60 protein-coding genes and 1 tRNA gene (2 of these 61 running past the window's edge) are annotated in these 54,129 nt (G+C 68.2%); 32 read left to right on the top strand and 29 right to left on the bottom strand.

Translation table 11 applies throughout. The features are described 5' to 3' along the window. The 8 genes in view from atzF to Q8S30_RS08660 are tightly spaced (at most 13 nt apart) and all read right to left on the bottom strand, a layout consistent with a single transcriptional unit that may run on beyond the window. Positions 1 to 277: the 5' end (the start) of an allophanate hydrolase gene (gene atzF / locus Q8S30_RS08695; protein ID WP_305665615.1), read on the bottom strand. Its footprint begins 1,538 nt before the window's first position; the window shows 277 of its 1,815 coding nt (coding positions 1-277); its start codon is at positions 275 to 277; its stop codon lies beyond the left edge, outside the window. Between the two features lie 13 nt (positions 278 to 290). Continuing rightward, on the bottom strand, positions 291 to 623 hold the full coding sequence (locus tag Q8S30_RS08690) for a cupin domain-containing protein (protein ID WP_305665614.1): 333 nt from the start codon (positions 621 to 623) through the stop codon (positions 291 to 293). After that, positions 620 to 1,297 carry a cysteine hydrolase family protein gene (locus Q8S30_RS08685; RefSeq protein WP_305665613.1) on the bottom strand — a complete coding sequence of 226 codons (678 nt, stop codon included), beginning with the start codon at positions 1,295 to 1,297 and terminating at the stop codon, positions 620 to 622. Before Q8S30_RS08685 ends, Q8S30_RS08690 begins: the two co-directional genes overlap by 4 nt. Next, positions 1,297 to 2,844, bottom strand: a complete 1,548-nt coding sequence (locus tag Q8S30_RS08680; RefSeq protein ID WP_305665612.1) for an ABC transporter ATP-binding protein — start codon at positions 2,842 to 2,844, stop codon at positions 1,297 to 1,299. Before Q8S30_RS08680 ends, Q8S30_RS08685 begins: the two co-directional genes overlap by 1 nt. Next, a complete protein-coding gene (locus Q8S30_RS08675; protein ID WP_305665611.1) occupies positions 2,841 to 3,518 on the bottom strand; it encodes a cysteine hydrolase family protein in 678 nt (225 codons plus the stop codon). Before Q8S30_RS08675 ends, Q8S30_RS08680 begins: the two co-directional genes overlap by 4 nt. Before the next feature lie 7 nt (positions 3,519 to 3,525). Further along, on the bottom strand, positions 3,526 to 4,449 hold the full coding sequence (locus tag Q8S30_RS08670; protein ID WP_305665610.1) for an ABC transporter permease: 924 nt from the start codon (positions 4,447 to 4,449) through the stop codon (positions 3,526 to 3,528). 7 nt (positions 4,450 to 4,456) lie between these two features. Then, positions 4,457 to 5,539 (bottom strand): ABC transporter permease, encoded by a 1,083-nt coding sequence (locus Q8S30_RS08665; RefSeq protein WP_305665609.1) that lies wholly within the window; start codon positions 5,537 to 5,539, stop codon positions 4,457 to 4,459. A gap of 11 nt (positions 5,540 to 5,550) precedes the next feature. Then, on the bottom strand, positions 5,551 to 6,687 hold the full coding sequence (locus Q8S30_RS08660; RefSeq protein WP_305665608.1) for a BMP family ABC transporter substrate-binding protein: 1,137 nt from the start codon (positions 6,685 to 6,687) through the stop codon (positions 5,551 to 5,553). Between the two features lie 156 nt (positions 6,688 to 6,843). On the opposite strand from Q8S30_RS08660, the gene Q8S30_RS08655 reads away from it, so the two are divergent. Further along, positions 6,844 to 7,764, top strand: coding sequence for a LysR substrate-binding domain-containing protein (locus Q8S30_RS08655; RefSeq protein ID WP_305665607.1), 921 nt, complete (start codon positions 6,844 to 6,846; stop codon positions 7,762 to 7,764). A gap of 46 nt (positions 7,765 to 7,810) precedes the next feature. Here Q8S30_RS08655 and Q8S30_RS08650 read toward each other — a convergent pair whose 3' ends face one another. From Q8S30_RS08650 to rsxA, 10 genes are all read right to left on the bottom strand, one after another. Beyond that, complete coding sequence (locus Q8S30_RS08650; RefSeq protein WP_305665606.1) at positions 7,811 to 8,800, bottom strand: sensor domain-containing diguanylate cyclase; 990 nt, start codon at positions 8,798 to 8,800, stop codon at positions 7,811 to 7,813. Continuing rightward, on the bottom strand, positions 8,790 to 9,038 hold the full coding sequence (locus Q8S30_RS08645) for a hypothetical protein (protein ID WP_305665605.1): 249 nt from the start codon (positions 9,036 to 9,038) through the stop codon (positions 8,790 to 8,792). Before Q8S30_RS08645 ends, Q8S30_RS08650 begins: the two co-directional genes overlap by 11 nt. A 192-nt stretch (positions 9,039 to 9,230) precedes the next feature. Continuing rightward, entirely contained in the window at positions 9,231 to 10,238 is a 1,008-nt protein-coding gene (locus Q8S30_RS08640) for an FAD-dependent oxidoreductase (protein ID WP_305665604.1), read from the bottom strand. A 28-nt stretch (positions 10,239 to 10,266) separates the two neighbouring features. Beyond that, a complete protein-coding gene (locus Q8S30_RS08635) occupies positions 10,267 to 10,524 on the bottom strand; it encodes an RnfH family protein (RefSeq protein ID WP_305665603.1) in 258 nt (85 codons plus the stop codon). Further along, positions 10,521 to 11,264, bottom strand: a complete 744-nt coding sequence (locus Q8S30_RS08630; RefSeq protein WP_305665602.1) for an electron transport complex subunit E — start codon at positions 11,262 to 11,264, stop codon at positions 10,521 to 10,523. The genes Q8S30_RS08635 and Q8S30_RS08630 overlap by 4 nt, the downstream gene beginning before the upstream one ends. Next, a complete protein-coding gene (rsxG, locus tag Q8S30_RS08625) occupies positions 11,261 to 11,920 on the bottom strand; it encodes an electron transport complex subunit RsxG (RefSeq protein WP_305665601.1) in 660 nt (219 codons plus the stop codon). The genes Q8S30_RS08630 and rsxG overlap by 4 nt, the downstream gene beginning before the upstream one ends. Continuing rightward, complete coding sequence (locus tag Q8S30_RS08620) at positions 11,917 to 13,002, bottom strand: RnfABCDGE type electron transport complex subunit D (protein ID WP_305665600.1); 1,086 nt, start codon at positions 13,000 to 13,002, stop codon at positions 11,917 to 11,919. Before Q8S30_RS08620 ends, rsxG begins: the two co-directional genes overlap by 4 nt. Further along, positions 12,999 to 14,534 carry an electron transport complex subunit RsxC gene (gene rsxC, locus Q8S30_RS08615; protein WP_305665599.1) on the bottom strand — a complete coding sequence of 512 codons (1,536 nt, stop codon included), beginning with the start codon at positions 14,532 to 14,534 and terminating at the stop codon, positions 12,999 to 13,001. The genes Q8S30_RS08620 and rsxC overlap by 4 nt, the downstream gene beginning before the upstream one ends. Then, the gene (locus Q8S30_RS08610) at positions 14,534 to 15,112 is read right to left on the bottom strand and encodes an RnfABCDGE type electron transport complex subunit B (RefSeq protein ID WP_305665598.1); all 579 of its coding nucleotides are present in this window, start codon (positions 15,110 to 15,112) and stop codon (positions 14,534 to 14,536) included. Before Q8S30_RS08610 ends, rsxC begins: the two co-directional genes overlap by 1 nt. 19 nt (positions 15,113 to 15,131) lie before the next feature. Continuing rightward, positions 15,132 to 15,713, bottom strand: a complete 582-nt coding sequence (gene rsxA / locus Q8S30_RS08605; protein ID WP_305665597.1) for an electron transport complex subunit RsxA — start codon at positions 15,711 to 15,713, stop codon at positions 15,132 to 15,134. Between the two features lie 280 nt (positions 15,714 to 15,993). On the opposite strand from rsxA, the gene Q8S30_RS08600 reads away from it, so the two are divergent. From Q8S30_RS08600 to Q8S30_RS08465, 28 genes are all read left to right on the top strand, one after another. After that, complete coding sequence (locus Q8S30_RS08600; protein WP_305665596.1) at positions 15,994 to 17,295, top strand: FprA family A-type flavoprotein; 1,302 nt, start codon at positions 15,994 to 15,996, stop codon at positions 17,293 to 17,295. 14 nt (positions 17,296 to 17,309) lie between these two features. Then, positions 17,310 to 17,597 carry a ferredoxin FdxC gene (gene fdxC, locus Q8S30_RS08595; RefSeq protein ID WP_305665595.1) on the top strand — a complete coding sequence of 96 codons (288 nt, stop codon included), beginning with the start codon at positions 17,310 to 17,312 and terminating at the stop codon, positions 17,595 to 17,597. Positions 17,598 to 17,644: 47 nt separating this feature from the next. Beyond that, on the top strand, positions 17,645 to 17,845 hold the full coding sequence (gene fdxN, locus Q8S30_RS08590) for a ferredoxin FdxN (RefSeq protein WP_305665594.1): 201 nt from the start codon (positions 17,645 to 17,647) through the stop codon (positions 17,843 to 17,845). Between the two features lies 1 nt (position 17,846). Further along, positions 17,847 to 18,323: a SoxR reducing system RseC family protein gene (locus tag Q8S30_RS08585; RefSeq protein ID WP_305665593.1), complete on the top strand. Its 477-nt coding sequence runs from the start codon at positions 17,847 to 17,849 to the stop codon at positions 18,321 to 18,323. Then, complete coding sequence (locus Q8S30_RS08580) at positions 18,320 to 19,408, top strand: FAD:protein FMN transferase (protein WP_305665592.1); 1,089 nt, start codon at positions 18,320 to 18,322, stop codon at positions 19,406 to 19,408. Before Q8S30_RS08585 ends, Q8S30_RS08580 begins: the two co-directional genes overlap by 4 nt. Positions 19,409 to 19,481: 73 nt before the next feature. Next, entirely contained in the window at positions 19,482 to 19,853 is a 372-nt protein-coding gene (gene fdxD / locus Q8S30_RS08575) for a ferredoxin FdxD (protein ID WP_305665591.1), read from the top strand. A gap of 259 nt (positions 19,854 to 20,112) precedes the next feature. Further along, on the top strand, positions 20,113 to 21,000 hold the full coding sequence (gene nifH / locus Q8S30_RS08570; RefSeq protein WP_066811995.1) for a nitrogenase iron protein: 888 nt from the start codon (positions 20,113 to 20,115) through the stop codon (positions 20,998 to 21,000). 74 nt (positions 21,001 to 21,074) lie between these two features. Then, positions 21,075 to 22,586: a nitrogenase molybdenum-iron protein alpha chain gene (gene nifD, locus Q8S30_RS08565; RefSeq protein ID WP_305665590.1), complete on the top strand. Its 1,512-nt coding sequence runs from the start codon at positions 21,075 to 21,077 to the stop codon at positions 22,584 to 22,586. 110 nt (positions 22,587 to 22,696) lie between these two features. After that, positions 22,697 to 24,235: a nitrogenase molybdenum-iron protein subunit beta gene (gene nifK, locus Q8S30_RS08560; protein ID WP_305665589.1), complete on the top strand. Its 1,539-nt coding sequence runs from the start codon at positions 22,697 to 22,699 to the stop codon at positions 24,233 to 24,235. 180 nt (positions 24,236 to 24,415) lie between these two features. Beyond that, the gene (nifE, locus tag Q8S30_RS08555; protein ID WP_305665588.1) at positions 24,416 to 25,948 is read left to right on the top strand and encodes a nitrogenase iron-molybdenum cofactor biosynthesis protein NifE; all 1,533 of its coding nucleotides are present in this window, start codon (positions 24,416 to 24,418) and stop codon (positions 25,946 to 25,948) included. 1 nt (position 25,949) lies between these two features. Then, positions 25,950 to 27,335, top strand: coding sequence for a nitrogenase iron-molybdenum cofactor biosynthesis protein NifN (gene nifN, locus Q8S30_RS08550; protein ID WP_305665587.1), 1,386 nt, complete (start codon positions 25,950 to 25,952; stop codon positions 27,333 to 27,335). Then, on the top strand, positions 27,310 to 27,792 hold the full coding sequence (nifX, locus tag Q8S30_RS08545) for a nitrogen fixation protein NifX (protein WP_305665586.1): 483 nt from the start codon (positions 27,310 to 27,312) through the stop codon (positions 27,790 to 27,792). Before nifN ends, nifX begins: the two co-directional genes overlap by 26 nt. Next, positions 27,792 to 28,265, top strand: coding sequence for a NifX-associated nitrogen fixation protein (locus Q8S30_RS08540; protein WP_305665585.1), 474 nt, complete (start codon positions 27,792 to 27,794; stop codon positions 28,263 to 28,265). The genes nifX and Q8S30_RS08540 overlap by 1 nt, the downstream gene beginning before the upstream one ends. Positions 28,266 to 28,437: 172 nt before the next feature. Further along, complete coding sequence (locus Q8S30_RS08535; RefSeq protein WP_305665584.1) at positions 28,438 to 28,647, top strand: CCE_0567 family metalloprotein; 210 nt, start codon at positions 28,438 to 28,440, stop codon at positions 28,645 to 28,647. 2 nt (positions 28,648 to 28,649) lie between these two features. Further along, positions 28,650 to 28,955, top strand: a complete 306-nt coding sequence (fdxB, locus tag Q8S30_RS08530; RefSeq protein WP_305665583.1) for a ferredoxin III, nif-specific — start codon at positions 28,650 to 28,652, stop codon at positions 28,953 to 28,955. Further along, positions 28,939 to 29,484: a nitrogen fixation protein NifQ gene (locus Q8S30_RS08525; RefSeq protein ID WP_305665582.1), complete on the top strand. Its 546-nt coding sequence runs from the start codon at positions 28,939 to 28,941 to the stop codon at positions 29,482 to 29,484. The genes fdxB and Q8S30_RS08525 overlap by 17 nt, the downstream gene beginning before the upstream one ends. A gap of 143 nt (positions 29,485 to 29,627) precedes the next feature. Beyond that, positions 29,628 to 29,948: an iron-sulfur cluster assembly accessory protein gene (locus tag Q8S30_RS08520; RefSeq protein WP_305665581.1), complete on the top strand. Its 321-nt coding sequence runs from the start codon at positions 29,628 to 29,630 to the stop codon at positions 29,946 to 29,948. Positions 29,949 to 29,959: 11 nt separating this feature from the next. After that, entirely contained in the window at positions 29,960 to 30,745 is a 786-nt protein-coding gene (locus Q8S30_RS08515) for an iron-sulfur cluster assembly scaffold protein (protein ID WP_305665580.1), read from the top strand. Positions 30,746 to 30,753: 8 nt separating this feature from the next. Then, positions 30,754 to 31,959 (top strand): cysteine desulfurase NifS, encoded by a 1,206-nt coding sequence (nifS, locus tag Q8S30_RS08510; RefSeq protein WP_305665579.1) that lies wholly within the window; start codon positions 30,754 to 30,756, stop codon positions 31,957 to 31,959. Continuing rightward, positions 31,956 to 33,107: a homocitrate synthase gene (nifV, locus tag Q8S30_RS08505; RefSeq protein ID WP_305665578.1), complete on the top strand. Its 1,152-nt coding sequence runs from the start codon at positions 31,956 to 31,958 to the stop codon at positions 33,105 to 33,107. The genes nifS and nifV overlap by 4 nt, the downstream gene beginning before the upstream one ends. A gap of 24 nt (positions 33,108 to 33,131) precedes the next feature. Next, positions 33,132 to 33,479 carry a nitrogenase stabilizing/protective protein NifW gene (gene nifW / locus Q8S30_RS08500; protein ID WP_305665577.1) on the top strand — a complete coding sequence of 116 codons (348 nt, stop codon included), beginning with the start codon at positions 33,132 to 33,134 and terminating at the stop codon, positions 33,477 to 33,479. 167 nt (positions 33,480 to 33,646) lie between these two features. After that, positions 33,647 to 34,933, top strand: coding sequence for an RNA polymerase factor sigma-54 (gene rpoN / locus Q8S30_RS08495; protein ID WP_305665576.1), 1,287 nt, complete (start codon positions 33,647 to 33,649; stop codon positions 34,931 to 34,933). 297 nt (positions 34,934 to 35,230) lie between these two features. Continuing rightward, the gene (gene nifA, locus Q8S30_RS08490; RefSeq protein WP_305665575.1) at positions 35,231 to 36,988 is read left to right on the top strand and encodes a nif-specific transcriptional activator NifA; all 1,758 of its coding nucleotides are present in this window, start codon (positions 35,231 to 35,233) and stop codon (positions 36,986 to 36,988) included. A 152-nt stretch (positions 36,989 to 37,140) separates the two neighbouring features. Continuing rightward, complete coding sequence (nifB, locus tag Q8S30_RS08485) at positions 37,141 to 38,646, top strand: nitrogenase cofactor biosynthesis protein NifB (protein ID WP_305665574.1); 1,506 nt, start codon at positions 37,141 to 37,143, stop codon at positions 38,644 to 38,646. 15 nt (positions 38,647 to 38,661) lie between these two features. After that, positions 38,662 to 39,393: a 4Fe4S-binding leucine-rich repeat protein gene (locus tag Q8S30_RS08480; RefSeq protein ID WP_305665573.1), complete on the top strand. Its 732-nt coding sequence runs from the start codon at positions 38,662 to 38,664 to the stop codon at positions 39,391 to 39,393. Positions 39,394 to 39,407: 14 nt separating this feature from the next. After that, positions 39,408 to 39,764 (top strand): nitrogen fixation protein NifZ, encoded by a 357-nt coding sequence (locus tag Q8S30_RS08475; RefSeq protein WP_305665572.1) that lies wholly within the window; start codon positions 39,408 to 39,410, stop codon positions 39,762 to 39,764. Beyond that, complete coding sequence (gene nifT, locus Q8S30_RS08470; protein WP_305665571.1) at positions 39,761 to 39,976, top strand: putative nitrogen fixation protein NifT; 216 nt, start codon at positions 39,761 to 39,763, stop codon at positions 39,974 to 39,976. The genes Q8S30_RS08475 and nifT overlap by 4 nt, the downstream gene beginning before the upstream one ends. Further along, a complete protein-coding gene (locus Q8S30_RS08465) occupies positions 39,973 to 40,818 on the top strand; it encodes an SIR2 family protein (protein WP_305665570.1) in 846 nt (281 codons plus the stop codon). The genes nifT and Q8S30_RS08465 overlap by 4 nt, the downstream gene beginning before the upstream one ends. A gap of 51 nt (positions 40,819 to 40,869) precedes the next feature. Here the strand turns inward: Q8S30_RS08465 and Q8S30_RS08460 are convergent, their stop codons facing one another. The 4 genes from Q8S30_RS08460 to Q8S30_RS08445 all read right to left on the bottom strand — a co-directional run bounded on the left by Q8S30_RS08460 (position 40,870) and on the right by Q8S30_RS08445 (position 44,076). Next, complete coding sequence (locus Q8S30_RS08460) at positions 40,870 to 42,441, bottom strand: cryptochrome/photolyase family protein (protein ID WP_305665569.1); 1,572 nt, start codon at positions 42,439 to 42,441, stop codon at positions 40,870 to 40,872. Next, positions 42,438 to 42,605, bottom strand: a complete 168-nt coding sequence (locus Q8S30_RS08455) for a DUF2256 domain-containing protein (protein ID WP_305665568.1) — start codon at positions 42,603 to 42,605, stop codon at positions 42,438 to 42,440. The genes Q8S30_RS08460 and Q8S30_RS08455 overlap by 4 nt, the downstream gene beginning before the upstream one ends. Positions 42,606 to 42,912: 307 nt before the next feature. After that, positions 42,913 to 42,987: transfer RNA gene (locus tag Q8S30_RS08450), tRNA-Asn, on the bottom strand. Positions 42,988 to 43,185: 198 nt separating this feature from the next. Continuing rightward, a complete protein-coding gene (locus tag Q8S30_RS08445; protein ID WP_305665567.1) occupies positions 43,186 to 44,076 on the bottom strand; it encodes an MBL fold metallo-hydrolase in 891 nt (296 codons plus the stop codon). Positions 44,077 to 44,112: 36 nt separating this feature from the next. Between Q8S30_RS08445 and Q8S30_RS08440 the strand changes: the two genes are divergently transcribed. Further along, complete coding sequence (locus tag Q8S30_RS08440; RefSeq protein WP_305665566.1) at positions 44,113 to 45,477, top strand: ATP-binding protein; 1,365 nt, start codon at positions 44,113 to 44,115, stop codon at positions 45,475 to 45,477. Here Q8S30_RS08440 and Q8S30_RS08435 read toward each other — a convergent pair. The 5 genes from Q8S30_RS08435 to Q8S30_RS08415 form a co-directional block, all read right to left on the bottom strand. Further along, positions 45,474 to 46,724, bottom strand: a complete 1,251-nt coding sequence (locus tag Q8S30_RS08435) for an MFS transporter (protein WP_305665565.1) — start codon at positions 46,722 to 46,724, stop codon at positions 45,474 to 45,476. The genes Q8S30_RS08440 and Q8S30_RS08435 overlap by 4 nt on opposite strands. Positions 46,725 to 47,124: 400 nt before the next feature. Beyond that, positions 47,125 to 47,454 carry a hypothetical protein gene (locus Q8S30_RS08430; protein WP_305665564.1) on the bottom strand — a complete coding sequence of 110 codons (330 nt, stop codon included), beginning with the start codon at positions 47,452 to 47,454 and terminating at the stop codon, positions 47,125 to 47,127. Between the two features lie 110 nt (positions 47,455 to 47,564). Further along, on the bottom strand, positions 47,565 to 48,725 hold the full coding sequence (locus Q8S30_RS08425; RefSeq protein ID WP_305665563.1) for an MFS transporter: 1,161 nt from the start codon (positions 48,723 to 48,725) through the stop codon (positions 47,565 to 47,567). A 39-nt stretch (positions 48,726 to 48,764) separates the two neighbouring features. Next, a complete protein-coding gene (locus Q8S30_RS08420; protein WP_305665562.1) occupies positions 48,765 to 48,881 on the bottom strand; it encodes a lipoprotein in 117 nt (38 codons plus the stop codon). A gap of 3 nt (positions 48,882 to 48,884) precedes the next feature. Further along, positions 48,885 to 50,720, bottom strand: coding sequence for an extracellular solute-binding protein (locus Q8S30_RS08415; protein ID WP_305665561.1), 1,836 nt, complete (start codon positions 50,718 to 50,720; stop codon positions 48,885 to 48,887). A 277-nt stretch (positions 50,721 to 50,997) separates the two neighbouring features. Here Q8S30_RS08415 and Q8S30_RS08410 point away from each other — a divergent pair, with 277 nt between their 5' ends. Continuing rightward, positions 50,998 to 51,783 carry a 3-hydroxybutyrate dehydrogenase gene (locus Q8S30_RS08410; protein ID WP_305665560.1) on the top strand — a complete coding sequence of 262 codons (786 nt, stop codon included), beginning with the start codon at positions 50,998 to 51,000 and terminating at the stop codon, positions 51,781 to 51,783. 476 nt (positions 51,784 to 52,259) lie between these two features. Next, entirely contained in the window at positions 52,260 to 53,306 is a 1,047-nt protein-coding gene (locus Q8S30_RS08405; protein WP_305665698.1) for a patatin-like phospholipase family protein, read from the top strand. Positions 53,307 to 53,430: 124 nt separating this feature from the next. Here Q8S30_RS08405 and Q8S30_RS08400 read toward each other — a convergent pair whose 3' ends face one another. Then, on the bottom strand, positions 53,431 to 53,625 hold the full coding sequence (locus Q8S30_RS08400) for a hypothetical protein (protein WP_305665559.1): 195 nt from the start codon (positions 53,623 to 53,625) through the stop codon (positions 53,431 to 53,433). Positions 53,626 to 53,947: 322 nt separating this feature from the next. Further along, positions 53,948 to 54,129 carry the 3' end of a DUF502 domain-containing protein gene (locus tag Q8S30_RS08395; protein WP_305665558.1) on the bottom strand. 529 nt of this gene lie beyond the right edge of the window, so only the last 182 of its 711 coding nucleotides appear in the window; its start codon lies off the right edge, out of view — the gene reads right to left on this strand; it ends in the stop codon at positions 53,948 to 53,950.

The raw sequence follows: 54,129 nt of genomic DNA, 5'->3' as shown, positions 1-54,129 counted from the left end.
CAGCGGTGGTTGGCGCCCCCGCCACGTCGATATTGTCCTTGATGGCGAAGGGCACGCCCCACAGCGGGAAGGCCGCCGGGTCGAAGGGCGGCAGGCCCTCTGCCTCGGCCACGGCGTCATCCACGCTGCGCAGGTGGATGAAGATCGCCGGATCCTCGGCCGCGGCGATCCGGGCAAAGGCCTCGCACAGCACATCCGCGGGCGAGGCGCCCGCAGCATACGCGGCGTGCAGGCTGGCGATGTCGAAGGACAGCGCGGCAAGGGGGGTCAGGGTCATGTCGGTCACTTCTTCAGGGCAGGAATTCCACGGGGCGGTTCCACTGGATCAGCACGGTGCAGCCCGGCACCGACCACACGGAATGGGCCGTTCCCTCGGGGTTCAGGATCAGGGTGCCGGCGGGATAGTCGCCGCGCTCGTCGCTTTGCACGCCCTCCAGCACCAGGATCGTTTCCAGCCCCGGATGCAGATGGCGCGGCACGCCGGCGCCCGGGGCATAGCGCAGCAGCGCCACGCCGGGGGCGCCCTCCAGCAGCGGGCAGATCTCCACCCCGTCGCGGAAGGGCTGAAACGCGCGGCCCTGCCAGCTTGCCAGAAGGTCCGGGAAGATCATCGGAGCCGTCATGCCGTGCCCCCCGTCAGCGCCGCGGCAATCTCGGCGGTCGTCGCCGTCCAGCCGACGATGCCGCCCTGCGCGCGGATCATCTCGACCGCCGCGGCCTTGAAGGCGGGGAAGTAGCTTTCGGTGGCATCCTCTGCCAGCAGGCAAACGAAGCCGCGGTCATTCGCCTCGCGCATGGTGGTCTGCACGCAAACCTCGGTGGTGACGCCGGCGAAGATCAGGGCCTTGGTGCCAAACTGGGCGAGGTGGTCCGAAAGCGGGGTGGCGTAGAAGGCACCCTTGCCGGGCTTGTCGAGCACGATCTCTCCGGGCAGGGGAGCGAGCTCTGGCACGATATCGGCGCCCGGCTCGCCGGCGATCAGGACGCGGCCCATCGGCCCGGGATCGCCGATGCGCAAGGTGGGGGTGCCGCGGTCCCGCTTGGCGGGCGGCAGGTCCGACAGGTCGGGCCGGTGGCATTCACGGGTGTGGATCACCGGCAGGCCCGCCTGGCGCGCGGCCAGCAGAAGGGCGGCCACGGTGGGGATGATCGCCTGCAGCCGCGTCACGTCATTGCCAAGGCTGGCGCCAAAGCCGCCCGGTTCGATGAAGTCGCGCTGCATGTCGATCACGATCAGCGCGGTGCTGGCCGGGTCGAGGTCAAAGGCGAAGGGCAGGGCGCCCGGAATGCTGGCCATCAGGCGTGCCCTCCCATGTGGTGCCCGATGGTGGCAAGGTCGGCATGGGCCGCCGCCACCTCATAGGCGATGCGGCCCTCGGACATGACAAGGATGCGGTCGGACAGTTCCATCACCTCGTCCAGATCCTCGCTCATCAGCAGCACCGCGCAGCCGGCGTTCCGGGCCGCCACGATCCGCGCCCGGATGTCGGCCACAGCCGAGAAATCCAGCCCGAAGCAGGGGTTTGAGATGACCAGCAGATCGACCTTGCCCGTCAGCTCCCGCGCCAGCACCGCGCGTTGCACATTGCCCCCCGACAGCGAGGCGATGGGCGCATCGGGCGAGGCGGTGCGAACCTTGAAGGCCGCAATCAGATCCACCCCGCGCTTGCGCATCTCGGCGCCGGACAGCCAGAAGCGGCGGCCGGTTTCGCTGCGGTCAAAGCTGCGGAAGGCGATGTTCTCCACCACGCTCAGCCGCCCGGCGCAGGCGTTCTTCAGCGGCTCCTCGGGCAGGTAGCGCACGGCCAGCGCCTGACTTTGGTCGCGCGTGGCGCGGTAGGGCTGGCCCTTGACCTCCACCACGCCGGCACTGGCGGCGCGCTGGCCGGTCAGCACCTCCATCAGCTCCATCTGGCCATTGCCCGAGATGCCGGCAATGCCCACGATCTCGCCGGCGCAGACCTTCAGGTCGTCGATGGTGATTTCCTTGAGGCCGGAACGGTCCCGCGCCGTCACGCCGCGCACCCGCAGCACCTCGGCGCCCGCCATCCCCTCACGCGCAGCAGGCACAAGCGGCTTTTCGGCGCCGATCATCATCGCGGCCATGTCGCCATGTGACAGATCCCTGACGCAGCCCTCTCCCACCAGCTTGCCCCGGCGCAGCACCGAGACGTCATCGGCAAAGGCAGTCACCTCGCGGAACTTGTGGGTGATCATCATCACGCTGATCGTGCCGGCCGAGCACAGGGCGCGGACATGCCCCAGCACCTCGTCTGCCTCATCCGGGGTCAGCACCGAGGTCGGCTCGTCCAGGATCAGGAAGCGGCGGCCAAGGTAGAGCTGCTTGAGGATTTCAAGTTTCTGCTTCTCGCCCGCGGCCAGCCGCATCACCGGCTGATCCAGCGGCACGCGGAAGGGCATGTATTCCATGAACTCGGCCAGCGCCTTGCGCTCGCGCGGCCAGTCGATGATGCCGGGCGTGTCGCGGCGGCTGATGACCAGATTTTCGGCCACGGTCAGCGAGGGCACCAGCGTGAAATGCTGATAGACCATGCCAAGACCAAGGCTATGGGCATCGCGCGGATCACCGATCACCGCCTCGCGCCCGCCGATCAGCATCTGGCCCGCAGTCGCGTGGTAAAAGCCCATCATGCATTTCACCAGCGTGGACTTGCCCGCGCCATTCTCGCCCAAAAGCGCGTGGAAGGTGCCCGCCGGCACCTTGACCGACACGTTGTCCAGCGCGGTGAAGCTGCCAAAGCGCATGGTCATGCCAAGCGTCTCGACCGCCAACGCGCCCTCGGGCATCGGCTCGGCGCCGACGATGTGCAGGGAGGGCTTCATGGCAGCGCCTCGATCAGGGTGGCGCTGTCCGACACCGCCCCGAAGACGCCGCCCTGCATGGTGACCATCTTCAGCGCGGCAGTATGGTTGCCCGGATCGGTCGCCGCGCAGCAATCCGACAGGATCAGGCATTCAAAGCCGCGGTCATTCGCCTCGCGCATGGTGGTGGAGACGCAGACATCGGTGGTGATCCCGGTCAGGATCAGGTTGTCGATGCCGCGGGTGCGCAGGATCAGCTCAAGGTCCGTGGCGCAGAAGCTGCCCTTTCCGGGTTTGTCGATGATCGCCTCGCCGGCAATGGGATAGAGCTCGGGGATGATGTCCCATCCTGGCTCACCCCGGATCAGGATCTTGCCGCAGGGCCCGTCATCACCGATGCCCGCGCCGATCTGCCGGCTGCGCCAGCGCTTGTTCGGCGGCAGGTCCGACAGGTCGGGGCGGTGGCCCTCGCGCGTGTGCAGGATGTGGTAACCCTTGGCACGCATCGCCGCCAGCACTGCCCTGATCGGGCCGATCGGTGCCTGTGTCAGCGTCAGGTCATAGCCCATCTGGTCGACATAGCCGCCCTCGCCGCAAAAATCGGTCTGCATGTCGATGATGATCAACGCCGTGTTCTGGGGCCGCAGATCGCCATTCCAGGGCCAGGCGTAGGGGGTGGAGGGCAGGGTGGTCATGGCATCCTCATTTGGTGATGGACAGCTCGCCCGGCGCGCCGCTGAGCGCACGGCTTGGCGAGGAGGTGGCGATCAGCACGCCAAGCGTCAGCACATAGGGCGCGGCGTAGAAGAGGTAGTAGCCCTGCGTCACGCCGACCGATTGCAGCGCCGGGCCAAGCGCACCCGCCCCGCCGAACAGCAGCGCAGCCCAGAGGCAGTTGACCGGCGACCAGCGCGCGAAGATCACCAGCGCGACGGCCATCAGGCCCTGACCCGAGGAGATGCCCTCATTCCAGCTGCCGGGGTAGTAGAGCGACAGATACGCGCCGCCGACCCCGGCAAAGGCGCCGCCAAGCGCGGTGGCCGCCGTGCGGATCAGGGCAGGGTTCAGGCCCATCGCCCGGGCGGCATCGGTGGAATCGCCCACGACGCGCAGGATCAGGCCGGGGCGGGTGCTGCGCAACGCCCAGGCCAGCGCCAGCGCTGCGGCGATGCCGATGACGAACAGCACGTTGACGGTCAGCGCCGCCTGCACCTGCGGCAGGCTCGACCAGCCGCCAAGGGGAATGGCCGGCAGGTCCGGCGCGGCGGGCTGGATGAAGGGTTTGCCGAAGTAGAAGGCAAGCCCGCTGCCCAGAAGCATCATGGCAATGCCGATGGCGATGTCGTTGACCCGGGACATCGAGCAGATCAACCCATGCACCAGCCCGAACATCGCCCCGGCAAGCGCCGCCACAAGGACGCCCGCCCAGGGGCTGCCGGTCATCACCGCGGTCGCGTATCCGGTCATGGCGCCCAGAACCAGCGTGCCTTCAAGGCCAAGGTTGATGCGGCCCGACCGCTCGGTCAGCGTCTCGCCCAGGCTGACGAACAGGATCGGGGTGGACACGCGGATCGCTCCGCCGATGACCGCAAGGGGGACGGCCCAGAGGCCAAGGTCGTTTTCCATGCGCCGCCTATCCTTTCGTCTTGAAGAAGGGCAGCCGGCCATAGGCCGCGTCCGACATCAAAATCGCCATGAACACGATGCCCTGCAGCACCTGCATCGTGGCATCGGGCAGATCCATCCGCCGCTGCACAAGGCCCGATGAGGCGTCGAACCCCGCCAGAAGGATCGCCACCGGGATGATCGCCAGCGCATTGTGGCGGGCCAGAAAGGCGATCAGGATGCCGGTATAGCCATAGCCCGCCGCCAGCGAGGCATTGGCCGAGCCATGCACGGCCGCCACCTCGAAATATCCGGCCAGCCCGGCAAAGGCGCCGCCAAGCGCCGAGAAGCCCAGGATCAGCTTGCCCACCGGCAGCCCCTGCACCTGCGCCGCGCGGACATTGCCGCCGGCGATACGGGCGGCAAAGCCCCAGGTCGTGCGCTCGATCAGCACCCAGGCGAGGAGGCATGCGAGGATGCCGAGGGCCAGGCCCCAATGCACCGACAGTCCCGGCAGATCACCCACGCGCAGCGGTTCGGCCAGCGGCGCGGTGGAGGGCTTGTTCAGGCTGGCGGGATCACGCAGCGGCCCCTCGACCAGATGGTTCATCAGCGCGATGGCGATATAGGACAACAGCAGGCTGGAGATTGTCTCGTTCACCCCGCGGTAATGTCGCAGCGCGCCCGCCGCCCCGATCCAAAGCCCGCCGACCGCCATCGCCGCCAGTGCCATCAGCGGGACGCCAATCGCGCCCGGTGCGGTGGCCAGCGGCAGCGCCAATGCCCCAGCGGCAACGCCGCCAAGCACGATGGCACCCTCGCCGCCGATCACCACCAGCCCCAGCCGCGCCGGAAGTGCCACACAGAGCGCCGCCATCAGCAAGGGCGCGGTGCGCGACAGCGTGTTCTGCCACGAAAAGGCTGACCCGAAGCCGCCCTGCCAGACATAAGTCATGAAGGCCAGCGGTGAGCGGCCCTGCGTCAGCAGGAACAGCCCGAAGACCCCGAGGCCCGCCATCAGTGCCAGCACCGGGATCGCCACCGGCTCTGCCCGGCGCAGAAGTGCCAGCCCGCCGCCCGCGCCCTGCATTCCCTGTTCCGCGACCGCCATCTGCGCGCGCCTTACGAGGTGGCGCCGAGGACGCCGTCGACGAGGTAGCTCATACCTTCCAGAACCGGATCGGTCTCAAGGAAGGCCTGGCCCTCGGTGGCGACGACATTGCCCTGATTGTCCTTGAGCGGGCCCTTGATGACGCTGAAGCCACCCTTCTCGATCTCGGCCTTGATCGCCTCGAACTGGGCGCGGCCGGCATCGGGCACCGCCGGGCCAAGCGGTGACATCTTGACGAAGCCCTCGGCCAGCCCGCCGCGCACGAAGTTCGGGATCGGCTCGCCGTTCAGCGTGGCGGTAACCATGTCGGTATAGACCTTGGCCCAGTTCCATTCGGCGCCGGTCAGGTATAGCTCGGGCGCCAGCGAGGATTGGTCGGCATGATAGCCGCCCACATAGGCGCCGCGGCCCGACGCCACCTCGACTACGACCTTGGGCCCGTCGACATGGCAGGTGATGACATCGCAGCCGGCATCGACCAGCGCATGGGTCGCCTCAGCCTCCTTAACGGCCAGCGACCATTCGCCGGTGAAGATGACCTGGCAGGTGATCGACGGATCCACCGCGCGGGCCCCCAGCAGGAAGGAGTTGATGTTCAGCAGCACCTGCGGGATCGGCTTGGCCGCGACGAAGCCGATCTTCTTTGACTTGGTCACATGACCCGCCGCAACGCCGTTCAGGTACTGGCCCATGCCGATATAGCCGAAGTAGCTGCCGGCGTTGGCCGGATGGCCCTCGGTCCACAGGCCGCCGCAATGCTGGAAACGGACATCGGGGTATTTGGGCGCGGTCGTCAGGATATGGGGGTCGAAATAGCCGAACGAGGTGGGGAACAGCAGCGCCGCCCCGTCAAGGTTGATCATCGATTCCATCGATTGCTGCACATCATTGGTCTCGGGGACGTTTTCCTCTTCGACCACGATGACGCCCGGGATCTCTTTCACCGCCGCCGCCCCAAGCGCGTGTGCCTGGTTGTAGCCAAAGTCGTCGCGCGGGCCGACATAGAGGAACCCCACGGTCAGATCGCCCTGTGCCCGCAGCGGACGGGGCAGGGCCGACAGCGCCGCGGCGCCGCCAAGGGCTGCAGTGCCGCGCAGCAGATCACGGCGCGACAGGGTGGAGCGGGGCAAGAGATAGGGGGCGGGCATTTCGCGTCTCCATGTCAGGGTCCGGGGGCGTTGTTGTGCTGGCCGTCTGGCCGGCGACTCGCCCCGCTCGGGATATCTGAGGGCAAGGATGCGGGATTGAACCGCTGCCGTCTTGTGCTAGTTTTGCAGTCAACCGCTGCAGGAATTGCACCACTCATGCATCCACTCGCGCCGCATCAGTTCATCGACGTGATCGCCCGCGCCGGGTCGATCCGGAAGGCGGCCGAGATGCTGTCGATCACCTCGACCGCGCTGAACCGCCGGGTTCTGGCGCTGGAGGAGGATCTGGGCGTGCCGATTTTCGAGCGGTTGCCGCGCGGTGTGCGGCTTTCGACCGCCGGAGAGCTGCTGGTGACCCATCTGCGCAATCAGGCCTCGGATTTTGAGCGGCTTCGCAGCCAGCTTGCCGATCTTGCCGGCGAGCGGCGCGGCCATGTCTCGATCGCCTGCTCGCAGGCGCTGCTACCGTTCTTCCTGCCCGAGCAGATCGGCCGCTACCGCCGCGCGCATCCGGGCGTCAGCTTTGGTGTGCATCTGCGCGACCGCGCCGCGGCAGAGGCAGCGCTGGTCGAACATTCGGCCGACCTTGCGCTGGTCTTTGAGCCGATCCGGCTGTCAGAGGTGCAGATCCTGTCCACTGTTCGCCAGCAGATCCATGCGGTAATGGCCACCGACCACCCGCTTGCCGGGCGTGAAACCGTCAGGCTGCGCGATTGCGCGGCCTATCCGGTGGGGCTGCCGACAGCGCAATACGGGGTGCGGGCGCTGATCGACCTTGCGCTTTTGCGGTTTTCCGTTCGGCTGCGAACCGTGCTCGAATCCGATAATTTCGACTTTCTGCGCCGCTATCCGGCGCAAGAGCAGCTGATCAGCTTTCAGATCCCCATCGGCTTGCCGGGCGAGGCGGCAAGCGAAGGCGTCATCTCGCGCCCCGTCGATACCCGCGACATTCCCGAAGGGCGGCTTTACCTGTGTCAGCTGCGCGGCCGCACCCTGCCGGTCGCCGCGGCAAAGTTCGCGGCGCAGGTCGAGGGGGCGCTGGAAACGCGATACGGTCTTTTGCCTGCGGGGGGATGACAGAGCGCTGTTGCACGGCCAGTCATCCCATTGACGGCCGCAGCGGCTACTGGCTGGGCACCGAACTGCGACAGCAGTTTCGCCCGCCCGCCTTGGCCTCGTAGAGCAGGGCATCGGCCACAGCCAGCCAGACATCGGCTGTCTCGATGTCACCTGTCAGGCTGCAGACGCCAAAACTGGCGGTCACGCGCAGCGAAACGCCATTGGCATCCACCGGCGCGGCGGCCACCACCTCGCGCAGCCGCTCTGCCAGGTCGAGCGCGCCCTTGGCATCGGTCTGCGGCAGCAACACCGCGAACTCTTCGCCGCCGAGGCGGCCGAACAGGTCCCCCTCCCGCAAGGCGCCCATGCATCGCTGCGCAATCATGCGCAGGACGGCGTCGCCGGTGGGGTGGCCATAGACATCATTCACCAGCTTGAAGTGGTCTACATCCAGCACGATGACCGATGCCGCGCTGCCGTATCTGCGGGACCGTGCGATCTCTCGCTCGGCGGCCTCGACCAAGCCGCGGCGGGTCATCGCGCCGGTCAAGCCGTCGCTCATGGCGATCTGCCGCAGCTCCAGCTCGTTGAGAACCAGGTTGGCAAAGCTCTGCATCACCGCGATCTGGGTGGCATCGAAGCGGCGCGGCTGGGTATCAATCGCGCAGAGCGCGCCCAGATTGTAGCCATCGGGCGTGGTCAGCGGGATGCCAAGATAGCTGCGGATCCCGGGATCGCCTGTCACCAGCGGGTTCATTGCAAAGCGCGGATCTTCTGTGGCGTCCGGAACCAGCATCGGCTCGTTCCGCCGGATGGCATGGCTGCAAAACGACACCTCGCGCGAGGTCTCGCAGACGGGTAGCCCAACGATGGACTTGAACCACTGGCGTTCGGCGTCGACCAGGCTGACGGCGGCGATGGGCACGCCCAGAACGTCGCGGACAAGCTGGGTCAGCTTGTCGAAAGGTTCCGCGGCGGGCGTGTCGAGGATGGCGTAGCGACGCAGGGCCGCCAGGCGCCCCATTTCGTCCTGCACCCGTTGGTTATGTTTCATCACGCTCTCTCAGTGCCACAATCGCGGCGATCAGTTCATCCCGATACGAGGCGAAGGCCTTATCGACGACGCTGCGCACTTGTTGTTCATCCAGCCCCGCGTGCAAGAGATTAGCCGCAAGCGCAAGCAGCGTCTGGCCCTGCCGCTGGATACTTGCGCGCAGGGCGGGGGGCACGTCAACCTCGGCAAGCGGTTGCATGGCGGCCGCAACGACCTGCTGGGGATAGGCTCTGATCATCTGTCGTCTCTCCGGGACGCTTGTCGCCCTGCTCTGGCGGAAGAACACTGCTTGTGATCCGGCAGAGTGTCAAATCGGGCATGGACAGGCGCCGATTTCCGCCGAAGCTTGCGATGGCCGGAGTGGGACGGGGTCACCGGTTGGCGCTGTATAGCACCTCCTTGTGTCGCCTTGAAGAGGGGCGGGCCGGGGTCAGCCGATCCGGGTCGCCGAGGCCAGCGCCGCGGCAAGCGTTCGCTTGGCGCCCTTGCGTGCATCGCCCAGAATGACCGCGCCGTGCCGCCGGGCCGAGCGGCCCCCCGCATCGCAGGGGCACCAGCCGCTGTCGTCCACCAGACCGGCGGTCACGGCGATGGTTCCGGCCTGCTGCGGCGGGACGAAGTTGACGACATCGGCGCGGATCAGCCCCGCTTCGGTGTCCAGCAGCCCGCGCCGGGCATCGACGCCGCGCAGGCCCGCCCCGTCGGCAGCGGTAACCCAGGTGACCTGGCGCAGGATGCCCCGCTCCGCCGCGGATTTGGCGAAGGCCGGGGCCAGCGCTGAGATGGGGTCTGCATCCAGCACCGTCAGCCGGGCGGCGGGCCGCTGCGCGGTCAGATACTGCGCCAGCGCCAGCGCGCGGCCAAGCGCGGCCTCGGGATGGCCAAGCCCGGCGGGCGGCAGGCGCAGCACCACATGCCCGGCGGCGGGCAAGGCGGCCAGCTGCGCCGCCAGCCGCCGGGCCTCGCGCGGGTTGCCCCAGGCGGCGGGCCAGGCATGGCGGGCATGGGCATCGAGACCGGCAATCGCCTCGTTGCGCGCTGCAGTGCCGGGGGCAAGGAATAGCGCGTCAAAGGCGATGCGGCGGCCCGAGAACAGCTCTGCCCGCGCGGCGGACCAGTCGATCTGCATCACATCGTCCAGCATCACCCCGATGCCCGCCGCCGTCAGCCGGGCAAGGCTTGCCCCGCTGCGCGGCGGGCTGAAGCGGGCGGCGGCCGGGTCCGTATCTGTGGCGGCAAGGCGGGCCGGGTCACGCTCGACCAGCAGCACTTCGGCCCGCGGGTTCGCGCGGCGCAGTGCCAGCGCGGCGGCGGCCCCGGCCGGGCCGCCGCCGATGACGACAAGCTGGCTTGCGGGGCGCGCGGCAAGGCCCACACCGGCCAGTCCGGCACAGGCGGCAAGGCCAAGGGCAAAGGCGCGGCGGCTGGGATCTGGCATCGGGAAGTCTCCTTTGGGCGGGTGGTCCTTAACGGGTCTTTTCCAGAAATTCGGCCTCGGGATGGATCGGGCGGTAGATCTCGACCCGGTCGCCCTCCTTCAGCGGCCGGTCGAGCGGGCAGATCTGCCCGAAGATGCCGACCTTCATCACCGCAAGGTCGATTTCAGGGAACTGGGCCAGCAACCCTGAGCGTTCGATAGCCTCGCGCGGGGTGGCCGCCTCGGGCACATCGACATGTTTCCAGACCTGCACCGTCGGCTTGGCATAGGCGACGCCCACGATCATGACGGCTCTCCGGCTTGGGCTCCGGTGTCGGCCCGGGGTTCCAGCGCCCCCGCCGCGATGAACATCCGCTCGCCCCGCAGCGCCTCAAGCTCCTGCCTCAGGCCGGGCTTGCGGGCTTCCAGCATTGCTTTCAGCGCCAGGATCAGCCCCAGAACGATGAAGCCGCCGGGCGGCAGGATGAGGATCAGGAAGCCCGGATGATCCGGAAACACCGTCCGTTCCAGAAAGGCGAAGCGCGGACCCAGCAGCAAGGAGGCCTGGGCAAAGATCGTGCCCGACCCCAGCAGCTCTCGCAGCGCGCCGATCAGCGTCAGCGCCGCGGTGAAGCCAAGCCCCATTGCCAACCCGTCCAGCGCCGAGGCGGCCAGGCCGCGGCGCGAGGCGAAGGCCTCGGCCCGGCCAAGGATCGCGCAATTGGTCACGATCAGCGCGATGAACAGGCCCAGAACCTTGTGCAGGTCATGGGCGAAGGCGTTGAGCGCCAGATCGACCACCGTCACGATACAGGCAATGATCAGCACGAAGGCGGGGATGCGGATTTCGCGGGCGATCACCCGGCGCAGCGCCGAAATGGCAAGGTTCGACAGGATCAGCACGGCGGTGGTAGCCAGCCCCATGCCAAGCCCGTTTGTGGCGGTGCCGGTGACCGCCAGCGCCGGGCAGAGCGCCAGCAACTGGCTGGTGACGATGTTCTTGTCCCAGAGCCCGTCGCGGAGGATCTTGCCGTAGTATTCGGTCATCGCTGTTGCTCCGTGTCAGGGGGTCTGGGCAAGGGCGCGGTCAGCTCTGCGCGGTGACGCGCGAACAGGGTCAGCCCGCGATGGACGGTGCGGACCACGGCGCGCGGGGTAATGGTGGCCCCCGAGAACTGGTCGAACTGGCCACCGTCGCGCTGCACCTTCCAGCCCGCGGGGCCGGGATCGGTCAGCGACAATCCGTCGAACGCCTCGATCCAGTCGCTCTTGGCGCGCTCGATCTTGTCGCCAAGGCCGGGCGTTTCTGTATGCGACAGCACCCGCACCCCCAGCAGGCTGCCATCGGGGGCGAGGCCGATCAGCACCCGGATTGCGCCGCTGTAACCCGGGCCCGTCAGCTCGAAGGCCAGGCCGGTGACGGTGCTGCCCCTGGCTGCGACATGGACGGTGACCCTGCCTTCCTCAGCGTCGTGCAGGATGCGCAGGTCGGCGGCGGGGTCATTATCATGCAGATCGGCGGGGATCACCTGCCGCAGCGAGGCGCGCAGGTCTTCGGCGGCGCGGGCGGCGATGGGGGCGCGCGTGGCCTCGCTGGCCCAGGACAGCAGCAGCGCCGAGACCAGCGAGAACAGGCCCAGCATCAGCGCCAGCCGGAGGGGGGAGCCGGTGGGGGCTGCGGCGGGAGGCGGGACGGTGGTCATGGCTTGCCCCGCGGCGGGCTGCCGGGCGCGGGCAAGGGTTTGCCGCTGCGGGTTCGGCCGAAGATCCGCGGGCGGACATAGGTTTCGATCAGCGGGGTGCAGGCGTTCATCAGCAGCACCGCGAAGGCCACGCCCTCGGGGAAGGCGCCAAAGCTGCGGATCACGAAGATCAGCGCGCCGATGCCGATGCCATAGACCATCTTGCCCGCGGCGGTGACCGGCGAGGTGACATAGTCGGTGGCGATGAAGAAGGCACACAGCATCACCGAGCCCGAGGTCAGGTGCAGCATCGGCGGTGCGAAACGGCCCGGGGCCAGCGCAGCGCTGATCCCCGACAGCACCGCCAGCGCGCCCAGAACCGACAGCGGGATCACCGGCGAGATGATCCGCATGGCCATCAGCCCGAGCCCGCCCAGCAAGATCAGTAGCGTGCTTGTCTCGCCCAGGCTGCCGGGCATGAGGCCGATCAGCCGGGCGCGCAGGTCGGGAAGCGTCGGCGCGATCTCGGCCATGCTGGCCCCGGCGCCAAGCTGGCTCTGGATCTGACTGAGGGTAGAGGCGGAGGAGATGGCGTCATACTCCTGCGCGCCCGCGAAGGTGATGGCGAGGCCCTGCCAGAGGTCGGGGCCGTTCAGCAGGCCCGGCGGCACCACCCAGGTGGTCATCTGCACCGGCAGCGCGATCACCAGCATCGCCCGCGCCACCATCGCCGGGTTGAAGAGGTTCTGTCCGAGCCCGCCGAACAGGTGCTTGCCGATGACGATGGCGATGCCCGATCCCAGTACCCCCACCCACCAGGGCGCATAGGGGGGCAACGTCATCGCCACCAGCCAGCCGGTCAGCAGCGCCGATCCGTCGCGGGCAAAGGGCGCGATGGGGCGGCGCGCGACCCAGAGCGACGCCACCTCGAACAGCCAGGCCGAGAGCAGGGTGACAAGGAACAGGAAGATCGCCGGCCAGCCGAACTGGTAGAGCGCGAAGCCGGTGGCCGGCGTCAGCGCCGCGATCACCGCCTGCATGGTGCGCGAGACGGTGAAGAGCGTGTGGGTATGGGGGCCAGCGCCGGTGATGTGCAGGGTCATGGCGCGGCCTGTGCGGGGGGCAGCTCTGCCACCGCGGCGCCGGGTTCGGTCGCCTTGCGCGCCGCCATCTCGGCCTTGCGCCGGGCCATCGCCTGCCGCTTGGCCTCGGCCATCGCGGCCTCGCGGGCCTGGCGCGCGATGGCCAGCCGCCGGGTTTCCTCCTGCTGGTGCTTGCGGCTCTGGGTTTCGGCCAGCTTGCCCTTGGCATGGTCGAAGGCCTGCACCAACGGGATACTGGACGGGCAGGCATAGGCGCAGGCGCCGCAGGCGATGCAATCCATCAGGCCGACCTTCACCGCCCCGTCCAGATCGCCGGCATGGATGCGGGCGTTCATCTCGAACGGGGTCAGCCCGCAGGGGCAGGCCTGCACGCAGGATCCGCAGCGGATGCAGGGCATCTGCGCGCTGGCGCGGGTCTCGGCGGCGGACAGCGCGAGGATACCGCAGGTGCCCTTGACCACCGGCACCCGCAGGTTCTGGATTGGCAGCCCCATCATCGGGCCCCCAAGCAGCACCCGGTCCGGCTCGGCCGTGAGCCCGCCGCAAAAGGCGATCACATCGGCAACCGGCGTGCCGATCAGCACCCGCACATTGGCCGGGCGGGCGATGGCGCGGCCCGAAACGGTGAGGATGCGCGAGATCAGCGGCTCGCCGTAGCGCACCGCAAGATGCACGGCATGGGCGGTGCCGACATTGTAGACCAGCACTCCCAGTTCGGCGGTGCGGGCGCGGGCGGGGGTTTCCTTGCCGGTGACCGCCAGCACCAGATGCTTGGCCGAGCCCATCGGATATTGCGTCGGCACCACCGCGACCGAGAGCGCGATGCCAAGCGCATGCTTGTAGCGGCGCAGCGCGGCGATCGCCTCGGGCTTGTTGGCCTCGACGGCGATGACGATCCGGCTGACCCCAAGCGCGCGGGCCATGATGCCCGCGCCATCGACCAACCCCTCGGCATGTTCGCGCATCAGCCGGTCATCGCAGGTCAGGTAGGGTTCGCATTCCGCGCCGTTCAGCAGCAGCAGGTCCAGCGCGTATTTCCGGCGCTGGTTCAGCTTGACTGCTGCCGGAAAGGCCGCGCCCCCCAGCCCGACGATGCCTGCGCGTTCGATCTGCGCGGCGATCTCGTCGGGGTTCGCATCCTCGGGGCGCAGGCGCGGCAGGCGCGGGCCCCAGCGATCCTCGCCATCGCTGCGGATGGTGATGGTCGGGATCGGCAGGTTTGACGGGTGCGGGGCGGTGAAATGCCCCACAGCGATCACCCGGCCCGAGGTGGGCGCGTGGATATTGGCCGACATCGCGCCGCGGGCCTGGCCGATCAGCTGGCCCTTCAGCACGATATCGTCGCGCCGCACCAAGGGTTCGGCCATCGCGCCGGAATGCTGCTGCAGCGGCACCCGGACCAGCGGCGGCACCGGCATGTCCAGCACCTCGGCCTCGGCCGTCAGGTGCTTGCCCGGCTCGGGGTGCACGCCGCCGCGGACCGCGAAGATCTGCGAGGGCCGGAGCAGGGCGGCGAGTGAGGGGAAGGCCATCAGGCTGTCCCCGCGCTTCGGCCGGGGGCGGCCGCGCCAAAGGCGAGCGCCGGCTTGTCCCAGTACCAGTTGTTCAGCGTGCGCGGCTTGCGGCGCGTGACGATGGCCTCGGTCGGGCAGATATCGACGCAGGCATCGCAGCCGATGCAGGCATCCATCACCACGGTATGGATCTGCTTGGCCGCGCCGACGATGGCATCGGTCGGGCAGCGCTTGAAGCATTTGCCGCAGCCGGTGCAATGATCCTCGAAGATGAAGGCGACCATCGGTTGCAGTTCGGCCATGCCGGCAATCGAGGCCTCGGCGCCCTCCTCGATGCCGACGATCTCGGCGAGCGCCAGCGCCACCTCGCGCCCGCCGGGCGGGCAGGCGGTGATGGGCGCCGCGCCCTCGGACATCGCCAGTGCCAGCCCGGCGCAGCCCGCAAAGCCGCAGGCGCCGCAATTGGTGCCGGGCAGGATCTTCTCGATCTCGCCGAGCAGCGGCGGTGTCTCGACATGAAAGCGCCGCGCCGCCAGCCCCAGCAGCAACCCCAGCCCCAGCCCGAGGGTCGACATCGCGGATGCAGCTACGATCATCGGCAGTCCTTTCCCTGTATCAGTTCGGCACGAGCCCGGCGAAGCCCATGAAGGCCATCGACAGCAGCCCGGCGGCGACAAAGGCGATGGGGGTGCCCGCAAAGGGGCCGGGCACCGCCAGCTGGGCCAGCCGCTCGCGCATGCCTGCAAAGATCACCAGCACCAGCGTGAAGCCCGCGGCCGAGCCGAAGCCGTAGAGCAGGCTTTCGGCGAGGCCATGCCGCTGCTGGATGTTCAGCAGCGCCACGCCCAGAACCGCACAGTTGGTGGTGATCAGCGGCAGATAGATCCCGAGCGCCCGGTGCAGCCCCGGCGAGAGCTTGCGCATCACCGTCTCGATAAACTGCACGATGGCCGCGATGACGAGGATCAGGCTGAGGATGCGCAGGACCTCCAGCCCCAGCGGGGCGAGGATCAGCGTTTCCACCGCCCAGCTGGCACCCGCCGCCAGTGTCAGCACGAAGGTGGTGGCAAGGCCCATGCCGATGGCCGCATCGGTCTTGCGCGACACGCCCATGAACGGGCAGAGGCCGAGGAACTTGACCAGCACCACGTTGTTCACCAGCGCCGTGCCGAGAAGAATCAGGAAGACATCTTGCATCGGCACTCCTTTCGGCGGCTGGGCCCTTTGACGGATCGCAGCAAGGCGCGTGCCAAGTGCTTTGGGGCAGGGCGTTAGGTGGGCGGTCCGGCGCGGGGCAGGTAGCTCGGGCCGCGGACGCCGCGCCCGCCGCACATTGTCGGCTTCCCGACAGTTTGTCGGACCTTGAGGGTCAGGGCCTGCGCTGCAATCGCCCATCCGTCGCCCGCCGTCGCCGCACCGCTTGGCACGGCGCTTGCTGCGGTCCCTGTACCTGACCTGCGCAACCCCGGATCACCCCTTGGCCGCTGCATCCTTCGCCTCATCTTCTGCCGTGCGGAGCCTGATCGGTCCCGATGGCCCGGTCGCGCTGGCTGAGGGAGTGCACTGGATCGGCGCTCTCGATCCCGATCTGCGCAGCTTCGACGTGATCGTGCGCACCGCGAACGGCACCAGCTACAACGCCTATGCGGTGCGCGGATCGGGCGGCGTGGCGATCATCGACACGGTGAAGGCGGAATTTGCCGGGGCGTTCTTTGCCCGGCTGGAAGCGGTGGCGCGCTATGACGAGATCCGCTTCATCGTGCTCAACCATCTGGAACCCGACCATACCGGCGCGCTGCCCGAATTGCTGCGGCGCGCCCCGCAGGCGCAGGTGCTGCTGTCGCCGCGCGGTCTGCCACTGCTACGGGCGCTGCTGCGCGATGACTTCGGGCGCTATGACATCCGGCCCGTGACGACCGGCGAGACGGCTTCGCTGGGCGACTGCGCGCTGGAGTTCTTCACCACGCCCTATGTGCACTGGCCCGATACGCAATGCACATGGTTCGCCCGCCAGCGCATCTTGTTCACCTGCGACCTGTTCGGCAGCCATTTTTGCGATGCGCGGCTGTTCAATGACGAGGCCGGCGATTTCCGGTTGGCCTTCGAGCATTACTTCGACCGCATCATGCGGCCCTTCCGCAGCTTCGTGACCGAGGCGTTGGATCTGCTCGAACCGCTGGATTTCGCGCTGATCGCGCCCTCGCACGGGCCGATCCTGCGGACGAACCCGCGCGATTACCTGCAGCGGACCCGGGCACTGGCCAAGGCCCGTCTGGGGGCGGGGCCCGAGAAGGCGCTGCTGGTCATCTATGTCTCGGCCTACGGGGCGACGGCGGGGCTGGCGCAGGCGATCCATGACGGGGCCGAGCAGGAGCCGGGGGTGCGCGCCGCGCTGTTCGATCTGGAGGGGGCCGAGATCGCGCCGCTGCTGGACCTGATCGAGGCCGCCGATGGCATCGCACTGGGCAGCCCGACCATCAACGGCGATGCGGTGCGGCGGATCTGGGACCTGATGGCGGCGCTGGCCGAGATCGAGCTGCGCGGCAAGCTGGGGGCGGCCTTCGGCTCTTACGGCTGGTCGGGCGAGGCGGTGCGGATGATCGAGACGCGGCTGCAAGGCCTGAAGCTGCGCCTGCCAGAACCGGGGCTGCGGGTCCGGCTGCATCCCAGTGCCGAGGAACTTGCCGAGGGGCAGGACTTTGGCCGTCGTCTTGCCGCGCATCTGTGCGGGCGGGCGCCAGCCCGGGTGCTGGATGCCCCCGAAGCTGCGGCGGGCTGAGAAAAGGACGGGCCATGGAAAAAGCGACGCTGACCTTCACCGATGTGGCGACCACGGTCACCGTGCCGGCCGGAACCCGGATCATCGAGATGTCCGAGAAGGTCGGCTCGGGGATCACCTATGGCTGCCGCGAGGGCGAATGCGGCACCTGCCTGACCCATGTGATCGAGGGGGCCGAGAACCTGTCGGAACCCTCGGCGCTGGAGCTGCGGGTGCTGGCCGAGAACATGGCCGGCCGCAAGGACCGGCTGGCCTGCCAATGCCGGATCCTTGGCGGCGCGGCCAAGGTGCGCCCCGGCTGAACTGCAACCTGCGGGCAGCCGCCCGCGACCCCTGAAAGGACCCCATCATGGCCATGAAGATCGATGCCGAGCTTTGCACCGCCTGCGGCGATTGCGAGCCGGTCTGCCCAACCAGTGCGATTGCGCCCAAGCGCGGCGTCTATGTCATCAATGCCGCGATCTGCACCGAATGCGAGGGCGAGCATGATCTGCCGCAATGCCTCAACGCCTGCATGACCGATGGCTGCATCATTCCGGTCGACCTCTAGCATGGGCCCCGGCACTGGCTGCGGCGAGGGCGCGCCGCGCATCCTGTGCGAAAGGCTGAAGGTGCTGGCGGTCGCGGCCGATCACCTTGTGCTTGCCGCCGACCGCGCGGCGGGCTGTGCGGGCTGTGCCGCGCGCGCAGGCTGCGGGGCAGGGGCGCTGGCCGGAATGGCTGGCCCCACGGTGCTGTCGATTGCCCGGCCCGAGGGGTTTGTCGTCCGGCCCGGGGATGAGATCGAGCTGGCGATGGCCGGCAATGCCTTTCTGGCGGCGGCGGGGCTGGCCTATCTGCTGCCCGCCGCGGCGCTGGTGGCGGCGGTCTGCGGCGCGGCGGCCGCAGGGCTGTCCGATCTGGGGGCGGGTGCGGTCGGCGCGCTGGCACTGGCGCTGTCCTTCGTGCCACTGGCGCGGGCGGAGCGCCGAGGGGGTGCCGCGCTGGAGGTGCAGGCGGTGCATCCCGCGCCCGGCGGCCGCGCATGACTGCCCGCCGGGCCCTGCTGCCCGCCTTGCTGATAGTCGCCCTGCTGCTGGCGGGCGGGGCGCGGGCCCTGCGCCCTGCGCCGGCCGAGACTCGCGAGACGCTGTATCTGTTCGGCACTCTGGTCGAGATCGAGATCCACGGTGTGCCCGAGACGCAGGCCCGCGCCGCGATTGCGGGCCTCGGGCGTGATCTGCAGCAGATGCACCGCGACTGGCACGCCTGGCGGCCGGGGATGCTGGGCCGGCTCAATGCCGCGATTGCCGCCGGGCAGCCGATGACGGTCGATCCGGCGCTGGCGGCGCTGCTGGCCGAGGGGCAGCACCTGTCCTGCCTGTCGGGCGGGCTGTTCGATCCGGCGGTGGGCGGGCTGGTCGCGGCCTGGGGCTTTCACGCCGATACCCCGCCCGCGGGCGCGCCGCCCGGGGACGCGGTGATCAACGCGCTGCTGGCGGGCAGGCCCCGGATGGCCGATCTGCGGATCGCGGGAACCGAAGTGCGTTCCGTCAACCCGGCAGTGCAGCTGGATCTGGGCGCCTATGCCAAGGGCGCGGCGCTGGATCTGGCTGCGGACCGCCTGCGCGCGGCCGGTATCGCGGATGCGGTGCTGAATGCGGGCGGCGGGGTGCAGGTGATGGGCCGCCACGGCGCGCGGCAATGGCGGGTGGCGATCCGCGATCCCTTTGCCTGGGGGGTGGTGGCGGCCGTGTCGCTGCGCCCGGGCGAGGCGCTGCACAGCTCTGGCAACTACGAGCGGTTCTTCGAGGCGGGCGGGGTGCGGTTCTCGCATCTCCTAGACCCGCGCAGCGGGCGGCCGGTGCAGGGCATCGTCTCGGCCTCGGTGCTGGCGGGCAATGGCGCGCTGGCGGATGCGGCGGCGACCGCGCTGGCGGTGGCGGGCCCGGAGGATTGGCCGCGCGTTGCCGCCCGGATGGGGGTGACGGCGGCGCTGATGATCACCGATGACGGCGCGATCTTGGCCACGCCGGCGATGATGGCGCGGCTGGAGCCGGTGCCTGGCGGCTTTCCCGCACCCATCGAGGTGGTGGCGCTGCCCGACCCTTCGCCCACCCCGCCTTGCCCCTGAGCGGTTTGGCATGGGCCTTGCTGCGCGGAGGGAAGGACCAGCGCGTTTCCGAGACCAGCCAAAGAGGACAGCCATGCCGAACATCACCTTCCACTCGCCGATCATGAAGAAAGACAAGACCATCTATGCAGTGGCGGGCAATACCGCGACCCTGCTGGCGCTGGCCCGCGCGCATGAGATCCCGATCCCCTTCGACTGCGGCGATGGTATCTGCGGGTCCTGCCTGATCGAGGTGACGCTGCTGGCCGACAAGCCGCTGATGGGCATGGCGCTGACCGAAAAGGAAAAGGCGCGGCTGAAGGAGCTGCAGAAGATCACCGCCGCCGAGCTGGAACAGGCCGAGGTCAACGACATCCCGCCGCGGTTCCGCATGGCCTGCCAGTTCGTCCCACGCGACGAGGATGTGCTGGTCAGCTTCACCGGCACGCCCGGCGGCTCGGCCTGAACCCTGCCCGAACCGCGACCGCAAGGCCCCGCCGGGAACGGTCGGGGCCTTTGCCGTTGCGAAAGCCGACATTCGGCGCGGCGCCGGGGGGCGGGCCGACAAATTGTCGGGTCTGCTCCAAACCCTGGCGCATGGGTAAATACCTGCAAGTGAACAGAAATCCCTGCCGCAGGCTTGGCATGGTTCCTGCTGAATGGGGAGGGAGAGCGGTCGTGAACCGTCTCATGCACCCGCGAACATGAACCCAAGGGAGACCGTCATGGCCAAACTTCGTCAGATCGCCTTTTACGGCAAGGGTGGGATCGGCAAATCCACCACCTCGCAAAACACGCTCGCCGCGCTGGTCGAGATGGGTCAGAAGATCCTGATCGTCGGCTGCGATCCCAAGGCGGACTCGACCCGCCTGATCCTCAACACCAAGCTGCAGGACACTGTGCTGCACCTTGCCGCCGAGGCCGGTTCGGTCGAGGACCTCGAACTCGAGGATGTGATGAAGGTCGGCTACAAGGGCATCAAATGCACCGAGGCTGGCGGGCCGGAGCCGGGGGTGGGCTGCGCGGGGCGCGGCGTGATCACCGCGATCAACTTCCTCGAAGAGAACGGCGCCTATGAGGATGTCGACTACGTCTCGTATGACGTGCTGGGCGACGTTGTCTGCGGCGGCTTTGCGATGCCGATCCGCGAGAACAAGGCGCAGGAAATCTACATCGTGATGTCGGGCGAGATGATGGCGCTTTATGCCGCCAACAACATCGCCAAGGGCATCCTGAAATACGCCAATTCCGGCGGCGTGCGCCTGGGCGGGCTGATCTGCAACGAGCGCCAGACCGACCGCGAGCTGGAACTGGCCGAGGCGCTGGCCTCGCGGCTGGGCTGCAAGATGATCCACTTCGTGCCGCGCGACAATATCGTGCAGCATGCCGAACTGCGCCGCGAGACGGTGATCCAGTATGCGCCCGACAGCAAGCAGGCCGAGGAATACCGCGAGCTGGCCCGCAAGATCCACGCCAATTCGGGGCAGGGCGTGATCCCGACCCCGATCACCATGGAAGAGCTGGAAGATATGCTGATGGATTTCGGCATCATGCAGACCGAGGAAGACCGCGAAAAGCAGATCGCCGCGCTGGAAGCCAGCAAGGCGGGCTGATCCCCGCCGCTCTCGTCGCCAGGCGGGCCCACGGCCCGCCATTTCGGAAACGTTCAGTGAAAGGAGCCAAAAGGATGGCCAAAGATCACGCAAACGGCCCGGAAGAGCTCGAGTCCCTCATCAAGGAAGTGCTCGAAGCCTACCCGGAAAAGGCCAGGAAGAAACGCGCCAAGCATCTTGCGGTCACCACCGCGACCGATGAGGCGCCCGATCCCGTCACCGGCATCGCCTCGAACTGCGATGCCGCCAAATCCAACATCAAGTCGGTTCCCGGCGTAATGACCATCCGCGGCTGCGCCTATGCCGGCTCGAAAGGCGTGGTCTGGGGGCCGATCAAGGACATGGTCCATATCAGCCACGGCCCGGTGGGCTGCGGGCAATATTCCTGGAGCCAGCGCCGCAACTACTATGTCGGCGAGACCGGGGTGGACAGCTTCGTGACGATGCAGTTCACCACCGATTTCCAGGAAAAGGACATCGTCTTTGGCGGTGACAAGAAGCTGGAAAAGACCATCGACGAGATCAACGGGCTGTTCCCGCTGGCCAATGGCATCACCGTGCAGTCGGAATGCCCGATCGGCCTGATCGGCGACGATATCGAGGCGGTGGCCAAGAAGAAGCACAAGGACATCGGCAAGACCATCGTGCCGGTGCGCTGCGAGGGGTTTCGCGGGGTGTCGCAGTCGCTCGGCCACCACATCGCCAATGACGCGGTGCGCGACTGGATCTTTGAAAAACCCGAATCCGAGGCCGCGAAAAGCTATGAGCCCGGCCCCTATGACGTGAACATCATCGGCGATTACAATATCGGCGGCGATGCCTGGGCCTCGCGTATCCTGCTGGAGGAAATCGGGCTGAGCGTGGTGGGCTGCTGGTCGGGCGATGCGACGCTGGCCGAGATGGAGCGTGCGCCCAAGGCCCGGCTGAACCTGATCCACTGCTACCGGTCGATGAACTACATCTGCCGCTACATGGAGGAGAAATACGCCATCGGCTGGATGGAGTACAACTTCTTCGGCCCCACCCAGATCGCTGCCAGCCTGCGGGCCATCGCCGCGCAGTTTGACGCCACGATCCAGGAGAACGCTGAAAAGGTGATCGCCAAATATCAGCCGCTGGTCGATGCGGTGCTGGCGAAATACCGGCCCCGGCTCGAAGGCAAGTCGGTGATGCTCTATGTCGGGGGCCTGCGCCCGCGCCACGTGGTGACCGCCTATGACGATCTGGGCATGGTGATCGCCGGCACCGGCTATGAATTCGCCCATGCCGACGATTACAAGCGCACCGGCCATTACGTGAAGGAAGGCACGCTGATCTATGATGACGTGACCGGCTATGAGCTGGAGAAGTTCATCGAGAGGGTGCGCCCCGATCTTGTCGGTTCGGGGATCAAGGAAAAGTACCCGGTGCAGAAGATGGGGATCCCGTTCCGGCAGATGCACAGCTGGGACTATTCGGGCCCCTATCACGGCTATGATGGCTTTGCGATCTTTGCGCGCGACATGGACATGGCGATCAACAACCCGGTCTGGGGGCTGTTCGATGCGCCCTGGCTGGCGGCGCCGGCGGCCCTCGCGGCCGAGTGACCTGCTGCCCCGCAGCCTTTGGCGCGGGGCGGCGATCCGCGCCCCCGCCGCCTGTCTCCCCTGCAACGGCGCGTCCCGGAATGCGGACGGCCCAGGAAAGGAACTGACCCATGCCCCAATCGGCCGACAAGGTGCTTGACCATGCACCGCTGTTCCAGCAGCCCGAATACCGCGAGATGCTGGCCAACAAGAAACTGAAATTCGAATGCGGCCATACCGCCGAGACCATCACCCAGATCGGCGACTGGACGAAATCGTGGGAATACCGCGAAAAGAACCTCGCGCGCGAGGCGGTGACGATCAACCCCGCCAAGGCCTGTCAGCCGGTGGGGGCCGTGTTCGCCGCGCAGGGCTATGAGGGCACGCTGCCCTTCGTGCATGGCTCGCAAGGCTGCGTCGCCTATTACCGCAGCCACCTCAGCCGGCATTTCAAGGAACCCTCCTCGGCGGTTTCGTCCTCGATGACCGAGGATGCGGCGGTGTTCGGCGGGCTGACCAACCTGATCGAGGGGCTGGCCAATGCCCGCGCGCTCTACAAGCCCGCGATGATCGCGGTGTCGACCACCTGCATGGCCGAGGTGATCGGCGATGACCTCAATTCCTTCATCCAGAAGGCCAAGGAGGCCGAAAGCGTGCCGGGCGACTATCCGGTGCCCTTTGCCCATACCCCGGCCTTTGTCGGAAGCCATGTCGATGGCTATGACAATATGCAAAAGGGCATCTTGCACCAGTTCTGGCACGGGGCCGTGCGCGAGCCCGGCACCTCGATCAACATCATCCCCGGTTTTGACGGTTTCGCGGTGGCGAACAACCGCGAGATCAAGCGGATGCTGGATGCGATGGGGGTGGAGTTCACCTTCCTCGGCGATGTCTCGGATGTCTATGACACGCCCTCGGACGGCCAGTTCCGGATGTTCGACGGCGGCACCACGCTGGCCGCGGCCAAGGACGCGATCAACGCCAAGGCGACGCTGTCGATGCAGGCCTTCTGCTCGCCCAAGACGCTCGACTACGTCCGTGACACCGGGCAGGAGACGGCGGTGTTCAACTATCCGATGGGCGTGGGCGCGACCGATGCCTTCCTGATGAAAGTGTCGGAGCTGACCGGCCGCGCGATCCCGGACAGCCTTGCGCGCGACCGCGGCCGGCTGATCGACGCGATGGCCGACAGCCAGGCCTATCTGCATGGCAAGACCTTCTCGATCTTCGGCGATCCCGATTTCGTTCTGGGCATGGCCAAGTTCATCATGGAGATGGGCGGCGAGCCGGTTCATTGCCTGGCCACCAACGGCTCGAAGAAATGGGCCAAGCAGATGAAAGAGCTGCTGGCCTCCTCGCCCTTCGGCCATCAGGGTCAGGTCTGGGAGGGCAAGGACCTGTGGCACATGCGCTCGTTCCTGATGACCGAGCCGACCGATTTCCTGATCGGCTCGTCCTATGGCAAGTATCTGGAGCGGGATACCGGCATTCCGCTGATCCGCCTGACCTTCCCGATCTTCGACCGCCACCACCATCACCGCTTCCCGACCTGGGGCTATCAGGGCGGGCTGACGGTGCTGGTGAAGATCCTCGACGCAGTGTTCCTCAAGCTCGACACGGCGACCAGCGGCATCGGCGAGACCGATTACAGCTTTGACCTGACCCGCTGAGGGGCAGGGGCACGACCCGGGGGGGCCGGCGGCGTAAGCTGCCGGCCCTTGCCGTTGCGCGCTGTCGCAAAGCCGACAATGCGACATTGTGGGGTGCCGGGCCGCTGCAAACCCTGTCACGGCGGTCTGCCGAGTCTGGCACGGTCCTTGCTGTATCTTGGTCAGCAGGGGGTGAATGCCATGTCGGATGCCTTGACCAACCGGATCGCGCAGGTCTTCAACGAGCCTGGCTGCGCCACCAACACCGCCAAATCCGAAGTCAGCCGCAAGACCGGCTGCACCAAGCAACTGACCCCGGGCGCGGCGGCGGGGGGCTGCGCCTTTGACGGCGCGATGATCGCCCTGCAGCCGATCGTCGATGTGGCGCATCTGGTCCATGCGCCGCTGGCCTGCGCCGGCAATGGCTGGGACAACCGCTCCGCTGCCTCGTCGGGGGCCGAGACCTACCGGCTGGGCCTGACCACCGACCTGACCGAGCTGGATATCGTGATGGGGCAGGGCGAGAAGAAGCTGTTCCGCGCCATCCATGAGGTGATCGAGGCGCATCACCCGGCGGCGGTCTTTGTCTATGCCACCTGCGTCAGCGCGCTGATCGGCGACGATATCGGCGCGGTCTGCAAGGCGGCGTCGGCCAAATGGGGCACGCCCTGCATTCCGGTCGATGTGCCGGGTTTTGTCGGCTCGAAGAACCTTGGCAACAAGCTAGGGGCCGAGGCGCTGTTCGATCATGTCATCGGCACGCTCGAACCCGAAACGACCACCCCCTATGACATCAACATCATCGGCGATTTCAACCTGTCGGGCGAGCTGTGGCAGGTCAAGCCGCTGCTGGACCGGCTGGGGATCCGCATCCTTGGCTCGGTTTCGGGCGATGCGCGCTACCGGCAGGTGGCGATGGCGCACCGGGCGCGGGTGACGATGCTGGTCTGCTCCAAGGCCTTCGTGACGCTGGCGCGCAAGCTGGAGGAGCGTTGGGGCATCCCCTATTTCGAGGGCTCGTTCTACGGCATCTCGGACACGTCGGATGCGCTGCGCCGGATCTGCGGGCTGCTGATCGAGCGGGGTGCCCCGGCCGAGTTGGCCCTGCGCTGCGAGGCGCTGATCGCCGAAGAGGAAGCCCGCGCCCGCGCCGCGCTGGAACCCTACCGCCCCCGCGTGGAGGGGCGCCGGGTGCTGCTTTACACCGGCGGGCACAAGTCCTGGTCGGTGGTCTCGGCGCTGATGGAGCTGGGGATGGAGGTGGTCGGCACCTCGATGCGCAAGGCCACCGAGAACGACCGCGAGCGGGTGGTGCAGATCATGGGCGATGACAGCCACATGTATGAAAACATGGCCCCGCGCGAGATGTACACGATGCTGCGGGACGCCGGGGCCGATGTGCTGCTGTCGGGCGGGCGCAGCCAGTTCGTGGCGCTCAAGGCGCTGGTGCCCTGGGTCGATGTGAACCAGGAAAAGCACGAGGCTTATGCCGGATACATGGGCATGGTCGATCTGGTCCGCGCCATCGACCTGGCGCTGAACAACCCGATGTGGGCCGATCTGCGCAGCCCCGCGCCCTGGGATGCGCCGCTGGCCACGGGCGCGGTGCTGCCCGCGCCGCAGGGGGCCTGCCCGATCACCCATATCGCCGCGCATCCCGGCCAGCTGCCCGCGGCGCTGGCGCGGCCCCTGGCCGTCGCCAGCGGGTCTGCCACCGATTTCGAGGATTGCTGACATGGCCCGTCTCGTTACCGCAAGGCACGCCGTCTCGACCAACCCGCTGAAAAGTTCAGCCCCGCTGGGGGCGGCGCTGGCCTATCTGGGTATCGAGGGCTCGGTGCCATTGCTGCACGGGGCGCAAGGCTGCACCGCCTTCGGGATGGTGCATCTGGTGCGGCATTTCAAGGAAGCGGTGCCGCTGCAGACCACGGCGATGAATGAGGTAACCACGATCCTTGGCGGCGCCGAGCAGATCGAGGAGGCCATCGAGAACATCCGCAAACGCGCGCAACCGCGCTTCATTGGCATTGCCTCGACCGCGCTGGCGGAAACCCGGGGCGAGGATGTGGCGGGCGAGTTGCGCGAGATCCTGGCGCGGCGCCGCGATTTCGATGCGACGCGGGTGGTCTATGCCGCGACGCCCGATTTCGACGGCGGGCTGCAGGATGGCTGGGCCAAGGCGGTGGAGGCAATCGTTTCGGCGCTGGTTCCCGCCACCCAGCAGCGCGACCCCGATCTGCGGCAGGTGACGCTGCTCTGCGGCAGCCACCTGACCCCGGCCGAGATCGAGGAACTGGTGCGGATGGTGCGGGCCTTCGGGCTGGAGCCGCTGGTGCTGCCCGATCTTTCGGGCTCGCTGGACGGTCATGTCTCGGGCAACTGGTCGGGCACCTCGCTGGGGGGCACGCCGGTGGATCGTATTGCGCTGGCCGCGCGCTCGGTCTGCACGCTGGCGATTGGCGAGCAGATGCGCGGCGCCGCGCGGATCATCGAAGACCGCGCCATGGTGCCGGCGCAGGTGTTTCCGGCGCTGACCGGGCTGAAGCCCGTCGATGGTTTCGTGCGCGCGCTGATGGAGATGTCGGGCACACCAGAGCCGCCGCCCTCGATCCGGCGCGACCGGGCGCGGCTGATGGATGCGATGCTGGATGCGCATTTCTTCACCGGCGGGCTGCGGGTGGCGATTGCCGCCGATCCCGACCTGATGTTCGGCCTTGGCACTGCGCTGGCGGCGATGGGGGCAGAGATTGTCGCCGCCGTCACGACCAGCCAGCACAGCCCGGTGATCGGCCAGATGCCCTGCGAAACGGTGATCCTGGGCGATCTGGGCGATTTCGAACGTGCCGCCCGCGTCGGGGACGCGCAGATCCTGATCACCCACAGCCACGGCCGCCACGCCGCCCATGCGCTGCACCTGCCGCTGCTGCGGGTGGGCTTTCCGGTCTTCGACCGGATCGGCGCGCAGGATGCCTGCCGGTTGGGCTATCGCGGCAGCCGCGCCTTTCTTTACGAGATCGCCAATGCCGTGCAGGCGATCCACCACCGCCCGCGCCCCGAAGATTTCGGCGCGACACCGCCCCCCGAGGAGTTCTCTCATGTCCCGCACTCTGCGCCTTGTTGAGGCCGACGCCGCGCCCCCCGCCGAAAAGCCGTTGCGCGTGGCCATCGTCTCCAACGATCTTGAATATCTCGACGCGCATTTCGGCTCGGCGCGCAAGATCGTCGTCTATGACGTCTGGAAGACCGGCGCCCGCTTTGTCGAGGTGCATGACTTCTCGCTGCCGACCGACCAGAAGGGCCGCCATGACGAGATCGAGGACCGCATCGGCCCCAAGATCGCGGCGCTGGACGGCTGCGTGCTGGTGTTTGCGCTGGCGGTGGGCGGGCCTTCGGCGGCGCGGATGGTGCGGGCCGGGATGCACCCGATCAAGCGCAAGCAGCCAGAGCCGGTCGCCGATGTGATCGCGCAGGTGCAGGTGATGCTGAACGGCTCGCCGCCACCTTTCTTGCGCAAGATCCTCGGCACCTTCGAGAAGCCTGATTTTTCCGCCGATTTCGACCCCGAGGAGGGCCCCTGATGCAGACCGAAACGATGCATGAGCCGCGCGGCGGCGAGATGATCGACAGCCCGTTTCTGGCGCAGCTGGCCGCCGTGATCCGGGCCGAGGACAGCCACGGGTTGTGGGACACCAAGCCGGTGGCAGAGCTGCTTGCCGAGTTCATCCTGACCGCCGAGGAACGCCGCCAGACCCCGATCATCGGCGATCCCGACCCCGATCTGATCTGGCGGCTGACGAAGTTCTACGATGCCGTCGGGCTGATGATCGAAAAGCGTAGCGGCTGCATGGCCAGCCAGATGCAGAAGATGCACCATGAGGGTTTCGGGCGGATCGTGCTGATCGCGGGGCGGCTGGTCGTGGTGTCCAAGCACCTGCGCGACGTGCATCGCTTCGGATTTGAAACATGGGCCAAGGTCGCACAGGCGGGCGAGGCGTTGGTCGAGGATGCGGTGGCGGTGATCGACACCTATCCCGATGCCGCCCGCGCCTGAGCCGGAGCCGCGCAGATGATCCGCATCAAACCGCTCCCCGCCTCGCCGCCGGACACATCGCCACGGCCAGCGGCAGAGCTGCACCCGCTCTGCCTTAAACCCGTTCCGGGCCGCACGCCGCTGTCGCGCTGGTTGCGCAGCGCGGCCGCCAAACCGCCGAAAAGGACCAGCCATGAGCCTTGAAGACCTCGAAGCGCAGGTGAAAAAGCTGTCGATGCGCGCCACCGATGCCAAGCTGGCGCTGCATGACCTGTCGGAAGAGCTGCCCATCGACTGGGAGAAGATCCCCGAAGTGGCAGAGCGGACCTGGACGGTGTTCCGCGATCTGGACGCGGCGCGCAAGGCGGTCAAGGACGCCAAGCTGGCCGCGAAGGGGGCCTGACGATGCCCGCAATCGCCTATACCCGCGGCGGCGCGGAATACGTCCCGCAGTACCTGACGGCCATCGACGCCGGAAAATGCATCGGCTGTGGCCGCTGTTTCAAGGTCTGCGGGCGCGGGGTGATGACGCTGCACGGGCTGACCGGGGACGGGCAGGTGGTGCAGCCGGGCAGCGACGAGTGGGACGAGCTCGAGGATGAGATCATCAAGAAGGTGATGGCCCTGATCGCCCCCGAGAATTGCATCGGCTGCGGCGCCTGCGCCCGGGTCTGTCCTTCTGATTGCCAGAGCCATGCGGCCCTGTCCTGAAACCGTGTCGCCGGATGCCGCCGAGGCCGCGCTCGGCTTCATCCTCGCCCATGCCCTGCGCGAGCAGGCAGCGGGGCTGGGGCCGGCGACCGCTTTGCTGGGCCTGTCGGGGGCGGAGCTGGTGGCCCTCGCCGCGCGCTGGCTGCCCGGCGCCGATCTGACCGGGATCGACCCCTCCGACGCCACCCGGCCAGCGCCGGTCCGTGATGTCGAGCAGCAGGCCATCGAGCTCCTGGTGCTGTGGCGCGCGGCGGGGGCGGGCCCCGAGGTGCGCTGGCTGGCGGCGATCCTGGCCCGCCGGTCGATGGAAAGCCGCCATCTGTGGGAGGATCTGGGTCTGCCCGCGCGGCCCGCGCTGACGCAGATGATCGCCCGCTTCCTGCCGGGGCTGGCCGCGGCCAATGCCCGGAACATGCGCTGGAAGAAGTTCTTCGCCCGCCAGATCTGTTCGGATGCGGCCTTCGCGCTGTGCCCGGCGCCGACCTGCGACGCCTGCGATGAACGCCAAAGCTGCTTTGCCACAGATTGACCGCTCCGCTTTTGTCGGATCAGGCGCGCAGGCGCCGTGTCGGGAATCCCCCATTGTCGGCCTGTCGCTTGCTGTGAAGGCCTCCGGCACCTGGCACGCTTCTTGCTGATCCTCTTCAAACCCCAAGCGCACAGGAGAGTATCATGATCGAGATCACCGAACCCGCCCGCAGCGCGATCAAGGCGGCGATCGACGGTGCCGGCCAGCCGGTCGCGGGCCTGCGGCTGATGGTGCAGTCTGGCGGCTGCGCCGGCCTGAAATACGGCATGGCATTGGAGTTGGAGGCGCAGCCCGACGATGCCGTGATGGAGCTCGGCGAGGTCACGGTGCTGATCGACCCGCAAAGCCAGGAACATCTGGCCGGGGCCACCATCGACTTCGTGTCGGGAATCGAAGGCGCGGGTTTCGTGTTCAACAATCCCAACGCCAAGAATGCCTGCGGTTGCGGCAAGTCCTTTTGCTAGGGGGTGCGGCGATGCTGGACTATGGCGAAAAGGTCCGCGATCACTTCTTCAACCCGCGCAATGCCGGGGCGCTGGCCGGTGCCAATGCGGTGGGGGAGGCAGGTTCGCTGCAGGGCGGTGACGCGCTGCGGTTGATGCTGCAGATCGACCCGGCCAGCGAGCGGATCGAGGCGGCGCGGTTTCTGGCCCTGGGCGGCGGATCGGCGATTGCATCGTTCTCGGCGCTGACAGAGCTGGTGATCGGTCAGTCCCTCGCCACAGCGCAGCGGCTGAGCGAAGGCGATATCGCCGAGGCGCTTGGCGGGTTGCCGCCCGAACGGATGCGCGGCCCGGCGCTTGGACGGCAGGCGCTGACCGCCGCAATCGCGGCGTTCCGGGGCGAGGCGGTCGCCGAGCCGCCCGCCCCGCGCCGCGCGCCGCCCCCTGCCACCATCGCTTATGCCGCGCGGCTGGCGCGGGGCGAGGCGGGGCCCCCCGCGGCCCATCCGCTGCTGGCCGCGCGCCGGCTGACGGCTCCTGCCGCGCCGGTGCCCCTTGCCCCGGCAAGCGCGCCCATCGCCGATGCGGGCGAGACCGGCGCCGCAATCGCCCGGATCATCGAGGAGATGCGCCCGGTGTTCCAGCGCGACGGCGGCGATATCGAACTGCTGGCGGTCGATGCCGGCCAGGTCTTCGTGCATCTGTCCGGCGCCTGCGCCGGCTGCATGATGGCCGGGCACACGCTGAGCGGGCTGCAGGCCAGGATCATCGCCACGCTGGGACGGCCCATGCGGATCATCCCCACCGGCAAGGCATGAGGCCGCCGATGCCCCACCCCGCGCCGATCTATCTGGACCACAATGCCACGACCCCGGTCGCCCCGGCGGCGCTGCAGGCGATGCTGCCCTATTTCAGCACGCATTTCGCCAATCCCTCCTCGGGCCACAGCCTCGCGGCGGCACCGGCCGCGGCCCTGCGGCAGGCGCGCCGCTCCGTGCAGGCGCTGATCGGGGCGGCATCGGAGCAAGAGGTCATCTTCACCTCGGGCGGGACCGAGGCCAATGCCACCGCCCTGCGCTCTGCCCTTGGCGCGATGCCGGGGCGGCGCGAGATCGTCACCTCGGCCGTTGAACATCCCGCGATCCTTGCGTCCTGCGACGCGCTGGAGCGGCAGGAGGGCGTGATCGTCCACCGCATCGGGGTGGACGGGCAGGGGCTGCTGGATATCGACGCCTATCGCGCGGCACTGTCGGACCGGGTGGCGCTGGTCTCGCTGATGTGGGCCAATAACGAGACCGGCACGATCTTCCCGGTCGAGGGGCTGGCGGAACTGGCGCACCGCGTCGGCGCGCTGTTTCACACCGATGCCGTGCAGGCGGCGGGCAAGCTGCCGATCCGTGTGCAGGACACCGAGATCGACATGCTGTCGCTGTCGGCGCACAAGTTCCACGGCCCCAAGGGCGCCGGCGCGCTCTATCTGCGGAAGGGCACCGGCTTTGCGCCGTTGCTGCAGGGCGGCAAGCAGGAACGCGGGCGGCGGGCGGGGACCGAGAATACCCCGGGCATCGTGGGCATGGGCGCGGCAGCGGATCTGGTGGCGGCCGATCTGGCGGAGGCCCTGCCGCGCATCGCCGCGCTGCGGGACCGGCTGGAGGCAGGGATCATGGCAGCGGTCAGCCATGCCGTCGTGCTTGGCAATCGCCATGACCGTCTGGCCAATACCAGCTGCATCGCCTTTGGCTATGTCGAGGGCGAGGCGATCCAGCTGCGGCTGGACCGGGCGGGGATCTGCGTCTCCACCGGATCGGCCTGCGCCTCGGGCGCGGTGGAGCCCAGCCATGTGGTGCGGGCGATGCGGGTGCCTTTCACCGCCGCGCATGGCGCGATCCGGTTCTCGCTGTCCGCCGCGACGACCGGGGCCGAGATCGACCGGGTTCTGGCGGTGCTGCCCGGCATCGTTGCCGATCTGCGCGCGATGACGCCGTTCTGGGCCGATGGCGCGCCCGCCGTCGCGGCGGGGGGCGGGCGATGACCGGGGCGGGCCACCGGACGCTGGCGCTGTGCGACACCACGTTGCGCGACGGAGAGCAGACGGCGGGGGTCGCGTTCTCGCTGCGCGAGAAATGCGCGATTGCCCGGGCGCTGGATGCGGTGGGCGTGGCCGAGATCGAGGTGGGCATCGCCGCGATGGGGTGGGCCGAGGTGGCCGAGATCCGCGAGATTTGCGCAGCGATCACCCGCGCGGTGCCAGTGGTCTGGTGCCGGTTGCGCCTGACCGATCTGGACATGGCGCAGAAGACCGGGGTGAGGCGGGTGCATTTCGCCGTGCCCACTTCGGAAAACCAGCTGGCCGGAAAGCTGCGGGTGGACCGTGACTGGGTGCTGCGCGAAACCGCGGCGGCGGTCTTCTGCGCGACCGAACGGGGGCTGGAGGTCTCGGTGGGGGCAGAGGATGCCAGCCGCACCGACCCGGAGTTCTTGCTGCGGCTGGCCGAGGTCGCGGCCGGCGCGGGGGCGATCCGGCTGCGGATCGCCGACACGCTCGGCCTCCTCGACCCGCTGGCGGCCTACCGGATGGTCAGCGCGCTGGCGCCGCGCATCCCGCTGCCGATCGAGTTTCACGCCCATAACGACTTTGGCATGGCGACCGCCAACACGATCATGGCCGCCCATGCGGGGGCCTCGCATCTGTCGGTGACGGTGAACGGGCTGGGGGAGCGGGCGGGTAATGCCGCGCTGGAAGAGGTGGCGGCGGCGCTGTCGGCGGGCGGCATCGCCACCGGGATCGACCTGTGCGCGCTGCCCGCGCTGTCGGAGCTTGTCGCCCGCGCCTCGGGCCGGGCGCTTTCGCCGCAAAAGCCGATCACCGGCGCGCTGGTTTTCACCCATGAATCGGGCATCCATGTCGATGCGATCCTGAAGCGCGCCGACACTTATGAAGACCCGCGCTGCGCCCCCACCCGCTTTGGCCGCGAGCGGCAGATCGCCATCGGCAAGCATTCTGGCGTCGCTGGCCTGCGCGCGGCGCTGGCGCAGGCGGGGTTGCCCGCCTCGGAAGACATCGCGCTGCGGATCAAGCCCTTGCTGCGCGCCCATGCGATCCGGGTCAAGCGCCCGGCCAGTGCCGATGACCTGCGACGGATGGTGGCGCGGCTCGGCCGCCAGCCGCTGGCCGACTGACCCCCAAGCGAAAGGATGCCCGCAGTGACGCAAGCGACCCCCGCCCCGACCCTCCTCGACACGTTGGCGCGCCTCTCGGCTGCCGAGGATCTGTTCGACTGCCTTGGACTGGATTACACGCCCGAGGTGCTGAACGTCTCCCGGCTGCATGTGATGAAGCGCTTCGGCGCCTATCTGCGCGAGACCGATTTCACTGGGCTGGACGCCGAAGAGGTGGCCAGCCGCTGTCGCGCCGCCCTCAGCCGGGCGCATGAGGATTTCGTAATCTCGAGCCCGCTTCAGGAAAAGGTCTTCAAGGTGTTCGAGACCAAGGCCAGCGAACGCAAGGCCGCCTTCGTCAGCCTCGACAGCCTCGCCATCGTCAAGTCCTGACCGGAGGAGTGCCGTTGCCCCGATCTGGCCCGCACATCTGCACAAACCGCCAAAGCGCTCCGCGCCTTGGCCGCCGGGTGCCGAAAAACCCCGCACTGCGCGCATCGGCCGGCGCGGGCTGTGGGCGCGCTGCCGCAAGACCGGCGCAGCGGGAGTAGGATCGCGTCATGGAGATGATGCAGACGCTGTCACATCGCCAGACCCTGCAGATGGGCGGGCAGATGCTGCATTCGCTCAGCATCCTTGGCATGTCCTCGCAAGACCTGGCCGAGCATCTGGTCGAGGCGGCGCGCAGCAACCCCTTTGTCAGCTATCGCCCGCCGCCCGCCTTTGCCGCCCGCACCAGCGCGGATTTCGACGCGATGGCGGCCGTGGCCGCGCACCGGCCCTCGCTGATGGCGTATGTGGTGGAGCAGATCGACCTGGCCTTCTCCACCGCCGCCGACCGGCTGCTGGCCCTGCATTTCGCCGAGGCGCTGGAGCCGACCGGCTGGCTGGGGCAACCGGTCGAGGCAATCGCGCTCGCTGCCGGGGTCAGCCTGCCGCGGGCGCTGTCGGTGCTGGGGGTGCTGCAGGGGTTTGAGCCCACCGGCCTTTTTGCCCGCGACCTGTCGGAATGCCTGCTGCTGCAGGCGCGCGAGGCGGATATCCTGACATGGGAGGTGGAAACGCTGATCGCCAATCTGGGGCTGCTGGTCCAGAACCGGCAGCGCGAGCTGGCCGATCTGTGCGATTGCGATCTGGCCGACCTGCCGCTGATCCTGCGCCAGATCCGCGCGCTGAACCCCAAGCCCGGGCTGGCCTTCGACCATGACCCCGCGCCGGTGTTTCCGCCCGATCTGATCGCCTCGCAGGGTGCCGAGGGTTGGCGGGTGGAGCTGAACCGCGCCACTTTGCCGGCGATCACCGTGCAGGAGGGCCGGCTGGCGGACGGCTCTGCCGATCCCGTCGCCCGCGCGGCGCGGCGCAAGGCACTGGCCGAGGCGCGGGCGCTGGCGCTGGCGCTGGAGCGGCGCGGCGATACGCTGCTGCGCGCCGCCGCCGTGCTGGTGGCACGCCAATCGGGCTTTCTGGACAGGGGGCCCGCGCATCTAGTGCCGCTGACGCTGGACGATGTCGCGACCGAGCTTGGCCTGCACGCCTCGACCATCAGCCGGGCGGTTGCGGGGCGGATGATCCAGACCGGGACGCGGGCGCTGCCGCTGCGGGCCTTCTTCTCGCGCGCTCTGCCCGGGCAATGCGGCGGCGAGCCGGTGTCGCGCGATACGGCGCTGGATTTCGTCGGCCGCGTGGTGGGCGGCGAAGACCCGGCGAACCCGCTCAGCGATGATGCGATTGTCGGGCTGGCCGATCAGGCGGGGCTGCAGATCGCCCGGCGGACGGTCGCCAAATACCGCGCCACGCTGGGGCTCGCCTCGTCCTATGAGCGGCGGCGTCAGGCGGTTGGCGGGTGAGCAAGGCTCTCTCGCATCCGATCCGCGCCACGCTTTGCAGCGCCGCGGCGCGGTCTGCCGCAAAGTCGGGCACCGCGCGGATCAGAGCCCGGGTTTGTTGCGGCAATCCGTCCCGATCCCGCAATTTCCGTCACGAGATCGCGGCGGTCGGCCGCATGATGGATACGGGAGGAAACCATGCGGGCGGCGAGGTGCGGGCCTTGCGCCGGGCGGGCCGGATGGCCTGCCGCAGGCCCATCCCGGCTGCCGCGACCCAACGCTCTGCGCGCGCCAACAGCGCTGAACTCAGGTGATGCGATGACCGAACCGAGGCACCACGAGGCGATCCAAGGGCAGCCGAGGCAGGCAGCCGCCGGCCCGATGGCAGATCGGCTGGTGCTGGATGCCATCTACCAGATCGCCAAGCAGTTCGCCGCCGCCCCCGACCCGATTGCCGAGATGGCGTCGATCTTCAACGTCCTGTCCTCGTTCCTCGACCTGCGCCACGGGGTACTGGCGCTGCTGGCCGAACCGGGCGAGGCGGGCGCCGGGCCGAACCCCTATGTGATCGCGGTGACGGCCTTCCGGCGCGAGGAGGGGGCCTTGCCCGGCGAGGTGCTGCCCGATGCCGCGGCGCGGATCGTGTTCCGCTCTGGCGTGCCCTTCGTTGCCTTCGACGTCGAAGAGGAGTTCGGCCCCGAGGCGGTTCCGACGCGCCTGCGCGACGGCCGCCAGACGCTGATCGCCGTTCCGGTGCGCGACCCCGAGCGCAGCCATTTCGTGCTGGGGGTTGTGGCGGTCTATCGCAGCCATGGCCGCCAGCAGGCGCGGTTTTCCGATGCCGATGTGCGGGTGCTGACCATGGTCGCCTCGCTGCTGGAACAGGCGCTGCGGTTCCGCCAGCGGGTGGCACGCGACCGCGACCGCGCGCTGGAGGATACGCGGCGGATGCTGCAGTCGGTCAGCGAACAGCGCGGCGTGGCCCCGGCGCCGGTCACCATCGACGGCATCATCGGCGCCAGCCCGGCCATCACCGACGTGATCGCCCAGCTCAAGCGGGTGGCGAACACCAGGACGCCGGTTCTGCTGCGCGGGGAAAGCGGCACCGGCAAGGAGCTCTTCGCCCGCGCCGTCCATTCGCAATCGCCGCGCGCCAAGGGGCCGTTCATCCGCGTCAATTGCGCGGCTTTGTCGGAAAACCTGCTGGAATCGGAGCTGTTCGGCCATGAGAAGGGCGCCTTCACCGGGGCCAATGCGCTGAAGAAGGGCCGCTTCGAGCTGGCCGATCGCGGCACGCTGTTTCTGGACGAGATCGGCGAGATCAGCCCGGCCTTCCAGACCAAGCTGCTGCGGGTGCTGCAGGAGGGCGAGTTCGAGCGGGTCGGCGGGGTGCACACGATCAAGGTGGATGTGCGGATCGTCGCCGCCACCAACCGCGATCTGGAGGATGCGGTGGCGCGCGGGCAATTCCGCGCCGATCTGTACTTCCGCATCTGTGTGGTGCCGATCGTGCTGCCGCCGCTGCGCAGCCGCAAGAGCGATATCAAGCCGCTGGCACAGCTGTTCCTGGACCGGTTCAACGCGCAAAATGGTACCAGCGTGCGCTTTGCCGCCGATGCCTTCGATGAGATCTGCCGCTGCAAGTTCCCCGGCAACGTGCGCGAGCTGGAAAACTGCGTCAACCGCGCGGCGGCGCTGTCGGATGGCGTGATCGTGCTGGCGGATGAGCTGGCCTGCCGGCAGGGGTCGTGCCTGTCCTCCGAGCTGTTCCGCCTGCAAGAGGGCGCCTCGCCGATTGGCGGGCTGGCGGTCGGGCATCTGATCACGCCTTTGGTGCGGCTGCCCGCGCCTACCCCCCCGCCCGTGCGGGACTTGCCAGCCCCGCCGGTGGAGGTGGCAGAGCCCGAAGACGTGATGCTGCGGCGCAAGACCGCCAATATCACCCGCGACGAGCTGATCCATGCGATGGAAAGCGCGGGCTGGGTACAGGCCAAGGCGGCGCGGCTGCTGGGGATGACCCCGCGCCAGATCGCCTATGCGCTGCAAAAGCTCGAGATCCCGATCCGCCGGATCTGATCCGTCCCACATCCCCCAAGTCCCACATCCCCGTCTTGTCGGCTTGCCGACAATGCAAGGCGCCTTTGTGCCGTTTGTGCGCCCGCAGGGCTGGCACGGTTCTTGCTGCATCCCCTCAGAACCGGGCCGTCACCACAACTGGAGGGAATGCCATGTCTGCCAATGTGATCTCGCTGGATGCGCTGTCGGTCGGCTCGCGTGACCGGCTGAGGGAGGATATGGCCGCCACGGCCGCCGGCGGGGGTTGTTCCGCCTCGAGCTGCGGATCGAAACAGGCGCCTGAGGATATGGACCCGGCGACCTGGGCCAAGGTCAAGGACCACCCGTGCTATTCCGAAGAGGCGCATCACTATTTTGCCCGGATGCATGTGGCGGTGGCCCCGGCCTGCAACATCCAGTGCAATTACTGCAACCGCAAATATGACTGCGCCAATGAAAGCCGCCCCGGCGTGGTGTCGGAACGGCTGACGCCCGCCGAGGCGGCGCGCAAGGTGATCGCGGTGGCCAATAAGGTGCCGCAGCTTTCGGTTCTGGGCATCGCCGGGCCGGGGGATGCCGCCTATGACTGGACCAAGACCCGCGAGACCTTTGGCCGCGTCGCCGCGCAGATCCCCGACATCAAGCTGTGCCTCAGCTCCAACGGCCTGTCGCTGCCTGACCATATCGACGAAATCGTGGGCATGAATGTCGACCATGTCACGCTGACCATCAACATGCTGGACCCCGAGATCGGCGCGCAGATCTATCCGTGGATCTTCTACCAGCGCCAGCGCATCTGGGGCGCCGAAGCCAGCCGCATCCTGCACGAGCGGCAGATGCTGGCGCTGGACATGCTGGTGGCGCGGGGGGTGCTGGTCAAGGTGAACTCGGTGCTGATCCCCGGCATCAACGACGCGCATCTGATGGAGGTGAACCGCGAGGTGAAGCGGCGCGGGGCCTTCTTGCACAACATCATGCCGCTGATCTCGGCCCCCGAACATGGCACGCAGTTCGGGCTGACCGGCCAGCGCGGCCCGACCGCGGCAGAGCTGCGCGCGGTGCAGGAGGCCTGTGCGGGCGGGGCCAACCTGATGAAGCATTGCCGCCAGTGCCGCGCCGATGCGGTGGGCCTGCTGGGCGAGGATCGCGGGCAGGAATTCACCCTGGACCGGCTGGAGGACGACCAGACCTATGACCCGGGGCACCGCGAGACCTATCGCGACTGGGTCGGGAAGGAGCGCGAGGATCGCCGCGCGGCGGCGGCCGAGGCGCAGGCGCAGACCGGCGGGCTGGTGGTTGCCACCGCCCCCACGCTGCTGGTGGCGGTGGCAACGCAGGGCGGCGGGCGGATCAACCAGCATTTCGGCCATGCCAGCGAGTTCCAGATTTTCGAGGTCGATGCCGAGGGTGTGCGCTTTGCCTTTCATCGCCGCTGCGACAATTACTGCGTCGGCGGCGCGGGCGAGGAGGACCGGCTGGAGCGGGTGATCGCGGCGCTGGAGGGGATCGACACGGTGCTCTGCGCCAAGATCGGCGATTGCCCGCGCGACACGCTTGCCGCCGCTGGGATCACGGTCAGCGCCGAACATGCCTTCGACTATATCGAAACCGGGGTCAGCGCCGTCTATCGCGCCCGGATGGGAGATGCCGCCCTGCAGGCCCGGGCGGACAGCGCTTGAGCGGCGGGCCGCGTCATGCCCGAGGGGCCGCCTCCGGTCGATTGGCAGGGCGAGCCGCTGGACTGCGGCGCCTGCCGGTTTCGGCCGCGGCGGGACTCGGGACGCTGCGGCCTTGGCTGGTCCTGCGCCCATGACCGCTATGCCCGCCGGATCGAGCGGTTCTTCGTGCTCAACCCCGACATGGCCGACGATTGTCTGGGCCATTCCTATTTCGAGACAAGGATGAGCGCCGCCCGCCACGCCTCGGTGTTTCGCCTGACCCGGCTGCTGGGGGACGAAGACCCAGCGGTGCGGGGCATGGCGGTGCTGCGCCTGCCGGTGGCGCAGGCCGAGCGGCTGATGAAGGACCCCGACCGGCAGGTGCGCATCGCGGTGGCCTACCGGCTGGCCCCCGACCGGCTGCTGCCGCTGGTGCAGGATCGCGAGGGCGCTGTCCGGCTGGTGGTGGCGCGGCGGGCAGAGCCGGGGATGCTGCCGGTGATGATCGCCGATCCCGACCCCGAGGTGCGCGAACTGGTTGCCACAAGGATCGCGGTGGACTGGCTTCACCGGTTCCGCGCCGATCCCGACCCGCTGGTGCGGCGCGCGGCGGCGCTGCGCCGGCCCGCGCTGTTCCTGCGCGACCCCGATATCCGCGTGCGCCATGCGGTGGCCGAAGAGGCCGGGCCAGAGCTGCTCTGCGCCCTGCTGGACGATCCCGAACCCCTGATCCGCGAGACCGCCGCCGCGCGGCTTGCCCAACCCTGACCCCGGAGGCTGCCATGTCCACAGATGACCGCGAGATCGAGGTCTACCGCGCCCCCGCCCATCGCCCCGGCGACCGGGTGATCGCCCGCAAGCATGTCAAGAATGACGGCACCATGGTCGGGCACGAGATCGGCGACATCGTCGTGAAGAAAGGCGATGTCGGCTATGTCCGCGATATCGGCGTGTTCCTGAGCCAGTTCTACATCTACGCCGTCGATTTCGTCGCCCGCGGCTCCATCGTCGGGATGCGTGAGCGCGAGCTGCTGGCCGATGGCCCGAAGGCCGCGCCCGAGGGTGACCGGCCGGCGCTGCAGGCGCATATCGTCACCCGCGAAATGCTTGCCCGGACCGCGAAGGAGGCCCGCCCATGAAGATCATGATCCGGCAGACCCCGAAGGGGCTGGAAGCCTATGTGCCGAAGAAGGACCTCGAGCTGATGGTGGCCGAGCAGGAGGTGCCCGGCCTCTGGGGCGGATGGGCGCGGCTGTCGAATGGCTGGGTCTTCGCGATGCCCGCCTTTGCCGCGCCCCCCACGCTGCCGGTCACCGTCGAGGCGCGCAAGCTGTCGGGGGATGAGGCATGAGCGGCGATCTGGCCGTGCTGGATGCCGCCCTGGCCGAGGTGGGGGCAGGGGAGCGCATCGCCTATCTGGGGCCAGAGGTTTCGGCGCTGGCCGGCGGCACCGCCCCTGGCACGCGCGCCGAGCTGTGCAGGCGGCTCGAGGCAGAGGTGCGGGTGCCGCGCCGCGCCTCGGGCGATCTGTGGGCGGTGGCGCAATATATCGAAAGCCGCAAGTTCCGCGCCACATTGGATGCGATGGTGCGCCGCGCCTTTGCCCCGGGTCCCGGCGCGGAAAGCGCGGCCAATCCGCTGCATGACTGGTTGGCCCGGCTGCGCCCGCCGATGGTGGTGGACACATGGTATGATGACGGGCTGCTGACCGCCTTTGAACGGGCGGGCGCGGGCTGGGGGCTGGTGCAGGGAGTCAGCCGCGCCGGCGGCTGGACCGAGGCCTATACCCGCGCCTATGACGCCAGCGGTGCCGAGGTCGCCGCGCCGGATCCCGATTGGCCGACGCTGATCTACAAGCCGCATGGCCTTGCCCGCCCCGGGTCGTCCTTCCTGATGTCGGACAGCGATTATGTCGAGGTGCTGACCGAGATCGATATCCAGACCCCGATCCCCGAGGAGGTGCGGCACCGCCGCACCGGCCGCCCGTTCCTGTTTCTGGGCTGCCGCTTCGATGACCAGCTGCTGCGGATCTATGCCCGGCAGATCACCAAACGCTCGGGCTCCGGCCATGTGGCGGTGCTGCCCGGCCCGCTCAGCCGGATGGAGGAGCGGTTCATCGCCGAACTGGGGATCCGCCGCCTCGACCTGGGGCTGGACGCGGTGATGGACCGGCTGACCGCCCCGGCGGGTTGAGGCGGGCGGCGGTGCGAGAGAGATTGCGGTATTGAACCCGGTGCGCCTGTTTCACGGCCTGTCGCCCGGCTTCGGCTCGGCGACGGGAGTTTCGGTCTTGGTCCAGACCGGCAGGCTTGCCAGAAATGCCTGTGAAGACCGCGTGATGCCGCCTCTCTGCTCCTCCGGCATCTTCGACAGGGTTTTGTAAGGCATCGCCATGCGCGGGTTGGGCGACAGGACCGCTTCGTTCTCGATCAGGAAGTTCCAGTAGAGATAGTTGAAGGGGCAGGCCCTCGGCCCCAGCTTGATCTTGGGATCATAGGAGCATCCTTTGCAGTAATCCGACATCCGGTTGATATAGGCGCCCGAGGCGGCATAGGGTTTCGACCCCATCCGCCCGCCATCGGCATGCATCACCATGCCATGCACATTCGGCAACTCGACCCATTCGTAGGCATCGGCATAGACCGCCAGATACCATTCCTCGATCTGCGGCGGCGACACCCCGGCCAGCAGGGCGAAGTTGCCGGTAACCATCAGGCGCTGGATGTGATGGGCATAGGCATGGCGGCGGGTAGTGCCGATGCAGTCGGCCATGCAGTGCATCTGCGTCTCGCCCGTCCAGTAGAGCGCGGGCAGGTCGCGGGCGGCATTGAGGTGGTTGGTCTGCGCATAGCCCGGCATGCCCGTCCAGTAGATGCCGCGCACGAACTCCCGCCAGCCGAGGATCTGGCGGATGAACCCCTCCACCGCGTTGATCGGGGCCTCGCCGGTTCGGTAGGCCGCCTCGGCCCGTTCGCAGACCTCGCGCGCGGTCAGGAGGCCAACGTTGAGATAGGGCGAGATCAGGCTGTGATAGAGGAAATTTTCGCCCGCCTTCATGGCATCTTGGTAATCGCCAAAGCCCGGCAGGCAATCGGTGATGAAATGGTCCAGCGCCTCCAGCGCGTCCTCGCGGGTGACGGCCCAGCCGAAGGGCGTGAGGTCGCCGAAGTGATGGCCAAAGCGGCCTGCCACGAGGGCCAGCACCTCGCTTGTGATCGCGTCGGGCTCAAACCGGCGGCGCGGCGGGGGCTGGTGGCCGCGGGGCAGCGACTTGCGGTTCTCGGGGTCGAAGTTCCACTGGCCGCCCTCCGGGCCATCCGCCCGCATCAGAAGGCCGGTGCGGCGCCGCATCTCGCGGTAGAAGAACTCCATCCGGCTGGTCTTGCCGGTCTTGGCGAGGGCGGTGAACTCGGCGCGAGAGCAGAAGAAGCGGTCATCGGGGCGGATGTCGGTCCGGCAGATCAGATCCCAGTCCTGCATCATCTGCAGCACCCGCCACTCGCCGGGCTCGGTGACGACGACCGAGGTGGGCGCGTGACGCGCCACCGCCCGGGCAAGCTCGCCGGTGAAACTGTGGGTGTTGTCAGGATCGTCCAGTTTTACATATTCAACATTCAGGCCTTCCGCCCGCAGGGTTTCCGCGAAATGCCGCATGGTTGATAGCACAAACGCGATCTTTTGCTTGTGATGCGGCACATAGCGTGCCTCCGCTGCGACCTCGACCATCAGGACCATATCGTGCGCCGGGTCGATATCCGCCAGCGACGACAGGCCGCGCGTCAGCTGGTCGCCCAGAACGAAGCGCAGCCGGGTCATGCCTGCGCCCTCGGTCGCCCGGTTTTCGCGGCGCTGCGGCAGCGGTCAGAGCAATGGGTCACCTGCTCCCAATCCCGCTCCCACTTCTTGCGCCAGTTGAAGGGCAGGCCACAGGTCACGCAGATCTTGGTCGGAAGGTCGGATTTCTTGCGCATCTTGGGCATCTGGCGGTCCTGCGGCTTGGAGTGCTGGCCCCTCATATGGCGCGCGTTTTGGGGATGACCACCGGATATATTTGAAGTGCGAGCGGGATTTGCGTCTGGCTTGTTGACGTCAACCGCGCTGCAAACGTTCAGGCCACAGAGCCGCGGAGAGCTCACCTTCGACTTCTGATGGCGATGACGGTTCGTGCCTTATCAGGCGCATGCACCGTATGGCCGCCAAATCGTCTGGCAATGTGTGACACCCTTGTGTGACACATCGGAGCAAGATCAAGAAAATCGTAGCAACTTCAACGACTTGCGGAAGTTTTGGCTCCGGCGGTAGGGATCGAACCTACGACCAATTGATTAACAGTCAACTGCTCTACCGCTGAGCTACGCCGGAACACGGGGCGGATATAGCCGCGTGGTGGGGGGGTGTCCAGAGGGTTTCGTGACATTCTTGAGTCGGGCTTGCATGAGGCCTGCGGTGGGCTGGCTCGGGGCGCACGGTTGGTTCGGCGCGGGGTGTTTGCAGGATTGGGCTGAGCTGCAGGCGCATCGCTCCGTCCGCCAGCGCGCCCTCTTACCCGCGCCCGCCCTCTCACCCGCGTTCGAACACCGCCTCGGCGCTCAACACCCCCTGCGGCGCGATCAGCCCGCGGTCCGACAGGTCGACCAGATGCGCCAGCACGTTGCGGGCGGCGGCGCCAAGAAGGGCCGGGGGTGTGGCGGTGTAGATCCGGGCTGCCAGCGTGGCGGCATCGGCGGGGGCGCCGGTCAGGGCGGCCAGCACCTCGGCCTCGCGCTGGCGGCGGTGGGCGGCGAGTTCGGCGATACGGGCGGCGGGGTCAGGGATGTCGGGGCCGTGGCCGGAATGGGCGACCTGCGCGCCGATGGCCGCCAATCGGTCCAGCGAGGCCATGTATTGCGCCACATCGCCATCGGGAGGCGAGATCAGCGAGGAGGACCAGCCCATCACCTGATCGCCGGTGAACAGCCGCTCCCCCCAGACGAAGCTGAGGTGGTTGCCGAAATGGCCGGGGGTGTGCAGCGCGGTCATGCGCCAGCCGTCGCCGGAAATCTCGGCACCATCGGCCAGCACCTCATCGGGCGCGAAGCCGTTATCGACGCCCTCGCCGCCACCTGCCCCCACCAGCCGCGCCATCACCGGCGAGCGCCCGGCCAGCGCGTCGCCAAAGGCCAGCACCGGCGCGCCGGCCATTTCCGCGAAAGGTCGCGCAAGCGGCGAGTGGTCCAGATGCGCATGGGTGACGAGGATGTGGCTCACCGTCTCACCCGGGCCGAGCGCGGCAAGGATCGCGGCCAGATGCGTGGGCAGGGCGGGGCCGGGGTCGATCACCGCCACGCGGCCTTCCCCGACGATCCAGGTATTGGTGCCCTGCAGCGTCATCGGTGAGGGGTTGGGCGCCAGAACCTGCCGCAGGCCGGGCGCCACCTGCCGGACCTGCCCGGCCACCAAGGGATCTGCCATCTTTCCGTTCCCCCCCTGCACCGCTAGGCTGCTGCCATGTCCAGCGATACACAACCGACCCCGCAGCCGCAAACCTATCTCCCGCCGACGGGCCCCATTCGCCGCTTCGTGCCGCGCAGCCTTTATGCGCGGGCGGCGCTGATCCTGATCGTGCCGGTGGTGGCGCTGCAGCTTGTCGTGTCGGTGACGGTGACCCAGCGGCTCTACGAGGATGTAACGCGGCAGATGACGCGCAGCCTGGCCGCCGGGCTTGGCGCCGTGGTGCGGGCGGTGGAGGCGGCGCCCGATGCCGAGGCGGCGCGGCAGACCGCGGCGGCGCTTGCGGCGCCTGCGGGCGTGGTTACGATTCTACCGGCCGAGGGGCCGCTGCAGGACAACCTCGCGCTCAGCGATCTGTCAGGGCGCACCGTGATCGGCACGCTGCGCGCCGAGGTGCCGGGGATCCGCGGCGTCGACCTGACCGCGGCGCGCGCCGTTCTGGTGGCAATCGACACCCGCCACGGCTTGCTGGGGGTGGAGTTTGACCGGCGCCGGGTCGCCGCCTCGAACCCGCATCAGCTGCTGGTGCTGACCGCCTTCACCAGCCTGCTGATGACCGGCGTTGCCTTCCTGTTCCTGCGCAACCAGCTGCGCCCGATCCGCCGGCTGGCCTTGGCGGCCGAGGCTTTCGGGCGCGGGCGCATGGTGCCCTACCGCCCCTCGGGCGCGGTCGAGGTGCGCTCGGCCGGCAGCGCCTTTCTGGACATGCGGGCACGGATCGAGCGACAGATCGAGCAGCGCACGCTCATGCTCTCTGGCGTCAGCCATGACCTGCGCACCCCGCTGACCCGGCTGAAATTGAGCCTTGCGATGATGCCCGAGGATGAGGACACCAAGGCGATGGAGCGCGACATCGCCGAGATGCAGGCGCTGATCGACGCCTTCCTGGCGTTCGCGCGGGGGGATGCGCTGGAGAGCGAGCCGGAGCTGGTCGATCCGCTGGAGTTGCTGCGCGAGATTGCGGCCCGGGCGGCGCGCGCGGGTCAGCCGGTGAGCGAGGGCGTGTTCGAGGGGACGGGCCGGATGCCGCTGCGCACCGTGGCGATCAGCCGGGCGGTGGAGAATCTGATCGGCAATGCCGTGCGCTATGGCAGGCGGGCCGAGGTGGGCGCGCTGCTGACCGACCGGGCGCTGGTGATCTCGGTCGAAGATGACGGACCCGGCATTCCCCGGGGCCGACGGGACGAGGCGCTGCGGCCCTTCTCGCGGCTCGACCCAGCGCGCAATCAAGATAGCGGCTCCGGCGTCGGGCTCGGGCTGGCGATTGCCGCCGATGTGGCGCGCAGCCATGGCGGCACGCTGCGGCTGGGGGAGAGTGCGCGGCTCGGCGGGCTCAAGGCGGAACTGGTGCTGCCGCGTTAGGCTTGCGCGAAGCCCCGGCCCAGGGCGCGCCAGCCGATGGCCCCCAGGGCCGCGGCCCCAAGCGCGGCGGCAAGGAAAGGCATGACCAGCGCAACCTCGCGCGGCATCACCGCGCCCGAGGCCCGCACGATCAGGCCCGAGGCGATCAGCCCCACCGGCATCATCCCCCAGGCCAGCAGCCGGTAGAGGCTGTTGACGCGGCCGAGCAGCCGGTCGGGGATCATCCGCTGCCGGTAGGAGACGGAAACGGTGTTCCAGACCAGCCCCGTGAACTCGAACACCGCCAGCACCAGCGCCAGTGTCAGCGCCCCGGGGGCAAGCGCGATGGCGAGGAACGAGGGCGCGGTGCAAGCGAGCATCACCTGTGCCGTGCGCTTTGGCCCCAGCCGGGCGATGATCGCCTCGCCCCAGAAGCCGCCCGCGATGCCGCCGACCGCCCCCGCCGCAAGGATCAGCCCATAGGCTGGCGCGCCGAGGCCGAGGTTCTCCTGCACATGCAGCACCAGCGCGATCATCACCATCTGGAACAGCAGGTTCCAGAACCCGGTGATCCACGCCAGGCTGCGCAGCAGCGGCGCGCCCGCCAGAAAGGCAAAGCCCTCACGCAGCTCGCGCCGCCAGTCGCGGGGGCCCGAGGGCTCGGGTCGGAACCGGCCGGTCAGCCGCGCGACCAGCACGATGGCCAGCGCATAGGCGGCGGCATTGGCAAGGAAGGGCAGCGGCAGCGCCAGCGCGATCAGCATCGCGCCAAGCGCCGGGCCGATCAGGGCATTGCCCGCCAGCTCGATGCTCCAGAGGCGGCCATTCGCGCGCTCCAGCCGGTCATGGGGCACCAGCGCCGGCAGCATGGTTTGGGCGGCATTGTCGCGGAACACCTCGGCGATGCCGACCAGCAGCGCGGCGCCAAGGATCAGCGCGAAGAGGCCGGGGTCGGAGACACCCTTGGCCGGGGCCGGGTCCAGCGGCAGCGCGGCCCAGAGCGCGGCGGCGGCGATGAGGAAGGCGAGCGCCCGAAGCGCGTCCATGCCGAGGATCAGGCGGCGGCGATCCACCCGGTCAGCGACCAGCCCGGCGGGAATGGCGAACAGGAACCACGGCAGCCGCAGCGCCACCGGCACCACGGCGACCAGCAGCGGGTCGCGGGTCAGAAGCGAGGCGAGCCAGGCCCAGGCCACCGTAGCCACCCCGTCGGCAAGGTTGGTCAGGCCGCTGGCGGCGACGAATCTGGTGAAGGGAGATACCCGCATCTGTGCCGTGCCTGTGTCGCTCTGTTCGGGAGCAGTCAGGCGCGGTGGGGAGGGAAGGTCAAGGGCGGGCAGGGCGCGGGTGGACCGATGGGTCCTGCTCTTCGTGCCGCGTCACCGGTGGCCAAGGGCGCTGCCCAGAATTTCGGCCGTCGACGAAATTCTGATGTGACCCCTCCGGGGGCAGGCACATTCGTGCCCACCTGGGCGGTCCCATCAGAATTTGGCACCCTTCGGACCAAGCCGCACCCCCCTTGCCCTGCGGCTTGCGCCTTCGGGCAACCGGCGCGGGTGACTTGCCACCGGCAAGTCCCCTGATCGCGCCGGGGTGCCCTTCCCGCATCTCGGGGAACAGGGCCGGTGTCCGCCTTCACGCGGTTGGCACGGTCTCAGTCAGCCCCCGTCAGCGATCCTCGTTGGTATCATCCCCAAACCGGGCATCGTCGTCGAACTCATCCTCGCCCTCGGGCATGAACTTTTTCGACAGCGAGATGGAATGATCGTCGTGCCGGGGGTCCATGACCACATCAGAGGGCAGCTCGCCTGTCAGCCAGTCACGGATCTCCTGCGCGGCCTCGGCGGTCTCCTGCGCGGTCAGCTCGGCGATATAGACGATGAAGGCGCGCTGGTCGCCGTCGATGTCTTCCAGATCGCTCTCATCCGCCTTCGGCCAGCGGTCCATGATCGCGTCGAAAAACGCGGGCCAATTTTCCTGAACGTGGTGCCATTTCATGTGCCTGCCTCCTGCTTGCGGGCGATCAACCCACCTCAGTCTGCGCCGGTTCCGGGCCGCTGCACAGAACTTTTCGTCAGCGCCCGTGCCCCGGGGGAAGCGGCAGGGCTCTATCCAGCTAAGGGCTGCGTCCTCAGCCTGTTCAGCCGCAGCAGCACCGCAAAGGCCGCCAGGCTCAGCGTGCCAAGCACTGCCAGCACGGCATGGGGGCCGATGCCGGTCAGCAGCGCCGCCAGCACCGGCGGGGCCAGCGCGTTGATCAGGTTCATCGGCAGGGCAATGCCCGCCATCGCCGCCGCGTAATCGGCGCGGGCGTAGAAGACCAGCGGCATGGTCGCGCGCGCCACCGCAAAGGCGCCGCTGCCAATGCCGAACAGCAGCAGGTAGCCGCTCACGCCCAAAAGGCCGGCACCGCCGAGCCCGAGCGCCGCCAGCCCCAGCGGGATCATCAGGCCAGAGGCCAGCGCGGTGGACAGTCCGTCCCACCGCGCCCCGCCGATCAGGTCGATCAGCCGCCCGCCGACCTTGCAGACCCCAAGCGCCGAGGCGATGGCGATGGCCGTGGCAAGGCTTGCGCCGCTGGCCTCCACCAGAGCGATCCCCACCGACTCGATGCCGAAGGTGACGAAGCTGTTGAGGGCGATGGCCGCAACCAGCAGCGCGAAGAGGCGCCCGGTCCGTGCCGTCTTTGGCTGCTGCGTTGCGATCACCGCCTCGGTGCGGGGCAGACCGAAGCGGACCAGTGGGCAGACAACCATCACCATGACCGCCGCAAAGGCAAACACCGCGCCTCGCCAGCCAACCACATGCTCCAGCCAGGCTGTGATCGGCCAGAACACCGCGCCGGCCAGGCCGGTGACCAGCATCAGCGTTCCGATCAGGCTACGGGCACTGTCCGCGTCATATTCGGCGAGATAGGCATAGGCGGCGGTGGTCATGAACATCGACCCGGCCAGCCCAACCAGCGCCCAGCCGATGCAGAACACCGTAAGGCCGGGGGCCAGCGCCACGAGGCAAAGCGTCAGCCCGATCAGACCCGCCCCCGCCGCCATCACCTGCCGCGTCCCGAAGCGGCGGAAGGCCCGGCCGGCCGGCGGCGAGGCGATCCCCATCGCGACGAACATCAACGAGGTGCCCAAAAACACCGCTGGCAGCGAGACGCCGAGGTCCGCCGCAACCGGCGCGGCGATCACGGGCAGCACCCCGACCGCGCCCCAGCCGGTGATCTGGGTCAGCGCAAGAAGGCCGAGGATGGGAAGATGATGCCGCATCCGGCCCCCGTAGCCCCAAGGCGTGACAGTCCGGTGACGCTACATCATCCCCTGCACCGTGCGGGCGCTGTCCGACACGTCCTCACCCAGCCCGGCCACGGTGTTGCAGCCGGAAAGTCCTGCCATCAGCAGGGCCAGCAATGCGATGCGTTTCATATCCTACTCCTCATGCCACCAGACATCGGGCGCAAAGCCCGGCCAGTCGCCATATAGCGGCAGACGCTCCGGATAGTGAAGATCGCTGGCATGGGCAATCCGCGTGGCCTTCGAGTACCACACCGGAATCACCCAGCGGCCGGCGGTCAGGATCCGGTCCAGCGCCTGCGCGGCGGCGGTCAGCTCCTCGGGGTCTGTCGCGGTCAGCATCGCGTCGATCATCGCATCGGCGGCGGGCGAGGCCATGCCCATCCAGTTGCGGCTGCCGGGCTGACCCACCCCCGCCGCGCCCCAGTAGAGCCGCTGCTCATTCCCCGGGCTCAGCGACAGGGCGCGCAGCATCCAGGCCATGTCGAAATCGAAATTGTTCGTGCGTTCCACATATTGCGCCGCATCGACGGTGGCGATGCGCGGGGTGATCCCCAGCTGGCGCAGTGCCTGCACATAGATGTCCACCACCTGCCCAGTCTCGGCCGCTCCCTGCGCCAGCAGGATCTCGAACTCGAAGGGCACGCCGCTGGCATCGCGCAGGGTGCCGCCCTCGGCGGTCCAGCCCGCTTCCTCCAGCAGCGCCATCGCCTGGCGCATGTTGGCGCGGTTGCGCAGGGTGCCGTCCGATTCCGGCGGGGCATAGCCCTCGACCGTGCCGGGCGTCAGGCTATCCGCGAAAGGCGCCAGTAGCTCCGCCACGCGCCCCGTGGCCGGCCCGGGCTGCAGCGCCAGCGCCGAGTTGGCGAAGTAGGAGGTGATGCGTGGCTCTGTCCCAAGGTTCAGGGTCTGGTTGATGAACTCGAAGTTGAAGGCCAGCGTCAGCGCCTCGCGCACGCGCCAGTCGGCAAAGACCGGGCGGCGGGTGTTGAAGACAAGGCCGGTGATGCCCGAGGGGCGCTGATGCGGGATCTCGGCCTTCACCACCTCGCCACTGGCGACGGCGGGGAAGTTGAACTGCGTCTGCCAGCGCGCGGCATTGGTCTCGCGCCAGATCGACAGCTCGCCGGCCTTGAACGCCTCGAAGATGATGCCCGGATCGGCAAAATACTCATAGCGCAGCTCATCGAGGTTATAGAGGCCCTGCGCGATTGGCAGATCCTTGCCCCACCAGTCGGGGTTGCGCAGGAAGCTGATATAGCGGCCTGGCTCGAACGCGCCGACGGTATAGGCGCCCGACCCGATCGGCACCTCCAGCGTCGACTGGGCGAAGTCCTTGCCCTCCCATTGCGCCTTCTTCAGAACCGGGCGCATTCCCATCAGCAGCGCCAGCTCTCGGTCGGCTTGCGTGAACTCGATGCGCACCTTGCCGGGCGCGGGGGAGGCGATGCTGGCGACCTTGCCCCAGGCGGTGCGGTAGCGGGGGTGGCCCTGGGTGCCGAGCGTCTCATAGCTCCAGATCACATCCTCTACCGTCACCGGGCTGCCATCGGAGAAGCGGGCCTCGGGGCGCAGGGTGTATTCGACGAAAGTTCGGGCCTCGTCCGTCTCCACCGATTCGGCCAGAAGGCCATACAAGGTGAACGGCTCGTCGATGGACCGGGCCATCAGCGTCTCGGCCATATGCAGCCCCATGCCCCAGGGTGCGCGTCCCATCAGGATCCACGGATTGAGCGAATCGAATCCCCCCGGCTCGCCCATCACGATGCGTCCGCCCTTCGGCGCGTCCGGGTTCGCATAGGGCAGCGCCACAAAATCGGGTGGCAGGGCCGGCTCGCCATACATAGCTATGCCGTGCATCGGCTCTGCCAGCGCCTGCGGCGGCGCTGCAAACGCGAAAAACGCAACACACAAAGGCGCGAGGGCACGGCAAAGATGGCGGCGCGAGGCCCGGAAATTCTGCGGTTTCATGCCGGGGGCAATCCCTTCTGTGGCGGTTTTTCTGAGGCAGACGCTACCCTTCCGGGCCAGCCTTTTCAAACTTTTAGCTTGGACGGCGCGTTTGATCGGCGTATAAGGGCCCTACTGCTCGATAGGTTTCTTGCCTGTATGAAACCTGCCTCAACGACTTAACGCCCGCCTTGTGCGGGCGTTTTTTTTGGCGCGTTTTGCGCCCGCCCCGATACCGCGGTGCTGGATGTTGCAGCAGCCCGGTATAAGGTCGGCGCAAAGCTGCAGGAGGACCAACATGAGCATCACCACATCGCTGGCGGGAAAGACCGCCGTCATCACCGGATCGAATTCCGGCATCGGTCTTGGCATCGCGCGAGAGCTGGCGCGGGCTGGGGCGGATGTCGTCCTGAACTCCTTCACCGACAGCGCCGACGATCACGCGCTGGCCGCCAGCATCGGCGAGGAGTTCGGCGTGACCGCGCGCTACATCCGCGCCGACATGTCGAAGGGCGAGGATTGCCGCGCCCTGATCGAGCAGGCGGGCGCCTGCGACATCCTGGTGAACAACGCTGGCATCCAGCATGTCGCGCCGGTGGATGAATTTCCGACCTCGAAGTGGGACGCGATCATCGCCATCAACCTCTCCTCGGCCTTCCACACTACCGCCGCGGCGCTGCCGAAGATGCGCGCGGCTGGATGGGGCCGGGTCATCAACATCGCCTCGGCCCACGGGCTGACCGCCTCGCCCTACAAATCGGCCTATGTGGCGGCCAAGCATGGCATCGTCGGGTTCAGCAAGGTGGTGGCGCTGGAAACGGCGGAAGAGCCGATCACCTGCAATTCCGTCTGCCCCGGCTATGTGCTGACCCCGCTGGTCGAGGCGCAGATCCCCGACCAGATGAAGACCCATTCGATGAGCCGCGAGGATGTCATCAAGAAGGTGATGCTGGACCGCCAGCCCTCGCGCGAGTTTGCGACTGTGGAACAAATGGGCGGCACAGTGGTCTTCTTGTGCTCGGACTACGCCGCACAGATCACCGGAACCGCGATCAGCGTCGATGGGGGCTGGACGGCGCTCTGACAGGGGCTACCCTGTCAGGGCAGGGATGAGACGGCGGGCACGGGTGTGCGGGGCGGTCTGCCCGCCGCCCGGACCGTGCGCAATGCAGATGGCAGCGAAAGGCGGGCACTATGGCAGGAACGGGAGCAGGCAAACCCGGCGGCGGGCGCGGCAAGGCCGATCCACGGCCGGGGCCGCGCAAGATCGTTCGGCGGCCGAAGGCCGGGGACGAGGCAGAGCCGAAGGCGGCTGAGGGTGTACCCGATGCCAAGACGGCAACGAAACCCGTGCCGAAGCCAAAGGCTGAGCCCAGACCAAGGGCCGCCGCTTCCAACGCTCCTGCCGCCGCCAAAGCTGCCGCCAAGCCCAAGGCCGCCGCCAAACCCAAGGCCCCCGCGCCGGACCTGGCCGACGAACCGGGCCCGCTGGCTGCCATCGAGGAGCTGGTAACGGCCAACGAAGGCGCCGCCCCTGAAGCCGACCTTGCCACGCCCGCCGTGAACGGCGGGACGGAGCCCTGCCGCATCAACCTCGCGCTGCAGGGCGGTGGCGCGCATGGCGCCTTTACTTGGGGCGTGCTCGACCGGCTGCTGGAAGACCCCGGCATCGACATCGCCGCCATATCCGGTGCCTCGGCCGGGGCGCTGAATGCTGCCGCGCTGAAATCCGGCTGGGTCGCTGGCGGGCGCGAGGGCGCAAGGGATCAGCTCGACTGGCTCTGGGGCCAGATGGGCGCGATTCCCGACCTTTCGTTCGCGCATTGGCTGATGGCCTTCATGCCCGGCCCGGCGATGACCGCGAAGATGGTCGAGGCGGTGGTGCCCTTCAAGATGATCGACGCAGTAACCAGCGCCGTCAGCCCCTATGACCTGCCGTTCTGGGAAAACCCGCTGCGCCGCGTGGTCGAACGCTTCGCCTATGACCGGATCAGCGCGCAAGAAGGCCCGCTGATCTTCATCAGCGCCACCAATGTGCGCACCGGCAAGATCCGGGTCTTCAACAATGCCGAAATCAGCACCGACGTGATTCTCGCCTCGGCCTGCCTGCCGACGCTGTTCCGGGCGGTGGAAATCGAGGATCCGGAAACCGGCAAGTGCGAGGCCTATTGGGATGGCGGCTATGCCGGCAACCCGGCCCTCTTCCCGCTCTTTGCGCCGAGCCTGCCCGATGACGTGGTGATCGTGAACATCAACCCGATGCTGCGTGAGGAGTTGCCCCACAGCGCCGCCGAGATCGCCAACCGCGTCAACGAGATCAGCTTCAACTCCTCGCTGCTGCGCGAATTGCGCGCCATCGCCTTCGTGAAACGCCTGCTCGCCGGCGGGCAGTTGAAACCGGGTAGCATGAAGGACGTGCGCGTCCACATGATCGCCGATGACAAGCTGATGGGCAGCCTCAGCGTGGCAACCAAGATCGTGCCGACCCCGACGCTGCTGGCGCATCTCAAGGCGGCGGGCCGGATGGCGGCCGAGGATTTCATGGAAAGCGCGCGCGGCAAGATCGGCAAGGCGGGCACTGTCGATCTGGCGGCGCTGCTGGCCTGACGGGACTGCCCGTCGAAACGAAAAGATGGCGGCTCAAAGCAAAACGCCCGGGCGCGCAAGCGGCCCGGGCGTCTGGCAGAGCTCCAAGGCCGGCGTGAGCCGACCCCGGGGCGAAATGCCGTGATCAGTCGGCCGAAACGACAGCAGCGACCAGGATCAGGAGCAGGATCGGCACCAGGATGCCAGCCGACGAGGACGAGGTGTCTTCGACGATGACTTCCGGCTGGATCATCGGCTCCATGACCGGTTCGGCATAGCCGCCGGCAAAGGCCGGGGCGGCGATCAGCGAGGCGAGGATGGCGGCTTTGAAGGTTTTCATGTCAGTCTCCGACTTTATTTTGGCCCATTTGGGCACGGTTTCAGGCAACTCTCGATCTACGCTACCCCGCTACTGCCCCTTCAGGCAACAGAGGACCAACGCAGGCCCGCAAGCATGTCCGGTCCGGAACGGTAGCGAGAAGCCCTGAAACCTCAGATGACTACCCTCCGCCCGCGGAACATTGACAGATTTGATTCTAACACGCCCCTTGGCCGCCACAACGGAAATGTCTGCCTAAAGATGCAATGCGTTGCAAAGAGGCCGCAGCCGCTTTGCACCACGCCGCCCCGCGGGCCCGTTTTTGCCGTGCAGGCCGCCCGGTTCAGCGCGGCGGCAGTGCCGCGGGGTCCTTCGGGGTTGGATAAACCAGCCCCGCCGAAATGATCAGCTTGGCGGTGTCCTCGACGCTCATGTCGAGATAGGTCACCTGCGATTGCGGCACATAGAGCAGGAAGCCCGAGGTCGGGTTCGGCGTCGTCGGCAGGAACACCGACACCAGCGGAT

The sequence above is a fragment of the Frigidibacter sp. genome, from assembly GCF_030695035.1.
Classification (GTDB): domain Bacteria; phylum Pseudomonadota; class Alphaproteobacteria; order Rhodobacterales; family Rhodobacteraceae; genus Frigidibacter.
Note: the sequence above shows the minus strand (reverse complement) of the source record. Positions and strands in the feature narration are given on the sequence as shown.

Coding starts and splice junctions, on each gene's coding strand:
- nifN (WP_305665587.1), top strand. CDS start 25,950: ATGGCCCGTCTCGTTACCGCAAGGCACGCCGTCTCGACCAACCCGCTG.
- fdxB (WP_305665583.1), top strand. CDS start 28,650: ATGCCCGCAATCGCCTATACCCGCGGCGGCGCGGAATACGTCCCGCAG.
- nifE (WP_305665588.1), top strand. CDS start 24,416: ATGTCGGATGCCTTGACCAACCGGATCGCGCAGGTCTTCAACGAGCCT.
- Q8S30_RS08410 (WP_305665560.1), top strand. CDS start 50,998: ATGAGCATCACCACATCGCTGGCGGGAAAGACCGCCGTCATCACCGGA.
- rsxC (WP_305665599.1), bottom strand. CDS start 14,534: ATGGCCTTCCCCTCACTCGCCGCCCTGCTCCGGCCCTCGCAGATCTTC.
- Q8S30_RS08660 (WP_305665608.1), bottom strand. CDS start 6,687: ATGCCCGCCCCCTATCTCTTGCCCCGCTCCACCCTGTCGCGCCGTGAT.
- nifB (WP_305665574.1), top strand. CDS start 37,141: ATGTCTGCCAATGTGATCTCGCTGGATGCGCTGTCGGTCGGCTCGCGT.
- Q8S30_RS08535 (WP_305665584.1), top strand. CDS start 28,438: ATGAGCCTTGAAGACCTCGAAGCGCAGGTGAAAAAGCTGTCGATGCGC.
- Q8S30_RS08445 (WP_305665567.1), bottom strand. CDS start 44,076: ATGGCAGATCCCTTGGTGGCCGGGCAGGTCCGGCAGGTGGCGCCCGGC.
- Q8S30_RS08640 (WP_305665604.1), bottom strand. CDS start 10,238: ATGCCAGATCCCAGCCGCCGCGCCTTTGCCCTTGGCCTTGCCGCCTGT.
- Q8S30_RS08515 (WP_305665580.1), top strand. CDS start 29,960: ATGCTGGACTATGGCGAAAAGGTCCGCGATCACTTCTTCAACCCGCGC.
- rsxA (WP_305665597.1), bottom strand. CDS start 15,713: ATGCAAGATGTCTTCCTGATTCTTCTCGGCACGGCGCTGGTGAACAAC.
- Q8S30_RS08620 (WP_305665600.1), bottom strand. CDS start 13,002: ATGACCCTGCACATCACCGGCGCTGGCCCCCATACCCACACGCTCTTC.
- Q8S30_RS08480 (WP_305665573.1), top strand. CDS start 38,662: ATGCCCGAGGGGCCGCCTCCGGTCGATTGGCAGGGCGAGCCGCTGGAC.
- Q8S30_RS08645 (WP_305665605.1), bottom strand. CDS start 9,038: ATGATCAGAGCCTATCCCCAGCAGGTCGTTGCGGCCGCCATGCAACCG.
- Q8S30_RS08540 (WP_305665585.1), top strand. CDS start 27,792: ATGCAGACCGAAACGATGCATGAGCCGCGCGGCGGCGAGATGATCGAC.
- Q8S30_RS08650 (WP_305665606.1), bottom strand. CDS start 8,800: ATGAAACATAACCAACGGGTGCAGGACGAAATGGGGCGCCTGGCGGCC.
- nifS (WP_305665579.1), top strand. CDS start 30,754: ATGCCCCACCCCGCGCCGATCTATCTGGACCACAATGCCACGACCCCG.
- Q8S30_RS08435 (WP_305665565.1), bottom strand. CDS start 46,724: ATGCGGGTATCTCCCTTCACCAGATTCGTCGCCGCCAGCGGCCTGACC.
- Q8S30_RS08675 (WP_305665611.1), bottom strand. CDS start 3,518: ATGACCACCCTGCCCTCCACCCCCTACGCCTGGCCCTGGAATGGCGAT.
- Q8S30_RS08475 (WP_305665572.1), top strand. CDS start 39,408: ATGTCCACAGATGACCGCGAGATCGAGGTCTACCGCGCCCCCGCCCAT.
- Q8S30_RS08420 (WP_305665562.1), bottom strand. CDS start 48,881: ATGAAACGCATCGCATTGCTGGCCCTGCTGATGGCAGGACTTTCCGGC.
- Q8S30_RS08680 (WP_305665612.1), bottom strand. CDS start 2,844: ATGAAGCCCTCCCTGCACATCGTCGGCGCCGAGCCGATGCCCGAGGGC.
- Q8S30_RS08665 (WP_305665609.1), bottom strand. CDS start 5,539: ATGGCGGTCGCGGAACAGGGAATGCAGGGCGCGGGCGGCGGGCTGGCA.
- Q8S30_RS08670 (WP_305665610.1), bottom strand. CDS start 4,449: ATGGAAAACGACCTTGGCCTCTGGGCCGTCCCCCTTGCGGTCATCGGC.
- rsxG (WP_305665601.1), bottom strand. CDS start 11,920: ATGACCACCGTCCCGCCTCCCGCCGCAGCCCCCACCGGCTCCCCCCTC.
- nifV (WP_305665578.1), top strand. CDS start 31,956: ATGACCGGGGCGGGCCACCGGACGCTGGCGCTGTGCGACACCACGTTG.
- Q8S30_RS08430 (WP_305665564.1), bottom strand. CDS start 47,454: ATGAAATGGCACCACGTTCAGGAAAATTGGCCCGCGTTTTTCGACGCG.
- fdxN (WP_305665594.1), top strand. CDS start 17,645: ATGGCCATGAAGATCGATGCCGAGCTTTGCACCGCCTGCGGCGATTGC.
- Q8S30_RS08520 (WP_305665581.1), top strand. CDS start 29,628: ATGATCGAGATCACCGAACCCGCCCGCAGCGCGATCAAGGCGGCGATC.
- rpoN (WP_305665576.1), top strand. CDS start 33,647: ATGGAGATGATGCAGACGCTGTCACATCGCCAGACCCTGCAGATGGGC.
- Q8S30_RS08685 (WP_305665613.1), bottom strand. CDS start 1,297: ATGGCCAGCATTCCGGGCGCCCTGCCCTTCGCCTTTGACCTCGACCCG.
- Q8S30_RS08440 (WP_305665566.1), top strand. CDS start 44,113: ATGTCCAGCGATACACAACCGACCCCGCAGCCGCAAACCTATCTCCCG.
- Q8S30_RS08690 (WP_305665614.1), bottom strand. CDS start 623: ATGACGGCTCCGATGATCTTCCCGGACCTTCTGGCAAGCTGGCAGGGC.
- fdxD (WP_305665591.1), top strand. CDS start 19,482: ATGCCGAACATCACCTTCCACTCGCCGATCATGAAGAAAGACAAGACC.
- fdxC (WP_305665595.1), top strand. CDS start 17,310: ATGGAAAAAGCGACGCTGACCTTCACCGATGTGGCGACCACGGTCACC.
- nifH (WP_066811995.1), top strand. CDS start 20,113: ATGGCCAAACTTCGTCAGATCGCCTTTTACGGCAAGGGTGGGATCGGC.
- Q8S30_RS08630 (WP_305665602.1), bottom strand. CDS start 11,264: ATGACCGAATACTACGGCAAGATCCTCCGCGACGGGCTCTGGGACAAG.
- Q8S30_RS08455 (WP_305665568.1), bottom strand. CDS start 42,605: ATGCCCAAGATGCGCAAGAAATCCGACCTTCCGACCAAGATCTGCGTG.
- Q8S30_RS08465 (WP_305665570.1), top strand. CDS start 39,973: ATGAGCGGCGATCTGGCCGTGCTGGATGCCGCCCTGGCCGAGGTGGGG.
- Q8S30_RS08525 (WP_305665582.1), top strand. CDS start 28,939: ATGCGGCCCTGTCCTGAAACCGTGTCGCCGGATGCCGCCGAGGCCGCG.
- nifA (WP_305665575.1), top strand. CDS start 35,231: ATGACCGAACCGAGGCACCACGAGGCGATCCAAGGGCAGCCGAGGCAG.
- Q8S30_RS08585 (WP_305665593.1), top strand. CDS start 17,847: ATGGGCCCCGGCACTGGCTGCGGCGAGGGCGCGCCGCGCATCCTGTGC.
- nifD (WP_305665590.1), top strand. CDS start 21,075: ATGGCCAAAGATCACGCAAACGGCCCGGAAGAGCTCGAGTCCCTCATC.
- nifT (WP_305665571.1), top strand. CDS start 39,761: ATGAAGATCATGATCCGGCAGACCCCGAAGGGGCTGGAAGCCTATGTG.
- Q8S30_RS08425 (WP_305665563.1), bottom strand. CDS start 48,725: ATGCGGCATCATCTTCCCATCCTCGGCCTTCTTGCGCTGACCCAGATC.
- Q8S30_RS08400 (WP_305665559.1), bottom strand. CDS start 53,625: ATGAAAACCTTCAAAGCCGCCATCCTCGCCTCGCTGATCGCCGCCCCG.
- Q8S30_RS08655 (WP_305665607.1), top strand. CDS start 6,844: ATGCATCCACTCGCGCCGCATCAGTTCATCGACGTGATCGCCCGCGCC.
- Q8S30_RS08415 (WP_305665561.1), bottom strand. CDS start 50,720: ATGAAACCGCAGAATTTCCGGGCCTCGCGCCGCCATCTTTGCCGTGCC.
- nifK (WP_305665589.1), top strand. CDS start 22,697: ATGCCCCAATCGGCCGACAAGGTGCTTGACCATGCACCGCTGTTCCAG.
- nifX (WP_305665586.1), top strand. CDS start 27,310: ATGTCCCGCACTCTGCGCCTTGTTGAGGCCGACGCCGCGCCCCCCGCC.
- Q8S30_RS08635 (WP_305665603.1), bottom strand. CDS start 10,524: ATGATCGTGGGCGTCGCCTATGCCAAGCCGACGGTGCAGGTCTGGAAA.
- Q8S30_RS08580 (WP_305665592.1), top strand. CDS start 18,320: ATGACTGCCCGCCGGGCCCTGCTGCCCGCCTTGCTGATAGTCGCCCTG.
- Q8S30_RS08460 (WP_305665569.1), bottom strand. CDS start 42,441: ATGACCCGGCTGCGCTTCGTTCTGGGCGACCAGCTGACGCGCGGCCTG.
- Q8S30_RS08610 (WP_305665598.1), bottom strand. CDS start 15,112: ATGATCGTAGCTGCATCCGCGATGTCGACCCTCGGGCTGGGGCTGGGG.